This is a genomic window from Pseudomonas sp. 3MAES_34.3B, from assembly GCF_058145875.1.
The window spans coordinates 4,663,717-4,719,753 of record NZ_CM176960.1; the positions used below are offsets into that span (position 1 = coordinate 4,663,717).

The 56,037-nt window shown below is 62.4% G+C and carries 53 protein-coding genes (2 of these 53 cut by a window edge); 24 read left to right on the forward strand and 29 right to left on the reverse strand.

The window, feature by feature from the left end; translation table 11 throughout:
• Both glyA and AC3Z8Y_RS20795 read left to right on the forward strand, forming a co-directional pair.
• Nucleotides 1–72, forward strand: the final stretch of a protein-coding gene (gene glyA, locus AC3Z8Y_RS20790; RefSeq protein WP_490087386.1) for a serine hydroxymethyltransferase. The gene continues 1,182 nt to the left of window position 1, outside the view; only the last 72 of its 1,254 coding nucleotides appear in the window; its start codon lies beyond the left edge, outside the window; the stop codon is at nt 70–72.
• Nucleotides 73–201: 129 nt separating this feature from the next.
• The gene (locus tag AC3Z8Y_RS20795) at nt 202–756 is read left to right on the forward strand and encodes a hypothetical protein (RefSeq protein WP_490087387.1); all 555 of its coding nucleotides are present in this window, start codon (nt 202–204) and stop codon (nt 754–756) included.
• A 4-nt stretch (nt 757–760) separates the two neighbouring features.
• On the opposite strand, the gene yjiA is transcribed toward AC3Z8Y_RS20795, so the two are convergent.
• From yjiA to AC3Z8Y_RS20810, 3 genes are all read right to left on the reverse strand, one after another.
• Nucleotides 761–1,729, reverse strand: coding sequence for a GTPase (yjiA, locus tag AC3Z8Y_RS20800; RefSeq protein ID WP_490087388.1), 969 nt, complete (start codon nt 1,727–1,729; stop codon nt 761–763).
• A gap of 86 nt (nt 1,730–1,815) precedes the next feature.
• On the reverse strand, nt 1,816–2,016 hold the full coding sequence (locus AC3Z8Y_RS20805; protein WP_181115730.1) for a YbdD/YjiX family protein: 201 nt from the start codon (nt 2,014–2,016) through the stop codon (nt 1,816–1,818).
• 11 nt (nt 2,017–2,027) lie between these two features.
• Nucleotides 2,028–4,094 carry a carbon starvation CstA family protein gene (locus tag AC3Z8Y_RS20810; RefSeq protein ID WP_490087389.1) on the reverse strand — a complete coding sequence of 689 codons (2,067 nt, stop codon included), beginning with the start codon at nt 4,092–4,094 and terminating at the stop codon, nt 2,028–2,030.
• A 234-nt stretch (nt 4,095–4,328) separates the two neighbouring features.
• Between AC3Z8Y_RS20810 and AC3Z8Y_RS20815 the strand changes: the two genes are divergently transcribed.
• Nucleotides 4,329–4,685, forward strand: coding sequence for a PilZ domain-containing protein (locus AC3Z8Y_RS20815; protein WP_490087390.1), 357 nt, complete (start codon nt 4,329–4,331; stop codon nt 4,683–4,685).
• Nucleotides 4,686–4,689: 4 nt separating this feature from the next.
• Here the strand turns inward: AC3Z8Y_RS20815 and AC3Z8Y_RS20820 are convergent, their stop codons facing one another.
• Entirely contained in the window at nt 4,690–5,379 is a 690-nt protein-coding gene (locus AC3Z8Y_RS20820) for an HAD-IA family hydrolase (RefSeq protein WP_490087391.1), read from the reverse strand.
• A 66-nt stretch (nt 5,380–5,445) separates the two neighbouring features.
• A complete protein-coding gene (gene radA, locus AC3Z8Y_RS20825) occupies nt 5,446–6,813 on the reverse strand; it encodes a DNA repair protein RadA (protein WP_225771668.1) in 1,368 nt (455 codons plus the stop codon).
• Between the two features lie 187 nt (nt 6,814–7,000).
• On the opposite strand from radA, the gene mscL reads away from it, so the two are divergent.
• A complete protein-coding gene (gene mscL / locus AC3Z8Y_RS20830) occupies nt 7,001–7,447 on the forward strand; it encodes a large-conductance mechanosensitive channel protein MscL (protein ID WP_490087392.1) in 447 nt (148 codons plus the stop codon).
• Here the strand turns inward: mscL and AC3Z8Y_RS20835 are convergent, their stop codons facing one another.
• The gene (locus tag AC3Z8Y_RS20835; protein WP_490087393.1) at nt 7,448–8,218 is read right to left on the reverse strand and encodes a ferredoxin--NADP reductase; all 771 of its coding nucleotides are present in this window, start codon (nt 8,216–8,218) and stop codon (nt 7,448–7,450) included.
• Between the two features lie 114 nt (nt 8,219–8,332).
• On the opposite strand from AC3Z8Y_RS20835, the gene AC3Z8Y_RS20840 reads away from it, so the two are divergent.
• The gene (locus AC3Z8Y_RS20840; protein WP_490087394.1) at nt 8,333–9,457 is read left to right on the forward strand and encodes a methyltransferase; all 1,125 of its coding nucleotides are present in this window, start codon (nt 8,333–8,335) and stop codon (nt 9,455–9,457) included.
• 165 nt (nt 9,458–9,622) lie between these two features.
• A protein-coding gene (locus AC3Z8Y_RS20845) for an IS3 family transposase (RefSeq protein WP_490086846.1) occupies nt 9,623–11,010 on the forward strand; the annotation gives its coding sequence in 2 pieces (ribosomal slippage) (nt 9,623–10,139 and nt 10,139–11,010; 1,389 coding nt in all).
• Between the two features lie 274 nt (nt 11,011–11,284).
• Here the strand turns inward: AC3Z8Y_RS20845 and AC3Z8Y_RS20850 are convergent.
• Genes AC3Z8Y_RS20850 through AC3Z8Y_RS20860 form a run of 3 tightly spaced genes read right to left on the reverse strand, consistent with a single transcriptional unit; the run spans nt 11,285 to nt 13,888 of the window.
• On the reverse strand, nt 11,285–11,440 hold the full coding sequence (locus AC3Z8Y_RS20850; protein WP_490087395.1) for a DUF2474 domain-containing protein: 156 nt from the start codon (nt 11,438–11,440) through the stop codon (nt 11,285–11,287).
• A 4-nt stretch (nt 11,441–11,444) separates the two neighbouring features.
• Nucleotides 11,445–12,452, reverse strand: coding sequence for a cytochrome d ubiquinol oxidase subunit II (cydB, locus tag AC3Z8Y_RS20855; RefSeq protein WP_490087396.1), 1,008 nt, complete (start codon nt 12,450–12,452; stop codon nt 11,445–11,447).
• A gap of 2 nt (nt 12,453–12,454) precedes the next feature.
• Entirely contained in the window at nt 12,455–13,888 is a 1,434-nt protein-coding gene (locus AC3Z8Y_RS20860) for a cytochrome ubiquinol oxidase subunit I (protein WP_490087397.1), read from the reverse strand.
• Between the two features lie 233 nt (nt 13,889–14,121).
• On the opposite strand from AC3Z8Y_RS20860, the gene AC3Z8Y_RS20865 reads away from it, so the two are divergent.
• A complete protein-coding gene (locus tag AC3Z8Y_RS20865) occupies nt 14,122–15,366 on the forward strand; it encodes an MFS transporter (protein ID WP_490087398.1) in 1,245 nt (414 codons plus the stop codon).
• A gap of 175 nt (nt 15,367–15,541) precedes the next feature.
• Here AC3Z8Y_RS20865 and AC3Z8Y_RS20870 read toward each other — a convergent pair whose 3' ends face one another.
• The 4 genes from AC3Z8Y_RS20870 to AC3Z8Y_RS20885 form a co-directional block, all read right to left on the reverse strand.
• Nucleotides 15,542–17,743 (reverse strand): xanthine dehydrogenase family protein molybdopterin-binding subunit, encoded by a 2,202-nt coding sequence (locus tag AC3Z8Y_RS20870; RefSeq protein WP_490087399.1) that lies wholly within the window; start codon nt 17,741–17,743, stop codon nt 15,542–15,544.
• Nucleotides 17,740–18,729: an FAD binding domain-containing protein gene (locus tag AC3Z8Y_RS20875; RefSeq protein WP_490087400.1), complete on the reverse strand. Its 990-nt coding sequence runs from the start codon at nt 18,727–18,729 to the stop codon at nt 17,740–17,742. Before AC3Z8Y_RS20875 ends, AC3Z8Y_RS20870 begins: the two co-directional genes overlap by 4 nt.
• Entirely contained in the window at nt 18,726–19,244 is a 519-nt protein-coding gene (locus tag AC3Z8Y_RS20880) for a (2Fe-2S)-binding protein (protein ID WP_490087401.1), read from the reverse strand. Before AC3Z8Y_RS20880 ends, AC3Z8Y_RS20875 begins: the two co-directional genes overlap by 4 nt.
• A gap of 227 nt (nt 19,245–19,471) precedes the next feature.
• Nucleotides 19,472–19,804 (reverse strand): hypothetical protein, encoded by a 333-nt coding sequence (locus AC3Z8Y_RS20885; RefSeq protein WP_490087402.1) that lies wholly within the window; start codon nt 19,802–19,804, stop codon nt 19,472–19,474.
• Nucleotides 19,805–20,113: 309 nt separating this feature from the next.
• On the opposite strand from AC3Z8Y_RS20885, the gene AC3Z8Y_RS20890 reads away from it, so the two are divergent.
• The 5 genes from AC3Z8Y_RS20890 to AC3Z8Y_RS20910 all read left to right on the forward strand — a co-directional run bounded on the left by AC3Z8Y_RS20890 (nt 20,114) and on the right by AC3Z8Y_RS20910 (nt 26,715).
• Nucleotides 20,114–21,409: an NCS2 family permease gene (locus AC3Z8Y_RS20890; RefSeq protein WP_490087403.1), complete on the forward strand. Its 1,296-nt coding sequence runs from the start codon at nt 20,114–20,116 to the stop codon at nt 21,407–21,409.
• On the forward strand, nt 21,406–22,488 hold the full coding sequence (gene trmA, locus AC3Z8Y_RS20895; RefSeq protein ID WP_490087404.1) for a tRNA (uridine(54)-C5)-methyltransferase TrmA: 1,083 nt from the start codon (nt 21,406–21,408) through the stop codon (nt 22,486–22,488). The genes AC3Z8Y_RS20890 and trmA overlap by 4 nt, the downstream gene beginning before the upstream one ends.
• Before the next feature lie 139 nt (nt 22,489–22,627).
• Entirely contained in the window at nt 22,628–24,268 is a 1,641-nt protein-coding gene (locus tag AC3Z8Y_RS20900; protein WP_490087405.1) for a phosphoethanolamine transferase, read from the forward strand.
• A 49-nt stretch (nt 24,269–24,317) separates the two neighbouring features.
• On the forward strand, nt 24,318–25,730 hold the full coding sequence (locus AC3Z8Y_RS20905; RefSeq protein WP_490087406.1) for an MFS transporter: 1,413 nt from the start codon (nt 24,318–24,320) through the stop codon (nt 25,728–25,730).
• 124 nt (nt 25,731–25,854) lie between these two features.
• Complete coding sequence (locus tag AC3Z8Y_RS20910) at nt 25,855–26,715, forward strand: shikimate dehydrogenase (RefSeq protein WP_490087407.1); 861 nt, start codon at nt 25,855–25,857, stop codon at nt 26,713–26,715.
• 108 nt (nt 26,716–26,823) lie between these two features.
• Here the strand turns inward: AC3Z8Y_RS20910 and AC3Z8Y_RS20915 are convergent, their stop codons facing one another.
• From AC3Z8Y_RS20915 to AC3Z8Y_RS20935, 5 genes are all read right to left on the reverse strand, one after another.
• Complete coding sequence (locus AC3Z8Y_RS20915) at nt 26,824–27,486, reverse strand: TetR/AcrR family transcriptional regulator (RefSeq protein WP_490087408.1); 663 nt, start codon at nt 27,484–27,486, stop codon at nt 26,824–26,826.
• Nucleotides 27,487–27,577: 91 nt separating this feature from the next.
• Complete coding sequence (gene quiC / locus AC3Z8Y_RS20920; protein ID WP_490087409.1) at nt 27,578–29,491, reverse strand: 3-dehydroshikimate dehydratase QuiC; 1,914 nt, start codon at nt 29,489–29,491, stop codon at nt 27,578–27,580.
• A 183-nt stretch (nt 29,492–29,674) separates the two neighbouring features.
• Complete coding sequence (locus tag AC3Z8Y_RS20925) at nt 29,675–30,634, reverse strand: DMT family transporter (RefSeq protein ID WP_490087410.1); 960 nt, start codon at nt 30,632–30,634, stop codon at nt 29,675–29,677.
• 3 nt (nt 30,635–30,637) lie between these two features.
• Entirely contained in the window at nt 30,638–31,453 is an 816-nt protein-coding gene (locus tag AC3Z8Y_RS20930; protein ID WP_490087411.1) for a sugar phosphate isomerase/epimerase family protein, read from the reverse strand.
• Nucleotides 31,454–31,520: 67 nt separating this feature from the next.
• On the reverse strand, nt 31,521–32,297 hold the full coding sequence (locus AC3Z8Y_RS20935; protein WP_490087412.1) for an IclR family transcriptional regulator: 777 nt from the start codon (nt 32,295–32,297) through the stop codon (nt 31,521–31,523).
• Nucleotides 32,298–32,454: 157 nt separating this feature from the next.
• Between AC3Z8Y_RS20935 and AC3Z8Y_RS20940 the strand changes: the two genes are divergently transcribed.
• Complete coding sequence (locus AC3Z8Y_RS20940) at nt 32,455–34,173, forward strand: FAD-dependent oxidoreductase (protein ID WP_490087413.1); 1,719 nt, start codon at nt 32,455–32,457, stop codon at nt 34,171–34,173.
• A gap of 20 nt (nt 34,174–34,193) precedes the next feature.
• A complete protein-coding gene (locus tag AC3Z8Y_RS20945) occupies nt 34,194–35,018 on the forward strand; it encodes an aldo/keto reductase (RefSeq protein WP_490087414.1) in 825 nt (274 codons plus the stop codon).
• 13 nt (nt 35,019–35,031) lie between these two features.
• On the opposite strand, the gene pcaG is transcribed toward AC3Z8Y_RS20945, so the two are convergent.
• Nucleotides 35,032–35,637, reverse strand: coding sequence for a protocatechuate 3,4-dioxygenase subunit alpha (gene pcaG / locus AC3Z8Y_RS20950; RefSeq protein WP_181118211.1), 606 nt, complete (start codon nt 35,635–35,637; stop codon nt 35,032–35,034).
• A 14-nt stretch (nt 35,638–35,651) separates the two neighbouring features.
• Nucleotides 35,652–36,371 (reverse strand): protocatechuate 3,4-dioxygenase subunit beta, encoded by a 720-nt coding sequence (pcaH, locus tag AC3Z8Y_RS20955; protein ID WP_181118212.1) that lies wholly within the window; start codon nt 36,369–36,371, stop codon nt 35,652–35,654.
• A 144-nt stretch (nt 36,372–36,515) separates the two neighbouring features.
• On the opposite strand from pcaH, the gene ypfJ reads away from it, so the two are divergent.
• Nucleotides 36,516–37,406 carry a KPN_02809 family neutral zinc metallopeptidase gene (gene ypfJ, locus AC3Z8Y_RS20960; RefSeq protein ID WP_490087415.1) on the forward strand — a complete coding sequence of 297 codons (891 nt, stop codon included), beginning with the start codon at nt 36,516–36,518 and terminating at the stop codon, nt 37,404–37,406.
• A 196-nt stretch (nt 37,407–37,602) separates the two neighbouring features.
• On the opposite strand, the gene AC3Z8Y_RS20965 is transcribed toward ypfJ, so the two are convergent.
• From AC3Z8Y_RS20965 to AC3Z8Y_RS20975, 3 genes are all read right to left on the reverse strand, one after another.
• On the reverse strand, nt 37,603–38,187 hold the full coding sequence (locus AC3Z8Y_RS20965; protein ID WP_490087416.1) for an HAD family hydrolase: 585 nt from the start codon (nt 38,185–38,187) through the stop codon (nt 37,603–37,605).
• Entirely contained in the window at nt 38,187–39,056 is an 870-nt protein-coding gene (gene tesB, locus AC3Z8Y_RS20970; protein ID WP_181118215.1) for an acyl-CoA thioesterase II, read from the reverse strand. The genes AC3Z8Y_RS20965 and tesB overlap by 1 nt, the downstream gene beginning before the upstream one ends.
• Before the next feature lie 65 nt (nt 39,057–39,121).
• Nucleotides 39,122–39,691, reverse strand: coding sequence for a GNAT family N-acetyltransferase (locus tag AC3Z8Y_RS20975; protein WP_490087417.1), 570 nt, complete (start codon nt 39,689–39,691; stop codon nt 39,122–39,124).
• 69 nt (nt 39,692–39,760) lie between these two features.
• On the opposite strand from AC3Z8Y_RS20975, the gene AC3Z8Y_RS20980 reads away from it, so the two are divergent.
• Nucleotides 39,761–40,678 (forward strand): histone deacetylase family protein, encoded by a 918-nt coding sequence (locus tag AC3Z8Y_RS20980; RefSeq protein ID WP_490087418.1) that lies wholly within the window; start codon nt 39,761–39,763, stop codon nt 40,676–40,678.
• Nucleotides 40,679–40,865: 187 nt separating this feature from the next.
• Nucleotides 40,866–42,092, forward strand: a complete 1,227-nt coding sequence (locus AC3Z8Y_RS20985; RefSeq protein ID WP_490087419.1) for a TIGR03862 family flavoprotein — start codon at nt 40,866–40,868, stop codon at nt 42,090–42,092.
• Between the two features lie 7 nt (nt 42,093–42,099).
• Here the strand turns inward: AC3Z8Y_RS20985 and rhlE1 are convergent, their stop codons facing one another.
• The 4 genes from rhlE1 to AC3Z8Y_RS21005 are packed head-to-tail and all read right to left on the reverse strand — an operon-like array spanning nt 42,100 to nt 45,664.
• On the reverse strand, nt 42,100–43,431 hold the full coding sequence (rhlE1, locus tag AC3Z8Y_RS20990; protein WP_490087420.1) for an RNA helicase RhlE1: 1,332 nt from the start codon (nt 43,429–43,431) through the stop codon (nt 42,100–42,102).
• Nucleotides 43,432–43,479: 48 nt separating this feature from the next.
• Nucleotides 43,480–44,358: a drug/metabolite exporter YedA gene (gene yedA / locus AC3Z8Y_RS20995; protein ID WP_490087421.1), complete on the reverse strand. Its 879-nt coding sequence runs from the start codon at nt 44,356–44,358 to the stop codon at nt 43,480–43,482.
• A gap of 60 nt (nt 44,359–44,418) precedes the next feature.
• The gene (locus AC3Z8Y_RS21000) at nt 44,419–44,940 is read right to left on the reverse strand and encodes an NYN domain-containing protein (RefSeq protein WP_490087422.1); all 522 of its coding nucleotides are present in this window, start codon (nt 44,938–44,940) and stop codon (nt 44,419–44,421) included.
• A complete protein-coding gene (locus tag AC3Z8Y_RS21005) occupies nt 44,921–45,664 on the reverse strand; it encodes a DUF2076 domain-containing protein (RefSeq protein ID WP_490087423.1) in 744 nt (247 codons plus the stop codon). Before AC3Z8Y_RS21005 ends, AC3Z8Y_RS21000 begins: the two co-directional genes overlap by 20 nt.
• Before the next feature lie 183 nt (nt 45,665–45,847).
• On the opposite strand from AC3Z8Y_RS21005, the gene AC3Z8Y_RS21010 reads away from it, so the two are divergent.
• The 3 genes from AC3Z8Y_RS21010 to AC3Z8Y_RS21020 all read left to right on the forward strand — a co-directional run bounded on the left by AC3Z8Y_RS21010 (nt 45,848) and on the right by AC3Z8Y_RS21020 (nt 48,468).
• Entirely contained in the window at nt 45,848–46,519 is a 672-nt protein-coding gene (locus AC3Z8Y_RS21010; RefSeq protein ID WP_490087424.1) for a YciC family protein, read from the forward strand.
• 60 nt (nt 46,520–46,579) lie between these two features.
• Nucleotides 46,580–47,665, forward strand: a complete 1,086-nt coding sequence (locus tag AC3Z8Y_RS21015; RefSeq protein ID WP_490087425.1) for an endonuclease/exonuclease/phosphatase family protein — start codon at nt 46,580–46,582, stop codon at nt 47,663–47,665.
• Between the two features lie 281 nt (nt 47,666–47,946).
• On the forward strand, nt 47,947–48,468 hold the full coding sequence (locus tag AC3Z8Y_RS21020) for a hypothetical protein (RefSeq protein WP_308821682.1): 522 nt from the start codon (nt 47,947–47,949) through the stop codon (nt 48,466–48,468).
• A gap of 285 nt (nt 48,469–48,753) precedes the next feature.
• Here AC3Z8Y_RS21020 and hrpB read toward each other — a convergent pair whose 3' ends face one another.
• Nucleotides 48,754–51,258: an ATP-dependent helicase HrpB gene (gene hrpB, locus AC3Z8Y_RS21025; protein ID WP_490087426.1), complete on the reverse strand. Its 2,505-nt coding sequence runs from the start codon at nt 51,256–51,258 to the stop codon at nt 48,754–48,756.
• Between the two features lie 194 nt (nt 51,259–51,452).
• On the opposite strand from hrpB, the gene AC3Z8Y_RS21030 reads away from it, so the two are divergent.
• Together AC3Z8Y_RS21030 and AC3Z8Y_RS21035 are read left to right on the forward strand one after the other, a co-directional pair.
• Nucleotides 51,453–51,872: a polyribonucleotide nucleotidyltransferase gene (locus AC3Z8Y_RS21030; protein ID WP_490087427.1), complete on the forward strand. Its 420-nt coding sequence runs from the start codon at nt 51,453–51,455 to the stop codon at nt 51,870–51,872.
• A 4-nt stretch (nt 51,873–51,876) separates the two neighbouring features.
• Nucleotides 51,877–52,776 carry a cation diffusion facilitator family transporter gene (locus AC3Z8Y_RS21035; RefSeq protein ID WP_490087428.1) on the forward strand — a complete coding sequence of 300 codons (900 nt, stop codon included), beginning with the start codon at nt 51,877–51,879 and terminating at the stop codon, nt 52,774–52,776.
• On the opposite strand, the gene AC3Z8Y_RS21040 is transcribed toward AC3Z8Y_RS21035, so the two are convergent.
• Entirely contained in the window at nt 52,761–53,852 is a 1,092-nt protein-coding gene (locus AC3Z8Y_RS21040; RefSeq protein ID WP_490087429.1) for a DUF6515 family protein, read from the reverse strand. The genes AC3Z8Y_RS21035 and AC3Z8Y_RS21040 overlap by 16 nt on opposite strands.
• A 466-nt stretch (nt 53,853–54,318) precedes the next feature.
• Between AC3Z8Y_RS21040 and AC3Z8Y_RS21045 the strand changes: the two genes are divergently transcribed.
• Nucleotides 54,319–54,798, forward strand: coding sequence for an Lrp/AsnC family transcriptional regulator (locus tag AC3Z8Y_RS21045; RefSeq protein ID WP_181117402.1), 480 nt, complete (start codon nt 54,319–54,321; stop codon nt 54,796–54,798).
• An 86-nt stretch (nt 54,799–54,884) separates the two neighbouring features.
• On the forward strand, nt 54,885–56,037 hold the 5' portion of the coding sequence (gene amn / locus AC3Z8Y_RS21050) for an AMP nucleosidase (protein ID WP_490087430.1). Its footprint extends 320 nt past the window's final position; the window shows 1,153 of its 1,473 coding nt (coding positions 1–1,153); its start codon is at nt 54,885–54,887; the stop codon falls past the right edge of the window.

Here is a 56,037-nt window from a genome sequence, read left to right on the forward strand (position 1 = left end):
GAAGCGGTGATCGATGCCGTTCGCGAGAAGGTCAAGGCTATCTGCGCGCGGCTGCCGGTGTACGGCAACTGATCCGTCAGGCGTAAACGAGAACCCGGCCACGTGCCGGGTTTTTTTATGGGTTCGAGAAACGCTTCCACTTTCCAGCTGCCTGCATCTGCCCACTAAGGTGCGTGCTCATTCTGGTGCAGGAGCCAAACTATGTTCACTCATCGTCAACGCTCGTTCGTCGCAGACGTTCGGCCATTGTCAGGGGCGTTGCAGTTTCTGAGCGTGCTGTACAACGTAGAGGAGGTGATGGAAGACACTTGGTACGTGATTGCCCGGGAGAGCAATCACTACGAAGATCACGGACACCTGATCGGCTACTCGGCCGAGCCACGCAGCGATGTGATCCGTCTGTACTTCCGCCATACCGAACGCGGGTATGTTCTCTATGTGCGGGACGGCCGGTATTTCGGCAAGGCAATCGGCATGAACCGCCACGGCCATTACGGCGCTTTTGCGCCAGATTCAGCCAACGTTGCGAAGTTCTGGATGTTCGAAGGCGAGGATAACCAGATCACGGGTACCGAGCTGACGTACGAGGAGGCGGTTATCACCCTGGGCGAGGTAGATGGTTACCCCGTTGGGCTCAGCCGGCACAAGGACACGCCGCATATCTACCTTGGGGATGACTACGGGCAAGGCCTGCCCTTGCACATCACCCTCGTGGAACGCAACGCGCCCTACCTGAGCAACCCCGCAGAAGTATGAGGCATTACGCCTGAAGCGCTTCGAACGCCTCGCGGATCTTCTGCTCCGGCAAGTCGTCCGCGATAAACACCATTACGCTTTCCCGCGCCGCGCCTTCGTCCCAGGCGGTGTCCCAGTCAAAGCCGTAGAGCTTGAGTACCCCCTGGAACACCAGCCTGCGGGGCTCGCCAGCGATATTGAGCACACCCTTGTAGCGCAACAATTGCCGGCCGTGTTCTTCCAGTAGCGTGTTCATGAAATCGCTGAGGCGGTCGATGTCCAGCGGCCTATCCGTGCGCAGCACCATACTGGTGATGCGGTCGCAGCTTTCGCCTATGACCATCGGCCGTGGGCGGAACCCCGCGCCCAGTTCGGCGTTGAGGTTGAACCCTCGAATATCCAGCAGCTCTGCCAGGTCGATTTCACCGTGGTCCACCACGCGAATCGAGGCGCGGTTATTGATACGGGCTAACCGCTTACTGAGTGCTTCGAAAGCTTGGGGCGTGACCAGGTCGGTCTTGCTCACCAGTAGCCGATCGGCAAACCCCACTTGGGCCTGGGCGATGGTTTGCTTCAGATGCTCGCCAGCGTGAGCCGCGTCCACCAAGGTCACAATGCCATCGAGCACATAACGGTCACGCAGCTCCTCTTCCATGAAAAAGGTTTGAGCAACCGGCGCAGGGTCGGCCAGGCCGGTGCACTCGATCACCAGCCGATCAAAGGCGATTTCTCCTGAATCCAGCCGTTCCAGCAACAGGAACAGCGCTTTGGTAAGGTCGATATGGATGCTGCAACACACACAACCGTTAGCCAGCGTTACAACCTGCACGGGCTCGTTGCCCAGCAGTTCGGTGTCGATACCGGCGTCGCTGAATTCGTTCTCGATCACTGCCAGCTTCAGCCCGTGCTCGGCCTGAAGCATGTAGCGAAGCAAGGTGGTTTTGCCGGCACCGAGAAAACCGGTCAACACCGTTACAGGGACGGGGGTGGGCACGTACGTCTCCGAGTCAAGTTCGGGGCACCTGAGTCGCATGCCCCCGGAAGGCCGGGGGCAGCTCGCGAATCATGCCCGGGCAGGGTTCAGCAACAGCGGGGCGATCCCTTGCCACCGCCGTAGCGGGCCTCCTGCCGCTCGCGGAAGAAGGCTTCGTAATCCATCACCGGCTGGTCCGGGTGGGTCTTGCGCATGTGTTCCACGTAATTGTCGTAGTCCGGCATGCCAACCATCAGGCGCGCGGCCTGCCCCAGGTATTTGCCCAACCGGCTCAGGTCATTGAACATGGCTCAGGTCCTCATGCGTCTGGCAGCGCCTGGAATGGCGCTTCCTTATCGGTACGGTCGCGTTTGCCCAGCGCCGCGTAGCCGACCTTGACCGCGAACACCAGTACCGCCAGCACCACGAACAGGAACAGCACGGTGAGCGTGGCGTTGGTGTAGGCGTTGAAGATCACCGCCTGCATCTGTTCGATACTCTTGGCCGGAGCGAGCACCTGCCCTGCCGCCAGCGCATCGTTGTACTTTTTCGCCAGTGCCAAAAAGCCCACCGCCGGGCTGGGGTCGAACAGCTTGATCAAGCCCGCAGTGGTGGTGCAGATCAACAGCCACGCCGCTGGCAACAGGGTGACCCAGATGTAGCGCTGGCGCTTCATCTTGATCAGCACCACGGTGCCGAGCATCAGCGCGATGCCTGCCAGCATCTGGTTAGAGATGCCAAACAGCGGCCACAAGGTATTGATGCCGCCCAGCGGGTCGACCACGCCTTGATACAACAGGTAACCCCACAACGCCACGCAACCACCGGTGCCAACCATGTTGGCGCCCCAGGATTCGGTGCGCTTGAGCGAAGGCACGAAGCTGCCGAGCAGGTCCTGCAGCATGAAGCGGCCCGCGCGGGTACCGGCGTCTACCGCGGTAAGGATAAACAACGCCTCGAACAGGATCGCGAAGTGGTACCAGAATGCCATGGTGTTTTCGCCTGGCAGTACCGTGTGCAGAATTTGCGCGATACCTACGGCCAGCGTGGGCGCACCACCGGCACGGGCGAGAATGGTGTTTTCGCCGATGTCATGGGCAACTGCCTGCAGGGTTTCGGGTGTGATCGCAAAGCCCCAGCCACTGACGGCAGCTGCCACGGCGTTGATGTCGCCACCCACTACAGCGGCCGGGCTGTTCATCGCGAAGTACACGCCGGGTTCGATGACCGAGGCAGCCACCATGGCCATGATGGCTACGAACGACTCCATCAGCATCGCGCCGTAGCCGATGTACCGGGCGTTCACTTCGTTATCCAGCAGCTTGGGTGTGGTGCCCGAGGAAATCAGCGAGTGGAAGCCCGATACCGCGCCGCAGGCGATGGTAATGAACAGGAACGGGAACAGCGTACCTTTCCACACCGGCCCGGTGCCGTCGGTGAACTGCGTGAGCGCTGGCATTTTCAGTTCTGGCATGGTGACCAGAATGCCGATGGCCAAGGCGATGATGGTGCCGATTTTCAGGAACGTAGACAGGTAGTCTCGCGGTGCGAGGATCAGCCACACCGGCATTACCGCAGCCACGAAGCCGTAGCCGATGAGCATCCAGGTGATCTGCACGCCGGTGAAGGTGAAGGCCTTGGCCCATACCGGGTCGGCGGCGACTTGACCACCTGCCCAGATCGAAGCCAGCAACAGTGCTACGCCAATCAGTGAGATTTCACCGATGCGACCCGGGCGGATAAAGCGCATGTACACGCCCATGAACACCGCGATAGGAATGGTCGCCATCACGGTGAACACGCCCCATGGGCTTTCAGCCAAGGCTTTGACCACGATCAGCGCCAGTACGGCAAGGATGATGATCATGATCAGGAAGCACCCGAACAGGGCGATGGTCCCCGGGATGCGGCCCATCTCTTCGCGCACCATGTCGCCCAGCGAGCGGCCGTTACGGCGAGTGGAGAGGAACAGCACCATGAAGTCCTGCACGGCACCGGCCAGCACAACGCCGGCGATCAGCCAGAGGGTGCCAGGCAGGTAGCCCATTTGCGCGGCGAGCACCGGGCCCACCAGCGGGCCAGCCCCGGCAATGGCCGCGAAATGGTGGCCGAACAGGATATGTTTGTTAGTGGGAACGTAATCCAGCCCGTCGTTGTTGACCACGGCAGGCGTGGCTCGACGAGGATCGAGTTGCATCACTTTTTCAGCAATGAACAGGCTGTAGTAACGGTAAGCGACCAGGTAGATCGCCACCGAGGCGACCACGATCCAGAGCGCGTTGATGCTTTCGCCGCGACGCAGCGCGACAACCCCAAGCGCCCAGGCGCCAATCACGGCCAGCGCGAGCCATGGCAGATGGCGGGCCAGACTATTATTGTTTTTCATGTTTTATATTCCAGCGAATGGCAACGGAACAAACCCGCCTCCAGTCTAGCTACACTTGCCGGGAAGCACACCCCCCACAAAGGTCGATGGCGCGGGGTTTTGTGCCGTTGCCTGCTGGCCTTTGCGGTTTCGCGAGGCACTCGGCAAAACCCGTATACAAGCATTGCCGGCTACGCCATGGCACGGCAGCATAGAGAGCAACCCGCGCTGACGGGCCTCACCGAGGAAGTACCCATGACTGAAGAACGTCGTCGCTTCAAACGTATTGCTTTCGATGCCCGCACCGAGCTTGCACAGGGTGAGAATCGCTGGGAGGTCAAACTGCTGGACCTGTCCCTCAAGGGGCTACTGGTCGAGCGGCCAGCCGACTGGCAAGGCAACCCTGCCGCACCGTTCCAGGTGACTGTGCAGCTGGGTGAAGATGCCCCGGTGAAGATGGAAACCGAGCTCAAGCACGACAACGATGGCCAACTGGGCTTCCAGTGCACCCACATCGACCTTGATTCCATCAGCCACCTGCGCCGCCTGGTGGAGTTGAACCTGGGCGACGAGGCGGAGCTGGAGCGGGAGCTGGGCGCGCTGGTGGGCTGATCCCTTACGGGAACGCCGGCAGCCCCCATCCGCTGGGCTCGAATTCAAGCAGGCTGCCAAGGCGGCCGTCGGCGTGGGTGTACTTCTCCGGGTCCATGGCCGAATCCGGCACGGCCAGGGCGTACATGCCCGCCGCCTTGGCTGCGGTCACGCCAAAGGGCGAATCCTCGAACACGAGGCAGTCTGCCGGTGCCACACCCAGGCGGCGGGCCGCTACCAGAAAGATATCAGGGGCAGGCTTGGCAGCGCCCACGTCGGGGTCATCAGCGGTCACGATTGTATCGAAGAGGGAAAACCATTCTTCGTGCTGCTGGGTCTTGAGCTTGAAGTAGGTGCTCGAAGAGCTGGTGCCAACCGCGATCGGAATGCCGTTGGCCTTCAAGTGCCGCACCAGCGCTTCGGCGCCCACCATACCCATCGCCTCGGGAAAGCGCGCGGTCATCAAGGGGGCGCGGATCTCCAGAAATTCGTCCACGGTGATTGGAAGCTCCAGGGCTTCCACCACATACGTGGCCAGGTCTCGCGCACCACGGCCGATGATGTGTTGCTTGTGGCTCCAGTCGAAGGTTTTGCCATAGCGCTGGGCAATAGATTGCGTGACTTCGGTGTAGATGCCCTCGGTGTCGAGCAGCAGGCCATCCATGTCGAAAATCACAGCCTTGACCTGCGGTGCGGAGGTTGAAGCGCTCACCATGGGAAATCTCGCTCGGCTTAAAAGAAGGTGATACTCCGGGCGAGTGCTTCAGGTCAAGCTGCAGCGCTACTCGAAAAGCGCGTCGAGGGCCTGCTCCAGACGGGTTACCGCTACGATTTCAAGGCCGGCCGGGGCCTCCTTCGGTGCGTTGCCCTTGGGCACGATGGCCCGCTTGAACCCGTGCTTGGCCGCTTCCTTGAGCCGTTCCTGGCCGCTGGGCACAGGCCGCACCTCGCCCGACAGCCCTACCTCGCCAAACACCAGCAAACCATGAGGCAGCGGGCGGTTTCGCAGGCTGGACATCACCGCCGCCATCAACGCCAGGTCCGACGCAGTTTCGAGCACCTTTACCCCGCCCACCACGTTAAGGAACACGTCCTGATCGTGGGTAGGAATACCCCCATGACGGTGCAGCACTGCCAGCAGCATCGCCAGGCGGTTCTGGTCCAGGCCAAGGGTCACACGGCGTGGGTTGGCCAGGTGGCTGTCATCGACCAACGCCTGCACCTCTACCAGCATGGGCCGTGTACCTTCCCAGGTCGCCATCACCACGCTGCCGGCGATTTCTTCCTGAGCGCGGCTGAGGAAGATCGCGGAAGGGTTGGAAACTTCCTTCAGGCCTCGATCGGTCATGCCGAACACGCCCAGCTCGTTCACCGCGCCGAAGCGGTTTTTCACCGCCCGCAGCAGGCGCAAGCGGCCGTCGGACTCACCTTCGAAATACAGCACGGTATCGACCATGTGCTCGAGCACCCGAGGCCCCGCCAGGGAACCCTCTTTGGTGACATGCCCCACCAGGAATATCGCCGTGCCGCTCTGCTTGGCAAAGCGCACCAACAGGGCCGCGCTTTCGCGCACCTGCGCCACGCCGCCCGGCGCGGATTGCAGTTGTTCGGTGAAGATGGTCTGGATCGAGTCGATCACCATCACCTTGGGGTTTTCCCTGCGGGCGGTGGCAATGATGCTTTCGATGGACGTTTCGGTCATCACCTTGAGCTTGTCCTGTGGCAGGCCAAGCCTGCGAGCGCGCATGGCCACTTGTTGCTGCGATTCCTCCCCGGTCACATACAGGGCCGGCATGCGCTCGGCCAGGTTGCACAGGGTTTGCAGCAGGATAGTGGACTTACCGATGCCCGGGTCGCCGCCGATCAGCACCACCGACCCGTCAACCAGGCCGCCGCCCAGCACGCGGTCCAGTTCGGTGGAGGCGGTGGAAAACCGCGGGATTTCCTCCACGCTCACTTCTGCAAGGGTTTTTACCGTGGCCTGTTCGCCCGCCCAACCAGTACGGCTGTTGCTGCTGGCGGCTGGCGTGTTTTCCACCATGGTTTCCACCAGCGTGTTCCAGGCACCACATTCGGCGCACTGCCCCGCCCATTTGGGGAAAGTTGCGCCACACTCGGTGCAGCCGTACATGCGCTTGGCCTTGGCCATGGTGCCTCCATCGAACGAAAGGGCGCTTATCATACCCCTCGGCTCAGCCAGCCGGGGCTTGCCGAAACAAAACTAATCGGCCGGTTGCCGGTCTGGTAAAACAGTAACCCGAATGCCAAGGCGCTGATTTTCAAGCATTTGGTCAAAAAACTTACCCGTTTCTTCAACTTGAAAAAGGATGCACTCAATGAGCTTGCTTAAAGAGTTCAAGGCCTTCGCAGTCAAAGGCAACGTTGTCGACCTGGCCGTGGGTATCATCATCGGCGCGGCCTTCGGCAAGATCGTGTCGTCCTTCGTGGGCGATATCATCATGCCGCCGCTCGGCCTGCTGATCGGTGGCATCAACTTCACCGACCTTGCCGTCACGCTACGCCCCGCCGAGGGGGCTGCGCCGGCAGTGGTGCTGGCCTATGGCAAGTTCATCCAGAGCGTAGTGGACTTCATCATCGTGGCCTTCGCCATCTTCATTGGTGTGAAGGCGATCAACCGGCTCAAGCGTGAAGAGGCCAAAGCACCTAGCCTGCCGCCGGTGCCTACCAAGGAAGAGGTATTGCTGGGGGAGATCCGCGACATTCTGAAAGAACAGAATGGAAAGCCAGCCCCGGCGGCATCGGTACAACCGCCACTGGTGTAATCACCAGTAGGTTTCCACCGCCACGGCGCCTGGCCGGCGGCTGAGGCTAAGGTTCATGTCGCGGCTTTTGAGCAGTTTGCGGGTATCGTCGATCATTTCCGGGTTACCACAGATCATTACCCGGGAATGCTCAGGGGTGAGTTCGATACCCGCCGCGCGCTCCAGCTCACCGTTGGCGATCAGGTCGGTGATCCGCCCCTGCAGGGCGCCTGGCCAGGCTTCCCGACTTACCAAGGGAATGAAGGTGAGCTTGCCGGCGTACTCGGCGAGGTACTCGCGTTTCTCCAAATCCGCGATCAGCTCTCCATAAGCGAGGTCGCGGCCATGGCGGGCGCTGTACACCAGCACAATGCGCTCGAAACGCTCCCAGGCTTCAAAGCCCTGCAAGATGGAGAGGAAGGGAGCCAGCCCTGTACCCGTGGCCAATAACCAGAGGTCGCGACCATCGGCGAAGCGGTCCAGGGTGAGGTAACCGAATGCCTGGCGCTCTATCAGAAGTTCGTCGCCCACCTGCAAGCGCGACAGTTCGCTGGTGAACTCGCCGCCAGGCACTACCACCGAGAAGAATTCCAGAAATTCGTCGTACGGCGAGGACACCATCGAGTAGGCCCGCCAGGCGACGGTGCCGTCCGGTTTGGTAACGCCCAGGCGCGCAAACTGCCCTGCCTGAAAGCGAAAGCCTGCATCACGCGTGGTGCGCAGGGTGAACAGATTGGGGGTCAAGGTGTGCACGGCCAACAGGCGCTGGCGGGTGAACTTCTCGTCGGTCATGGGGCCTCCACGTTTAATACCGCGTAGTTTGGCGCAATTGCGCGCGGACAAACACCGACGGTGCGTGTGGAAACCCCGTAGAATCGCCCTTTTTTTACCTGCCCGAGCCTGCACATGTCCCGCTTCGACAACGCCTTCGCCCAACTCGACCTGGTTCGCCAGCCGGAAATGGCCAACGAACCGTTGTATGCCTTCGATGCCGCCGATGACTACCTGCTTGCTCATCTGGCCGAGCAGCAGCTTCCGTCCGCGGCACGCGTACTGGTGTTGAACGACGGCTTCGGTGCGCTGGCGATCAGCCTGCTGGGGCGCTTCGATGTGGTGGCCAGCGGGGACTCGCATCTGGGCGCGTTGGCGCTGGGCAAGAACCTGACTGCCAACGGGCACGCCTACGACGCGCTTAGCCTGTTGCCATCTAGCGAGCCCTTCGAAGGCACCTTCGACCATGTACTGGTGCGCGTCCCCAAAACCTTGGCACTGCTGGAAGAACAGTTGATCCGGCTGCAGCCGCACCTGCGCGACGGGGTGCAAGTGGTGGCCGGCGCGATGATCAAGCACCTGCCTCGCGCTGCGGGGGATTTGCTGGAAAAGTACATCGGGCCTGTGCAGGCTTCGCTCGCTGTAAAGAAAGCCCGCTTGCTCACGGCCACCTATCAGCAGCGTGAACCGGCCCGCTCGCCCTACCCTACCCGCTATCAGCTGGACACGCCCCCGCTGCAACTGCTCAACCATGCCAACGTGTTCTGCCGCGACGGGCTGGACATCGGCACCCGCGCCTTCCTGCCCTATCTGCCGCGCAACCTGGGCAGCGCGCGCGTCGCCGACCTGGGATGCGGGAACGGCGTGCTCGGCATCGTCAGCGCCTTGAGCAACCCCGAGGCTCATTACACCTTGGTCGACGAGTCGTACATGGCCGTGCAGTCGGCGCGCGAGAACTGGCACGCAGCCTTGGGCGAGCGTGAAGCGAACATCCAGCCCGGGGACGGCCTGGCGGGCCAGCCGGCAAGTTCGCTGGACGTGGTGCTGTGCAATCCCCCCTTCCACCAGCAACAGGTGGTGGGTGATTTCCTGGCGTGGCGCATGTTCCAACAGGCGCGGGATGCGTTGGTTACCGGCGGCGCACTGTACATCGTGGGCAACCGCCACCTGGGCTACCACACCAAACTGGCGCGGCTGTTCCGGGGTGTGGAGCAAGTGGCGGCGAATCCCAAGTTTGTGGTGTTGCGGGCACGGAAGTAGCGCCGTTACAGATCAACTGGTAGGAAGCAGGCGGAGCTCGCGAACAACTTTTTGCCCACTCGCGCTATAACTCGGGAAGGGATGGTAGGGCTGGCGTTAAGTTGTTCGCGAGCTTTGAGGCGCGCCCTAGAAGTTGGACATCCATCCAACCTCTGGGGTGTATTCATGAGCAAGTACAGTACGCAGTTCAAGCTTTCAGCGATCGGCGCCTTCCTCTCTGGGGCCTACGGTTTTCGCCGCGTTGGCGCCGACTTCGGCGTTGATCCCACGCTGCTGCGCCGCTGGATTGCGGCCTATAGGCAACATGGCGAACAGGGTGTCACGCCGCGTGCGCGCCAGTCGTACACCACCGAATTCAAGCTGATGGTACTGCAAACGAAGTGGCGCGATCACCTATCGCTTCGAGAGGTCGCGGCCCTGTTCAACCTCGGCTGTTCCAGCCAGGTGGGCAGATGGGAGCGTGAGTACTACAGTAGCGCCATCGAAGCCCCGCGCCCGGGGCCCCAGGAATTGCCTGTTGTCATGTCCAAGCCGAAATTTCCAAAACCCCAGACGCCCCTTCCATCCGAGTCGATCAAGGATGAAGACCTGACCCATGACCAGTTGCTGGCCAGGCTGTACCAGGCTCGGGTGGAGAACGCTTACCTAAAAAAGTTGAAGGCGTTAAGGGAGGAAAAGGAAAGGCAGGCGGCAGCCGGGAAGAAAAAGCCCGGATAGTCACCGCGCTGCGGTCGGACTTTGACCTTGATGCGCTGCTCAAGGCGGCCGGGCTGGCGCGCAGCACCTACTACTACCAACTCAAGGCGATTGCTGCCGGGGACATGAGCGCCCCGCTGAAAGCTGCGATCCAGAGCATTCAGGATCAGCACAAGGGCCGATACGGCTACCGCCGCGTGACCGCGACCCTGCGTCACGACGGGCAGCTGGTCAACAGCAAGAAAGTGCGTCGGCTGATGGGCGAGATGGGGCTTCAATGCAAGGTACGACCCAAGCGGTACAAGTCGTACAACGGCCTGATAGGGGTAGCCGCGCCCAACCTGCTGGCCCGGAATTTCAAGGCCGAGGCGCCGAATCAGAAGTGGGTGACCGACGTGACCGAGTTCAAGGTGGGCAGTGAAAAGCTGTACCTGTCGCCCGTGCTGGACTTGTACAACGGCGAGATCGTGGCCTATCAGCTCGCCGAACGCCCACAGTATGCGCTGGTGGGGCAAATGTTGGAGCAGGCTCTGAAGCGCTTGCCGGACGGTGCCACGCCGCTGCTGCACTCGGATCAGGGCTGGCACTACCGCTATCAGGAGTACCGCGACCGGCTACAGGCAGCGGGTCTGGAACAGAGCATGTCGCGCAAAGGTAACTGCTTGGACAACGCGGCCATGGAAAGTTTTTTCGGCACGCTCAAGACGGAGTTCTTCTACCGGGAGCGCTTTACCAGCATCGATCAGCTATGGACGGCGATTGAGGAATACATTCACTATTACAATCATTACCGCATCAAGATGAAGCTCGACGGCCTGAGCCCTGTGGCGTACAGGACCCAGGCCGCAGCAGCCTGATTTACTCGTCCAACTTTATGGGCGCATGCCACTTCGCCCGCTTCCTACAGATATAGCCCGACCGGGAAAAACGTTCCCAGTCCTTTAAAAAAGCTCGCGCATATTCGGATACCGCAGTCTCGATGTCATCTATCAAATCGTCGCCGCTGACGAAACGAGCGCGACGGCTCATCATGATGTCCTGAGCTTCTGTCAGCCTGTTTATTTGCTCCAGGACAAACACTCAACCATAAAAAAGCCCGCTGGAGCGCGGGCATAAAGAAGGGAAAACCTGTCAGTGGCTGCGCATGCCGGCTGCTGCCATCAGCAGCCGGAGCAGCCCGGCCACCAGGCCGAGGCTGACCACGCTGGCTGCCCAGATCAGTACCAGCCAGCCGAGGCGTTGCCACAGGGGCTTTTTCGTTTCAACCGGCTTGATCACTGGGCGCACCTCTCTAGTGGTAGCCGTCTTCGGTGGTCACCTTGCCGCGGAACACGTAGTAGCTCCAGAAGGTGTAACCGAGGATGAACGGCAGAATGAACAGCGTGCCCACGAGTACGAAGCCTTGGCTTTGTGGCGGCGAGGCGGCGTCCCAGATGCTCACGGCGGGCGGGATGATGTTGGGCCACAGGCTGATGCCGAGGCCGCTGTAGCCCAGGAAGATCAGCAGCAGCGTGAGCAGGAACGGCATGTAGTGCGCCTTGCGCGCCACGGCCTTGATAAGCCCGTAGGTCGCCACCACCACCAGGATCGGCACCGGCATGAACCAGAACAGGTTCGGCAGGGTGAACCAACGCGCGGCGATGTCGCTGTGAGCCAGCGGCGTCCACACGCTCACGATGGCAACGAAGCCAAGCAGCACAAAGGTCAGCGGCTTGCCGAGCTGGTGCATGCGCTCTTGCAGCTCACCCTCGGTTTTCATGATCAGCCAGGTGCAGCCGAGCATGGCGTAAGCCGCGATCAAGCCCAGGCCACAGAACAGCGAGAACGGGGTAAGCCAATCGAACGGGCCACCGGCGTAGGCGCGCTCGGCTACCTTGATACCGTCGATATAGGCGCCCAGCGCAACGCCCTGGGAGAAGGTGGCCAGCAGCGACCCGCCAATGAACGCCTTGTCCCAGATGTGGCGCTTGTCCACCTTGGCCTTGAAGCGGAACTCGAATGCAACGCCGCGGAAGATAAGGCCGATCAACATCAGGATAAGCGGGAGATACAAGGCCGACAGCACTACGGCGTAGGCCAGCGGAAACGCCGCGAACAGGCCAGCGCCACCTAGTACCAGCCAGGTTTCGTTACCGTCCCACACCGGCGCAACCGTGTTCATCATCACGTCGCGGTCGTGTTCCTTGGGCGTGAAGGGGAACAGGATGCCGATACCCAGATCGAACCCATCCATCACCACATACATCATCACGCCGAAAATAATGATGATGGCCCAGATCAACGATAGATCGATGCCCATGGTCAGTTCCTCTCGCTCGGCGTGGCGTGGTGGTCTTCAGCGGTTTCTTCGTGAGCGGCGGACAAAGGCCGTGCCGGAGTGCGTTTCTGCCCGGGGCCACCGTGACTATGCGGCTCGGCAATGGCCGGCCCTTTGCGCACCAGGCGCATCATGTAGCCAAAGCCCACGCCGAACACCGCGAAATACACCACCACAAACAGCGCGAGGGTGAAGCCCATTTGCCCTACGTCGTGGTTGGACGAGGCATTGGCGGTACGCATCAGGCCGTACACCACCCACGGCTGACGGCCGATCTCGGTGGTAAACCAGCCCGCAAGGATGGCGATCAGCCCGGAGGGGCCCATGAACAACGCAACGCGCAGGAACAGCGGCGAGTCATACAGCTTGCCGCGCCAGCGCAGCCAGAGGCTCCATAAGCCCACCGCAACCATCAGCATGCCCAGGCCGGCCATGACGCGGAACGACCAGAAAATGATGGTCGAGTTGGGGCGGTCTTCCGGCGGGAAGCTTTTAAGGGCGGGAATCTGTTTGTCCAGGCTGTGGGTAAGGATCAGGCTGCCGAGATACGGAATTTCCACGGCGAAGCGGGTTTTCTCGGCTTCCATGTCGGGCCAGCCGAACAGCACCAGCGGCGTAGGCTCGCTGTTGGTGTTCTCCCAGTGGCCCTCGATGGCGGCGATTTTTGCCGGCTGATGCTCGAGGGTATTCAAGCCGTGCATGTCGCCCAGCATGGCCTGCACGGGTGCAACCACCAACGCCATCCACATGGCCATGGAGAACATCTTGCGCACGGCTGGGTTGTTGCGGCCGCGCAGCAAGTGCCAGGCAGCCGAAGCCCCAACGAAGAACGCAGTCGCCACAAAGGCAGCAGTTGCCATGTGAGCTAGCCGGTAGGGGAACGACGGGTTGAAGATCACCGCGAACCAGTCCACCGGAATCACCCGGCCGTCGACGATCTGGTAGCCCTGAGGCGTGTGCATCCAGCTATTGGATGCCAGAATCCAGAAGGTGGAGATCAATGTGCCGATCGCTACCATCACGGTCGCGAAGAAGTGCAGCCCTCGGCCCACGCGGTTCCAGCCGAACAGCATTACGCCCAGGAAGCCTGCTTCGAGGAAGAACGCCGTCAGCACCTCATAGGTGAGCAACGGCCCGGTGATCGCACCGGCAAAGTCCGAGAAACGGCTCCAGTTAGTACCGAACTGGTAGGCCATGACCAGCCCGGAGACCACGCCCATGCCAAAGTTCACGGCGAATATTTTCGACCAGAAATGGTACAGCTCGCGGTACACGCTATTGCCGCTTTTCAACCACAAGCCTTCGAGCACCGCGAGGTAGCTCGCCAGCCCGATAGTGATGGCCGGGAACAGGATGTGGAACGACACGGTGAACGCAAACTGGATGCGGGCGAGGTCTAGCGCCTCTGAACCGAACATAGGGTTTCCTCTGACAGGCGGCACGGAGCACGGCATTGATCCAAATCAATGACCCTGCATAGCGTAGCCCCGTTCCCGCGTGTCGACGCTGTGGTGCAGTGCCGCGTGACCAATTGCCCCACCCCTCGGAACCGGCAGGTTTCATGCAAGCGCCAGCATGAAGTTGCAACCGTTTGTTACAGGGAAATGATAGGCTGCTAACCTCTTCCGCCCCCTGAGGTCACTGGTCGTTCATGGCTACCGAAGCGCCCCGGCTGTTGCGTCACCACCGCCCCTTCCTTGCGTTCTGGCTGGCACGGGTGTGCACGGCAAGTGGTTTCCAGATGTTGACCGTAGCCATTGGCTGGCACCTCTACCAACTCACCGGCAGTGTGCTGGACCTGGGCCTGGTGGGTTTGGTCGAATTTGCACCCCGCGTGCTGTTCATGCTGCACACCGGCCATGTGGCGGACCGCTATGACCGCCGCAAGGTCGCGGCCATCTGCCAAACCCTACAGGCCATCGTAGCCCTGGCGCTGGTGGTGGGTAGCAGCACGGATAACGTGAGCCGAGACATGATATTCGTGCTCGCTTTCTGCCTTGGCGGCGCTCGCGCCTTTGAAATGCCTACGACCCAGGCGCTGCTTCCGAATATCGTCCCGGCGGGCCTGTTCCCCCGGGCCGTGGCGGCGTCAGCTTCGGCGATGCAAACCGCGACTATCGTGGCACCGGCGCTGGGTGGCTTCCTGTATGCGTTCGGCAGTGTATGGGTGTACGGGCCAACGGTCGTGCTTTACCTATTGGCACTCAGCCTGATGCTCAGCCTGCCGAAACGAGAGACCCCGCTGCCTACCGGCCGAGCCACGCTGCATTCGCTCATGGCAGGGATTCGTTTCATTCGTAGCCGCTCAGACATCCTCGGCGCGATTTCCCTGGACCTGTTTGCCGTGTTGCTGGGCGGCGCCACCGCCCTGTTGCCGGTGTTCGCGCGGGACATTCTGCTCACCGGCCCTTGGGGCCTTGGGCTACTTCGCTCGGCGCCAGCGGTAGGGGCGCTGCTGATGTCGTTCTGGTTGTCGCGGTTCCCGATCGAACGCAGGGTCGGCCGCACCATGTTCGCCGGCGTAGGCATATTCGGCGTGGCGACCATCGCGTTCGGGCTATCGACTTCGTTCTGGTTCTCTCTGGCAACCCTGGCGGTACTGGGCGCGGCAGACATGATCAGCATGGTGATTCGCGGCGCCTTCGTGCAGCTGGAAACGCCAGACGAAATGCGCGGCCGGGTCAGCGCGGTCAATGGCCTGTTCATCGGCGCGTCGAACCAGCTGGGCGAATTCGAATCCGGGCTTACTGCTCACTGGTTCGGCACCGTCCCTGCCGTGGTGATCGGCGGGGTCGGCACGCTGGTGGTCACGGGGGTGTGGATAAAACTCTTCCCCAGCCTTGCTAACCGGGACCATATGCAAGCGCCCGAGCGAGACCTGGCGAAGCCACTGTAGGAACCCTCTAACCCTGTGGGAAGCAATTGTCTTGAGCGGTTTTCTCAAGGCCTTATTCGCGAGCTGCGCCTGCGGCTCCGCCCGTCTCCTACACCTGCGCAGTGGGCTGTGGGAAGCGGCGGGGCCGGCCATCCGGCGAAGCTCGCGAATTGGCAATCTGGCCGCATTCGCGATGCTACGCGGGGTTATCCAACAGTTTGTCCAAGGTAATGGGGAAATCCCGCACGCGCTTGCCGGTGGCGTTATAGATGGCGTTGGCCACCGCTGCCGCCACGCCTACCAGGCCGATTTCTCCCACACCCTTGGACCCCAGCGCATTGACCACTGAGTCCTGCTCCTCGACAAACACCACATCGATAGGCCCGATGTCCGCCTGAACAGGAATGTGATACTCCGCCAGGTTGTGGTTCATGTGCCGGCCCAACGCGTGGTCGGTCAGCGTTTCTTCGTGCAGCGCCATGCCGATGCCCCACACCACGCCACCTAGAATCTGGCTGCGGGCGGTTTTCGGGTTGACCACCTTGCCCGCCGCCACAGCATTTACCGCACGGGTGACATGCACGGTGCCAAGGTCCTCGTCGACCTCCACTTCCACAAACACGGCCGAATGCGTTGCCGTGGCATACTGCTCCCGCTTCTTGTCTGGCTGGGCATCTATCTGCACTTCAATCGCGTCCGAACCGCTGGCATGAACCAGGTCGGTAAACGCCAACTGCTTATCTCCCCACACCAATGCGCTTTCGGTGAAGCTCACCTGAGTGAGCGTGACCGTGGCGAAGTCCGGGTCGATACTGGCGGCTGCGGTCAATAGCTGCTTGTGCAAGGCTTCGCAGGCCTGTTGCACGGCTGTGCCCACGGACGAAATGGTGAATGAACCGCCCTGAAGCGGCGCCATTGGGAGAGACGAATCCCCCAGCTTGATCTTCACCAGTGACGGCGGCAGGCCGGCGGCCTGAGCAGCGATCTGCGTGAGCGCCGTATAGGTGCCCGTGCCGATATCCGTGGTAGCGGTGCTGACGGTCAACACCCCGTCCTTGCCCAGGCTGGCCTTGGCGCTGGCAGGCATTTGCATGGCTTCCCATACGCCACCTGCCATGCCCAGCCCCACCAGCTTGCGGCCGTTGCGCAGGCTACGCGGTTCAGCCTTGCGGCGGTCCCAGCCAAAGCGCGCCTTGCCCTCGTTGTAGCAGGCAATGAGTGCCTTGCTCGAGTAAGGCTTGCCTTCATTCATATTGCTGTCGGCGAAGTTAAGCTCACGGAAGGTAACCGGGTCCATGTGCAGCCGCTCGGCCAACTCGTCCATGGCGCATTCCAGCCCGATCAACCCCAGGGCCGCGCCAGGGGCGCGCATATCCAGCGGGGTGTACAGATCCACCGGCACCAGGTCGTAGCTCAGCTTCACGTTGTCGCAGTGATAGAGCATGCCGCTCCATTCCACCACGTGCTCCGTGAATTTTTCGAAGCGTGACGTCACGCCCGTGGCGTGATGGGAGACGGCCATGAGCTTGCCGCCAGCATCACTGGCCAGTTGAAGGCGCTGGATCGTGCGCGGGCGGTAGCCGAATGTGAACATCTGTTGCCGGGTGAGCGTTACCCGCACCGAGCGCCGCAGCTTGAGCGCGGCCATTGCCGCCAGAGGCAGCTGATACTGCGGCCGCAGCCCTGAACCGAACGCTCCGCCAACAAACGCCGCCAGCACCCGCACCTTGTCCTTCTCCAACCCGAGCGTCTGGCACAGGTAGTTCTGGCAGTTCTGCGTGCCTTGGGTCTTGTCATGCACTTCAAGGCTGCCATCGGCCTTGTAGATCACGGTGCTGGCATGCGGCTCCATGGGGTTGTGATGCTCGATGGGCGTCTCGTAGGTGGCATCCACCTTGTACGCCGCAGCCGAGTACGCGCTGTCAAAGTCGCCACGTGGCTCGGGCAGCTCAGCTGGCGCGGGCGTGGCGTTGCTTAGCTCTGCACGCAGGTCCGAACACCAGGGGTGCTCCACGTATTCGACGCGCACCAGAGAGGCCGCGTGCCGGGCCAGCTCCAGGTTTTCCGCGATCACCAACGCCAGCGGCTGGCCGTTATAAAGCACCCGGTCGTTATACAGCGGCCGGAAAGGCTTGCCGTCAGCTGCGTCGGCATCGGAATATTTTTCGTCATCGCCTGCCATGGGCGGTCGATTGCCGTGGTCCATCACCTCGACCACGCCCGGCAATGCCAGGGCCGCGCTGGCGTCGATGCGTAGCACCCGCCCGGAGGTAATGGTGATGGACACTACGCTCCCATACAGCAAGCCCTGATCGGGATATTCACCCGCGTAGCGCGCCTGGCCGGTGACTTTCAGCACGCCGTCCACACGGTCCATGGGTTGTCCGAGTACTGTCATGGCCGTGCCCCTCCCAATGCCGCTTCATCCAGCGCCCGCACGATGGCGCGCCGGGCCAGCTTGACTTTGAACGCATTGCCCGCCAGTGGCTGGGCGTCCTTCACCAGGGCCTCTGCCGCAGCGGTGAACGTTTCATGGCTGACGGGCTGGCCCACCAGCGCTGCCTCCACCGCCGTATTGCGCCACGGCTTGTGCGCCACGCCGCCAAGGGCAAGGCGAGCCTCCTTGATCATATCGCCCTCCAGCTTCAACGCGGCGGCCACCGACACCAGGGCAAACGCATACGAAGCCCGATCGCGGATCTTCAGGTAATGGCTATGCAGGGCGAAGCCTTCGGCAGGCAGTTCGATGGCGACAATCAGCTCATCTTCGGCCAAGTGGTTATCCCGCTCAGGCTCATCGCCCGGCAGGCGGTGGAAATCCGCGAACTCGATAACCCGGGTACCTTGCTTGCCTTGCACCTGGACGGTAGCGCCCAGGGCCGCCAGGGCCACGCACATGTCCGACGGGTGAGTGGCTACACACTGGTCACTCGCGCCGAAAATCGCATGAATCCGATTGAGCCCCGTGCGCGCCGGGCACCCCGTGCCAGGCTCACGCTTGTTGCATGGCACCCCGGCGTCGTAGAAGTAGTAGCAGCGGGTGCGCTGCAACAGGTTGCCCCCCGTGGTCGCCATATTGCGCAGCTGCGGCGAGGCACCTGCGAGGATGGCCTGACTAAGGAGGGGATAACGCGCCTGGATGAGTGGATCATGGGCCAGGTCTGCATTGCTGACTAACGCACCCACACGAATACGGTCATTCGGCAGTTCGGTAATCTCATGCAGCGGTAGCCGGGTAATGTCGATCAACCGCTGCGGGCGGGTGACGTTTTCCTTCATCAGGTCCAGCAGGTTGGTGCCGCCGGCAATAAACCGACTGCCCGGTTGATAGAGCGCCAGCGCTTCGTTGACATCGCTGGCACGGGCATAGTTGAAGGGGTTCATGCGTTGCCCTCCCCGGGTGCCTGGATCACCTCCTCGATCGCCGCGAGGATGTTGCCGTAGGCGCCGCAGCGGCAGAGGTTTCCGCTCATCTGCTCGCGGATATCATCGGCCGAGGTCACCCGCCCCTCTTCAAGCAAGCCCGCTGCCGAACACAGTTGGCCGGGGGTGCAGTAGCCGCACTGGAAGGCATCGTGCTTGATGAACGCCGCCTGCAGAGGGTGCAAGGTGTCGCCGTTCGCCAGCCCTTCCACGGTGGTGAGGCTGGCGCCATCACACATCACGGCCAGGGTGAGGCACGCATTCACGCGCTTTCCGTTGAGCAATACAGTACAGGCGCCGCACTGGCCGTGGTCGCAGCCCTTCTTGCTGCCTACCAGGTCAAGGCGCTCTCGCAACAGGTCAAGCAGGGTTGTCCAGGGCAAGACATCGAGCGACCGCAGCTGGCCGTTAAGCGTGATGTTGATCGAATGGCTGGCGTAGCACTCCACGCCAGCGCTGGAAGAAAGAGCACTCATCGGGAAAGCCTCACGGTCGTCTGCGCAAGTCTGTGTGCCTGCGTCTGGTAGTACGACTTTGCGTAAAGCGGGTTCGTTCAGCCCGATGAGGGTGCCGCGACTGGGGCATGCCGGCGGCGTGAGGAAGCGGGAGTGACCTGGGAATGGAATGATTCAGCCCGGTTCGCAGGCTGCGCCCACCCCTACCCGGGAGGTGTTGTATGGCAACCAGGCGTAGCCAGCACCACTTAGAGGGCGGACACAGGCCCGGCGGGCACCATCGACCGCACGCGGAACCTCGTTACCGACTGGCCCGGTTCGCTTGGGGCAGGTTGCTCCAGGGCCCACGCTCTTGCGGCAATGCTGCGCCCTTGGGCGGTAGTGTATTCGTGCACCAGAAGCAACCAGCCATTTTCTTCTACGGCCAGAAGGGAGCCGTTGGCGAGCGAGCCGTCACTGAATTCCAACCGGCACAGCACTACGCCAGCCTCGGCCGAGGGCAGCATAGGGCCACGAATTGCGCCTTCAACCCCGGGGTAGAGCGCGGTAACAGGTACATCCAAGCAGGTTTTGAAAGGCACGTCGGACCATTTATGACAAGAAATTACCAGGAAAATGACCGGTGAAAATGTGGCCACGGCCATGCCGTATTTATACAAGTACTCCAGATATGGCGCTACCGTGAAATGTGAAGCGTTGGCAGCGAAGTGCTGCAAGGCAACCGCTGATCGCCGTTGGCAGCGCACAGGCCTTTAAAACCGCATCTTCCGTTCACCGTAGCAACGCGACACTGGTATGATGCGCGGCTTTTTTGGGCCCTGCTGGCACGATTGTGCTTTGCTTATAGGCCATCATTCACGGCGCTTTTAAAGGCGCCTCGGGGAGCGGGCATGCTGGAAAGGCTGTTTCAGTTAAAGGCACACAACACTAACGTGCGCACGGAAATCCTGGCAGGGGTCACGACCTTCCTCGCCATGGCCTACATCTTGTTCGTGAACCCGAGCATTCTCGGCAGCACTGGCATGGACAAGGGCGCGGTGTTCGTCGCCACCTGCCTGGCCGCTGCCATCGGCTCGGCCGTGATGGGGCTGATCGCCAATTATCCGATCGCACTGGCCCCAGGCATGGGCCTCAATGCCTTCTTCACCTACACCGTGGTGCTGCATATGGGCCACACCTGGCAAGTGGCGCTGGGTGCGGTGTTCATCTCGGCGGTGTGCTTCTTCCTGCTGTCGATCTTCAAAGTGCGCGAGTGGATCGTGAACAGCATCCCCTTGCCCCTGCGAAGCGCCATCGCCGCCGGCATCGGCCTGTTCCTGGCGCTGATCGCCCTGCAAAATGCCGGCATCGTGGTCGACAACCCCGCCACCCTGGTGGGCCTTGGCGACCTCAAGCAGCCGGGGGCCATTCTGGCCGCGCTGGGCTTTATGCTGATCGTCGGCCTGGAAGCCCTGAAGGTGCGTGGCGCCGTGCTGATCGGCATCCTGGCCGTGACCGTGGTGTCGATCCTGTTCGGCTTCAGCCCCTTCGGTGGCCTGGTGTCGATGCCGCCTTCGCTGGCCCCTACCTTCCTGCAGCTGGACATCGCCGGCGCGCTGAATATCGGCCTGGTGAGCGTGATCTTTGCCTTCCTGTTCGTAGACCTGTTCGACAACTCCGGCACCCTCATCGGCGTGGCCAAGCGCGCCGGGCTGATGGGCAAGGACGGCCACATGCCGAAAATGGGCCGGGCGCTGATCGCCGACAGCACCGCCGCCATGGCCGGCTCGCTGCTGGGCACCTCCACCACCACCAGCTACATCGAGTCGGCTGCGGGCGTGAGCGCCGGTGGGCGCACCGGGCTCACCGCAATCGTGGTGGCCGTGCTGTTCCTGTTGGCGCTGTTCTTCGCCCCGTTGGCCGGTAGCGTACCGGCCTACGCCACCGCCCCTGCCCTACTGTTCGTGGCCGTGCTGATGGCTTCGGGCCTGGCCGAAATCAACTGGGACGACATCACCGAAGCCGCACCGGTGGTGGTCACCGCCCTGGCCATGCCGCTCACCTACTCCATCGCCAACGGCATTGCCTTCGGGTTCATCACCTGGACTGCCGTGAAGCTGGTATCCGGCCGCGCCCGCGACCTCAACCCGGCGCTGATCATCCTGTCGGTGCTGTTCGTGATCAAGCTGGGCTGGTTCAACGCATGACGGCCATCAACCCGGCAGAGTACGCCGAGCAACTTCAGGCCAAGGTGGCGCGGCTCCAGGCCTTGCTGGCGCCTTTCGATGCTCCCGCGCCGCAGGTATTCGAGTCCCCCCGCGAGCACTACCGGCTGCGAGCGGAGTTCAGGCTGTGGCGCGAGGGTGGCCAGCGGCATTACGCGATGTTCGCCCCGGGTGATAACCGCACGCCTATCCTGATCGAGCAGTTCCCTGTGGCCAGCGAGCGCATCAATGCGTTGATGCCGCTGCTCAAGGCCGCCTGGCAGGCCGACGAAGCGCTGGGGCACAAGCTGTTCCAGGTGGAGTTTCTCACCACACTCGCCGGCGATGCGCTGATTACGCTGTGCTATCACCGCCCTCTGGGCGCCGAGTGGGAAGGTGCGGCACACGAGCTGGCCGCTTCGCTGGGCGTAAGCCTGATCGGGCGCTCCCGCGGGCAGCGCCTGATAATCGGCCGTGATTATGTGACCGAAGCCCTCACGGTAGCCGGCCGTACCTTCACCTATCGCCAGCCCGAAGGCGCCTTCACCCAGCCCAACGGCACCGTGTGCGAGCACATGCTCGGCTGGGCCTACGAAGCGTTGGGTGAGCGCGATGATGATTTGCTCGAATTGTATTGCGGTAATGGCAATTTCACCCTGCCCTTGGCGACCCGAGTACGTAAGGCACTGGCCACCGAAATCAGCAAAACCAGCGTGGCGGCGGCATTGCACAACCTCGCTGACAACGCCGTGAACAACGTGGAATTGGTGCGTTTGTCGGCGGAGGAGCTGACCCAGGCGCTCAACGGTGTTCGGGAGTTCCGCCGCCTACAGGGCGTGGACCTTTCCAGCTATGCCTTCGGCACAGTGTTCGTGGACCCACCCCGCGCCGGGATGGACCCGGATACCTGTGAGCTCACGCGGCGCTTCGATAACATCCTGTACATCTCGTGCAACCCTGAAACCCTGGCGGTCAACCTTGAACAGTTGAGCAGCAGCCACCGCATCGAACGTTGTGCATTGTTCGATCAGTTCCCCTATACCCACCACATGGAAGCCGGGGTATTGCTGGTCCGCCGCTGAACCCTGCCTGAACCCGGGGCTACGGCCCCGGTGTTTCACGTTTTTTTCACTCTCTGCTCACCGCTGTCGCACAACTCCAGGCCTACCCTCAGCGCCGACCCCGGTCCCGGGCCGATTCATGCTCTGTGGCAGAGTATTCATGACCGTCGCGCGCTACCTTCCCACCCTTGGCGCTTCGCGCCTGGTGATGCTGTTTTCCGCCTTTCTCGTTCTCGCCTGCAACCTTGCCAGCTGGCACGCCCTGGCCAGCCTGATTCAGCTGGAGGGCTTCAAGCGCCTGGCCTTTGAAGCCTCCTTCGGGGTGTTCCTGTGGTCGGCGTTTACGCTGCTGTTCATTGGTTTTTCGTTCCGCCCGGTGCTCAAGCCGGTACTGAGCATCGCGGCACTGGGCGCGGCGGGCGCGGCGTATTTCATGAACGAATACGGTGTAGCGATCGACACCGTGATGATACAGAACGTGGTCGAAACCAACCCTGGCGAAGTTGCGGGCCTGGTCAGCCTGAAGATGGTGGCGTATCTGCTCGGCCTTGGCGTGGTACCTGCGGTATTGATTTGGGTGTGGCCGGTTCGGTACGCCCCGCCCTTGCGCGGGCTACTGCACAAACTTGCAACTGCGGCACTGGCGGCTGGCTTGCTGCTGGCCACGGTGGCGGCGTTCTACTCCACCTACGGGCCGCTGCTGCGCCAGCACGATCAGCTCACGCACTTCATCAACCCTACCAACTTCATTTACGCAGGCGCCAAGCTCGGCAAGGAGCGGCTGGGCTTGCAGCAGCATACTGAGGTTCAGCCTATCGGCACCGATGCGGTGCAGGTCGCCCAGGCGCCGCGCAAACGGCTGATGATCTTCGTGGTAGGCGAGACAGCGCGGGCGGACCACTTTTCCCTCAACGGCTATAGCCGCGACACCAACCCCGAGCTCAGCCAGCTGGATGTGCTCGATTACAGCCAGGTACATTCGTGCGGTACGTCCACGGCCGTGTCGGTGCCGTGCATGTTCTCGATGTTTGGCCGCAAGGACTACACCGACAAGAAAGGCAAAACCGTGGAAAGCCTGCTGGACGTGCTCCAGCACGCCGGGGTGAACGTGTTGTGGGTGGAGAACAACAGTGACTGCAAGGGTACCTGCCTGCGCAGCCCTCACCGTGACATCCCGAAAAGCCAGCCCAGCCCGTACTGCGACGGCCATACCTGCCTGGATGAATCCCTGCTTGAAGGCCTGCAGGCGGACATCGACAAGCTCGACCGCGACACGGCGATCTTCCTTCATTCCGACGGTAGCCACGGCCCGGAATACTACGAGCGTTACCCGCAGGCGATGACGCGCTTTGCGCCTGTGTGCCACACCAACCAACTGGGCAGCTGCAGCAGTGAGTCGCTCAACAACGTGTATGACGACACCATCCTCTACACAGACCACTTCCTGGCCCGGGTGATTGGCGTGTTGAAGGCCAATCAAAGCCGCTTCGACACGGCCATGTGGTATGTGTCGGACCATGGCGAATCACTCGGCGAAAACGGCCTGTACTTGCATGCCGCACCCTATGCGATTGCCCCCGAAGCTCAGAAACATGTGCCCATGGTGCTGTGGTTCGGGCAAAACACACTGGCCGACGCCGGGGTGTCCCGGCCATGCCTGGCGGCAAAGCGAGATGAAGCCGACCTGAGCCACGACTTCGTATTCCATTCGGTACTGGGGTTGTTCAACGTACAAACTCAGGTTTACAAACCGGCGCTCGACCTGTTCCAAAGCTGCCATGGCCTTGCCACCGCTGGTTGACAAGCACTGCCACGCACCCGTTATATCGGCCCTCTGAACCGGAGGGCCTGTGACTACATCATCCGCTTTCGTTTTGTCGCCTTCCCGGGCACGGTTGCTGGCCCTGCTGGTAGCCGCTGCGTTTTTCATGGACAACCTCGATGCCACGGTCATCGTCACCGCGTTACCGGCCATGGCGCGCTCCTTTGGCGTGAGCGCCGTGGACGTGAACGTCGGCATCACGGTGTATGTGCTCACCCTGGCCGTATTTATACCGGCCAGTGGCTGGGTGGCCGAGCGCTTCGGCCATCGGCGGGTATTCATGTCGGCACTGGTGATCTTCACCCTGGCGTCGGTGCTGTGTGCCAGCGCCCAAACGCTCTGGCAATTCGTTCTGGCGCGGGCGCTTCAGGCCGTAGGTGGGGCGATGATGGTGCCAGTGGGGCGGCTGGCGGTATTGCGCAATACCGAAAAGCAGCACCTGCTGGGTGCAATCGCACTTATTACCTGGCCGGGCCTCGTGGCGCCCGTGCTCGGCCCTCCCCTGGGTGGTTTCATCACCCGCTATGCCTCCTGGCACTGGATATTTCTTCTCAACCTGCCCTTGGGGATGTTGGCATTGGCATTTGCCTGGCGACTGATGCCACAAGCGCAAGCACACACCACCCCGCCTGCTTTCGACCTGAAGGGGTTCGCGTACTGCGCCCTGGGCTGTGGTGCCCTGGTGCATGGCCTGGAACAACTCGGCAAACAGCCTGAAGCGCTAGGCGGCTACGTCTGGCTGGCCGCCAGCGGCGTAGTGCTATGGTGTTTCCGTCGGCATTTACGGGGCTCGGCCGCGCCACTGCTTCGGCTAGAGGCGCTGCGTATCCAGACCTATGCAGTCACTATTCGCGGCGGTTCGTTATACCGGGCCATGGTCAGCACCGCGCCGTTTTTGCTGCCATTGATGTTCCAGCTCTCGTTCGGCCTCGATCCGTTCGTCTCGGGCTTGCTGGTGCTCGCACTGTTCGCCGGGAATATCGGCATGAAACCCATGACGTCAGCCATCCTTCGCCGCTTCGGCTTTCGCGCCACCTTGCTGGGAAGCATCAGCGTACTGGCCGCCACTGCGCTCGCGTGTGCTTTCATGACTGCAGCCACGCCGGTGTGGCTGATCGTGCCAGTGCTGGTGGTGTCCGGCATGGCCCGGTCGATGGGCTTCACGGCTTATCACAGCCTGGCGTTTGCCGACATGCCCGCGCCCCTGATGACGTCGGCGAATACGCTGTTCAGCATGACCCAGCAATTGGCGTTCGGCCTGGGGATCGCGCTGGCGGTGATTCTGTTGCGCGGCGCGCAAACCTTGCTGGGCCTGGAGGGCGGCGATGAGCAAGCCTTCCATGTGGCGTTCGTGGCGGTGGCCATACTTACCCTGGCCGCGGCGACAGATGTATGGAAACTTCCCCACAACGCCGGCGCGCGGGTATCTGGCCAGCGCTGACCGATTGCCGCCCAATTTCCAACCACTGGCGGGGTCCAATACAGGTAAAGCGATTGACCTAAGTAACCGGCTGGTACAATTTAACGCCAGCGACTTCGGTCAAGAATAACAATGGAGCTTCACCATGATTGCGACCCCTCATAACAGCATCCTCGCCGGGCTGATCGGTTCTGGCATCCAGCTTTCCCGCACGCCCTCCATGCATGAGCAGGAAGGCAAGGCCCAAGGCCTGGGCTACGTTTATCGGTTGATCGACCTGGATGTGCTCAAGCTCGATAACCAGGCGCTGGAAGAACTGCTTACCGCCGCGCAGCGCATGGGCTTCACAGGCCTCAACGTCACGTTCCCAAGCAAGCAGGCGATCATTCCTTATCTGGATGAGCTTTCGCCAGAAGCCAAAGGGATCGGCGCGGTGAACACCGTGGTGCTGAAGGACGGCAAGCGGGTAGGCCATAACACTGACTGCCTGGGCTTTGCTGAGGGCTTGCGCCGGGGCCTGGCTGATGCCGGGCGTAATCGGGTGATCCAGATGGGCGCAGGTGGCGCAGGCTCGGCGGTGGCGCACGCGCTGCTGATGGAGGGCGTAAAGCAACTCACGGTATTCGATGTAAACCCGCAAAGCGCACGCACGCTGGTGGATAACCTCAATGCGCACTTCCCAGGCGACCCGGCCCAGGTGGGCACCAACCTTGCCGCCACCGTGGCCCAGGCGGACGGCATCGTGAACACCACGCCGATGGGCATGGCCAAGCTGCCGGGCACGCCGGTGCCGAAGGAACTGCTGCGCGCCGACCTGTGGGTAGCCGAGATCGTGTACTTCCCACTGGAAACCGAGTTCCTGCGCGATGCCCGCGCCCTGGGCTGCCGTACGCTGGATGGCAGCACCATGGCGGTGTTCCAGGCGGTGAAGGCGTTCGAGCTGTTCACCGAGCGCCAGGCCGATGCCGAGCGCATGACCGCGCATTTCCACAGCATGAATGGGTAGCTGCACCGGCGGGTAGAGAGCAGGATTCGGGCGCCAGTTCGCGAGCTACGCCTGCGGCTTCGCCGGATGACCGGCCCCCCGTCTCTACAAAAGCAGCGGGGGAGCCAGTCAGGCTTTGACGAAACGCTCCAGCGCTTCGACGATCATCTTGCGATGGTGCTGCCTGGTCGCCGGGTCGTCGAAGTTCACCTGGAAGATTTCCCCGAAGGTGTGCTTGTTGGACACCCGGTAGAAGCAGAACGAACTGATCAGCATGTGTACGTCCATGGCATCGAGGCCTTGGCGGAACACGCCGCTGGCCACGCCCTTCTGCAGTAACGCCTCCAGTTGCAGCAGAACGGTCTGGTTCATGCTGCGAATCGAGCGCGACTGCTTGATGTACTCGCCTTGATGGATGTTCTCGTTGCACACGATCCGCACGAAGTCCACGTTGCGATCGTGGTGGTCGAAGGTGAACTCCACCAACCGCTTCAACCCTTCGAAAGGCTCCAGCTCGGTCAGGTGCATGCTGCTTTCGGTATGCCGGATATCTCCGTAGAGCTTTTCCAGCACCTCCACGTACAGCTGCTCCTTGCTGTTGAAGTAGTAATAGATCATCCGCTTGGAGGTTTGCGTGCGTTCGGCGATAGCGTCCACGCGTGCGCCAGCCAGGCCTTGGGCGACGAATTCGGTGATCGCGGCCTGGAGAATGTTTTCGCGGGTTTTCTCGGGGTTGTTCTTGCGGGTGCGGCGTGGCGCGCTGGTAGCGGGCACGTCAGATGTTATTGTCATGGGCTCTTGGCCTGTATGGGTCAGCGGTAATTATGAGCCGCCCTGCCTTGGGAAGGAAGCCGCTCCAGGCGAAGCGGCTTGCACCTTTGCGTTACAGCCGGGCGTGGCGCGCGGCACCACTACGGGCCTTGGCCATGGCCGCCAGGCGTACAGCGACGTTCGCTGCGCCGTAACCGGCATAGCCGCCACGCCGTTGCAGCACTTCAAAGAAGAACCGGTTTTCGAACGGCTCGGTGTACACGTGGAACAGCTCGCCGCCATTGGCGTCCCGGTCGTACAGCACGTTGAAGTACGCCAGCTCGCTCAGGAATTCGTCGTCGAAGTCGAAGCGCGCCGCCAGGTCGTCATAGTAATTGAGCGGAATTTCCAGCAGCGCGAGCCCCGCTTCCTTGGCCTGGGTCACGGCGGCGAAAATGTCGTCGCAGTCGAATGCAATGTGGTGCACGCCCGAGCCCCGATATGACGACAATGCGTGCGAAATGGCGGTGCCGCGGTTTTCCGAGATGTTCAGCGGCAGCCGCACCGCGCTGCAACGGCTACGAATGGCGCGGCTTTTTACCAGGCCGTAAGGGTCGGGCAGCACCACCTCGTCGTCGGCGGTAAAGTCCAGCACGGTTTTGTAGAACAGCACCCAGGTATCCAGCGCGTCCGGCGGCAGCGCCATTGCCATGTGGTCGATCCGCTTGAGCCCGACGGGCAAGGTCGCGGGCACCGGCTTGATGTTGAAGTCCGTGTCGTAAATGGTCCGCCCTTGGGCGTCCTGGTCCACCAGGTACAGCAAGCTGCCGTCGGGCGCACGCACTGCCGCAAGCTCGCGCTCGTTGGGCCCTACCAATCCGCGATAGGGCTGGGCCTTGTAGTCCACGGCCCGCTCCAGCGCGGCGGCGCTGTCGTTTACGCGAATCGCGGTGGCACACAACGATGGCCCATGCGCTTCGAAGAAGTTGTGAGCGAACGAATAGGGCTCGGAGTTGAGGATCAGGTTGATGTCGTTCTGGCGCAGCAGGGTCACGCTCTTGGAGCGGTGTTGCCCGGCCTCGGCGAAGCCCAGTTGGCCCAGCCAGTGCTTGAGTTTGGCGCCCGTGGTTTCGTCCACCGCAAATTCCAGAAACTCGACACCGCCATAGGGCGCCGCGGGGGGCGTGGCAAACAACTGCTCGAGGTTGGCGCTGGTGTCGGCTTCGCGGGCCAGCAACTCGCGGGTTTTTTCCTCAAGGTAGAGCAACGAGCGCAAGCCGTCGGCGGCGTTGGCACGTGGTGGCGCGGCGCGGAAATCATCGTTGAAGATTTCCAGCGACAGCGGCCCCTGGTAGCCGGTCTTGAGGATAGGCGCGAGGAAGTTCGGCAGGTCGAAATCACCTTGGCCGGGGAAGTTACGGAAGTGACGGCTCCACTCCAGTACATCCATGGCCAGCAACGGCGCATCGGCCATTTGCACGAAGAAGATCTTGTCGCCCGGCACCTGTGCGATGCCCGCAGGGTCGCCGCGCAGCGAGAGGGTGTGGAAGCTGTCGAGGATCATCCCCAGGTTGGGATGGTCCGCTTCCCGCACGATGTCCCACACTTGCTGCCAGGTATTCACATGCCGGCCCCAAGCCAGCGCTTCGTAGCCGATACGCAGGTTGTGGACTGCGGCCCGTTCGGCCAGCAGGCGCATGTCATCCACCAGCAGGTTGTGGTCACCAACGGAGTCGGCGGCCACGTTGCTGCACACCAGCACCAGGTCGGTGCCTAGCTCTTGCATCAACTCGAACTTGCGCTCCGCGCGGTCGAGGTTGCGGGCAAGGCGATTGCGGGGCACGCCTTCAAAATCGCGGAACGGTTGGAACAGCGTGATCGCGATGCCCAGGTCGGCGCACATCTGGCGCACTTCCCGCGGGCTGCCATCGTAATAGAGAAGATCGTTTTCGAAAATCTCCACCCCGTCGAAGCCGGCGGCGGCAATGGCTTCGAGTTTTTCCGGCAGGGTGCCGCTAAGGGATACGGTGGCGATCGAACGGTGCATGGTTCACTCCTGAGGGCGCGAGCAAAGCCCCGTGACCCGGTGGCCCGCACACTACTGACCGGCCTGGCTGCAGCCGGAAATTCTTGGGTTTGTCGGAAGGGTTTATACCTGAAAACCCTGCCGCGCAAGCGTACCAACCGGTTAGTTTTGTGTTCGATTATCGCCCGCTTCGCTGGCCTGGGCTCAGGCAGTCTTGGCGGGCGGCGTGCTACTCACCGTGGCTGAAGGTTGGGCCGACGCAGCCACCAAGGGTTCCACCACTTTCGGCCGCCGTTGCAGCCAGGCGGCGGCAATGCCACTGCCACAAATCACCGCAATGCCTACGATGGTTGTGCCCGTAGGGCTGTGGTTGAACACCAGGAAGCCATAAATGCCGGCGAATACAATCTGGCAATAGCCCAACGGCGCCAGTAGCGCTGGCGGCGCATGACGGAAGGCCTGGGTAAGTAAAAGGTGGGCGGTCATCCCACATGCGCCCAAGGCGATCATGAATATCCCGTCGAGCACGCTGGGCCATTGCCAGAAAAAGGGCACCACGGCGGACATCAGCAACGTATTGAAGATGCCCGCGAAAAAGTTGCTGGTGGTAGGGCTATCCACTTCCGCGACCTTGCGCGTAAGCAACTGGTAGAAGCAGAAGCACAGCGCCGAGCCGAAGGGGAACAGGATCGCCGGGGTAAACAGTTCGCCGCCGGGATGCACGATAGTCACCACACCGCAAAAGCCGACCAGCACTGCGGCCCACTGGCCAAAGGTTACGCGTTCGCCCAGCAGCGGCACCGACAGCGCCGTGACCAGCAGCGGCGCGAGGAAGTTGACCGCGGTGGCTTCGGCCAACGGAATATGCTGCAGGCCGGAAACAAACAGCAGGCTGGTGCCGAGCAAGCACAGGGCGCGGGCGACCTGCAGCCACGGCCTGCGCGTGCGCAGGATACGCAGCCCTGACTGCGGCAGGAAAATCCCCATCATCAGCAAGGTATGTACAAAGTACCGAACCCAGATCACCAGCATCACTGGATAAAAGCCCGAAAGGTATTTTGACAATACGTCGTGGCTGGCGAACAGCAGCGTCGCTACCACGATCAGCGCCATCCCCTTGAGCGGTTGGCTGGTGCCGGTCAGCGACAGGTTGGCATTAGTCATGGGTCAAAGGCGTTCCAGTACGCGGTAAGTGGCTTCCAATGCGCGAGTGGCACGCTCCAGCGCGCTCACCCCTTGCTCCATCAGGCGGCGAGTGGGTATTTCCAGGCTTAGCGGGATACCAGGCGGCAAGGCCTTGAGCAGCCCTACCAGATCGCAGTCGCCCTCCCCCGGCAGGCAGCGCTCATGCCGCGCCTCGAAGAGGATTCGCTCGATATCGTTTGGCACCGGCCCGGCAACATCACACAGTTGAGCGTAGCGCAAACGGCCTGGGGATAACTGTTCCAGTTGCGACAGCTGCGAGCGGGAGCGGTTGAAGTGGAAGGCATCTACCAGAATGCAGCCGTTTGGCTGCCCGGCCTGCTCAACCACCTTCACCGCGGTGGCCAGGTCGGGAACGTCGGTCCAGGGCATGAACTCCAGGTGGGGGTGTATACCGTAGCGCTGGCCCATCTCACACAGTTGTGCGAAGCGCTGAGCGCAGCGCGACAGGTCCGGATCGTTGCCCGCCACCAGCAGCTCCGTGGCACCGCACTCGGCGGCAAACGCCAGATGCGGCTCGAAGCTCGCCACCTTGGTATCGGGCTTCAATCGCAGAATTTCGATGTCCAACACCTTGATCCCGCTGTCGCGCAGCCGCTTGAGCGTTGCCTGGCGCAAGCCAGCATCTGCCAGCAGTGGAAAATGATATTCCTCAGCGGTGGCAGGCTCGGTACGCAACCCCACATGGCTGTAACCGGCCCGCGCGGCCACTTCGATCATTTCGACGGGTGACAGCTCCAAAACCGTAAGGGCTGCCAGAGAAAAGCTGCGTTGCGTCATGAAAGCCACCCGGATGCCGTTTGTAATTATTTAGAACCCAGTTCCAGTTTCAATACAAGCCCTCAGTTTACTGAAACCATTCGGAAGCCGGGCTTGCTTCGGCCAGCTCGACCGCAGCGGCCATGGCTGCGGGAGCGATTTCGTGAAGTCGGGCTTCAGGCAAGCGTGCGGTAGGGCCCGCCACACTCAGTACACCCAAGGTAGCCTGGCTGCTCGGGTGCCGGACGGCGACACCTAGAGCGGACATTCCAACAGCCGAGCTCTCCATAACCCAGGCGTAGCCCAGCGTACGCGCCAGGCGCAGGCGCTCCAGCAACGCTTCGAGGCTGCGCGGCGCGTTGGGGCCGAAGCCTTCGGGCGCGGCGATGCCCTGTGCCTTCACCAGCGTCAGCGCCTCTTCGTCAGGCAAGGTAGCGAGCCAGGCGTGCCCGGAGGCGGTGTAGAACAGCGGCGCCTCGCGGCCCATGTCCGGGTCATAGCGCAAGCCGGCGCGTGCGCCCTGGGCCTTAGCCAGCCACGTCAGCCGTTGGCCCTCCACCACGCCCAGGCGGATCAGCTCGCCCGTATGCTCGGCAAGGCGATCCAGGATCGGCTGCACGATATCCACACCGCTGTGGCCCAGGTAGCGGAACCCCTGAGCCACCAGCCGAGTCGTCAGCAGGTAGCGCAGGCTTTCGGGGTTCTGCCGCACGTAACCCAGCCGCACGAGTTCGGCGAGCATTCTGTGCGCCGCGCTCTTGGGCATACCGGCTTCGTCTGCCAGGGCCTGCAGCGGCAGGCCGCCTGGCGCTCGGGTAAGTTGCTCCAGCAAGCTGAAGGCGCGTTCGATCTGACTTCCGGCCATGGTGGGCCCTTTGCAAATAAAGTGGCGATTGTAGTGAGGCTGTGCGGAGCGTGCGATCTTCGCCCGGTTTATTCAGCACGATACTTGGCCTTGAGGTAACTCGCTAATAGAATTCTGGAACAAGGTTCCAATAAATAACAAGCCTGTGGAGCATCTCATGCCAAGCCTTCCCCACCCCGTTCCCGTTGTGGAGTGCGACCTGCTGGTGATCGGTTCCGGTGCGGGCGGGCTGGCTGCAGCGGTAACAGCGGCGTGGCATGGCCTGAACGTGATCGTGGTGGAAAAAGACGACGTACTGGGCGGCGCCAGCGCGTGGTCGGGCGGCTGGATGTGGGTACCCTGCAACCCCTTGGCACGCCGCGCCGGCATCGTGGAAGCGCCGAGCGAGCCGCGGCGCTATCTGGAGCATGAGCTGGGGGATCGCTTTGATCCCGCCCGGATCGACGCTTTCCTGAAAGCCGCGCCCGAGATGGTGTCATTCTTCGAGCAGCACACCGCGCTGCAATTCGCCGATGGCAACGGTATCGCTGACATCCATGGCGACACCCCAGGTGCCGGTACGGGCGGCCGCTCGGTCATTGCCGCGCCAATCAGCGCCTATACCTTGGGCAAGCTCCTGCCCCGCCTGCGGCGCACGATGCGAGAAACGTCCGTGCTTGGCATGCCCATCATGGCCGGCGCTGACCTTTCGGCCTTTCTTAGCGTCACCCGTTCGTGGCGTTCGGCCCTGCATGTGGCGCGGCGCTTCGGTGCTCATTTGCTCGGCCTGGCACTCAAGGGCCGGGCAACGCAACTGGTCAATGGTGTGGCCCTGATCGCGCGGTTGGCAAAGTCCGCCGAAGACCTGGGCGTACTGCTGTGGCCCAGCGCGGCGGCAGTGCGGCTGGTGCAACAGAACGAGCGGGTAGCGGGCGCTGAAATCGACACCGCCAAAGGCAAGGTGCGAATCCATGCCCGGCGCGGCGTGGTACTGGCCACCGGCGGCTTTGCCCATGACGCGGAGCGGCGCAAGGCACTGTTCCCGCGTACGCCAACCGGCGAGGAGCACCTGCCGCTGCCGCCGCCCTCGGTCACTGGCGATGGGCTGCGCCTGGGGGAAAGCGTGGGCGGCGAGGTGGCTACCGATCTTGCCAGCGCCGCCGCCTGGTGCCCGGTATCAAAGGTGCCCTACGCAGACGGCAGCCAGGGGCACTTTCCTCACATCATCGAGCGAGGCAAGCCGGGGATCTTCGGGGTATTGGCCGATGGCAAGCGCTTCGTGAACGAGGCCGACGGCTATTACGACTATGCGAAGGCAATGGTCGACAAGGCCCCAGGCACCGACGTGGTGTCGTGGCTGGTCTGCGACCATGCCTTCCAGCGCCGTTATGGCCTGGGTATCGCCCGGCCATTCCCGCTCCCGGTCGAACCGGCAGTGCGCTCCGGCTATCTCAAGCGGGGCGCGACCATCGAGGAGCTGGCGCGCAACTGTGGCATCGACCCCGATGGCCTGGCGCGCACGCTCGCTGAATGGAATGTGCATGCCCAGCGCGGTGAAGACCCGGCGTTCGGCCGCGGGCGCACCCTGTACAACCGCAAACAAGGCGACCCGCGTCATGGCCCCAATCCGTGCGTGGCGCCGTTGGCCACACCGCCGTTCTATGCCGTGGAGGTAAGGCCAGGCAGCTTTGGCACCTTCGCCGGTTTGAAAACCGATGCCAACGCCTCCGTGCTGGATAGCAAGGGCGAGGCGATCGCTGGCTTGTATGCCGTAGGTACCGACATGGCCAGCATCATGGGCGGCTTTTACCCGGCAGGTGGTATCAACCTGGGCCCGGCCATGACCTTCGGCTACATCGCCGGGCGCCATGCCGCCGGCGAAACGCAGAGCGAATGAATTCAACCAAGGAGGCTCACATGCAAACCATCGACAATTCGTACGGCCTGAAAATGCCCAAACTGGGCCTGGGTACCTGGCCCATGCTCGACAAGGAGTGCACCGACGCTGTGCTCAGCGCGCTGGACCTCGGCTATCGGCACATTGATACCGCAACGGCCTACAACAACGAAGCGGCGGTGGGTGAGGCCTTGCGCACTACCTCAGTGAAACGCGAAGCGATACATGTGACGACCAAGGTGTGGTGGGACAAGCTGGCCCCGGCCGACCTGCAAGCCTCCTTCGATGCCAGCCTGAACGCATTGCAAACCGATTACGTGGACCTGTTCCTGATCCACTGGCCGGGGCGCGAGGGCTGGGACATGGACCGTAGCCTGGCGGCGTTGACGGCGGTATACGAAAGCGGCAAGGCCAAAGCCATCGGCGTGGCCAACTTTCCGTTGCCGTTGATGCGCCGCGCGGTAGAAGAGCTGAAGGTGCCGCTGGCGGCATTGCAAGTGGAATACCACGTAAGCCTGGATCAACAACCGCTGCTCGACTTCTGCCGCCAGCATGGGCTGGCACTAACCGCCTACAGCCCGTTGGCGCGCAATAAGGTATCGAACATCCCTGAGATCAAGCAGATCGCCGAAAAGCACGGCGTGCTGCCCACCCAGGTGGCACTCAAATGGCTGCTCGATCAGGACAGCGTTGCTGCCGTTCCCAAAGCCGCGAGCGTGAAGAATCAGCAGAGCAACCTGGATTCGCTCAAGGTGCAGCTGGACGATGAGGACCGTGCGCTGATCGCTGGCCTGGCCAAGGATCAGCGCCTGGTAAACCCGGACTTCGCACCGAAGTGGGATTGAGCCCGGCCTTGAATCAGAAGTCGAAGAACACCGTCTCGCCTTCGCCTTGCACCCGCATGTCGAACCGGTAGGCGGTTTTTCCATCCACCTCGCAGCGGCGTGCAATCAAGGTTTCACGGCGCTGCGGTTGCTCGATCAAATTAAGGATCGGGCACTTCGCGTTGGCGTCGGCTTCGTCGTCGAAGTAGATCCGGGTTTGCAGGTGGATGTTGATCCCCCGGGCAAACAGGCTCACGTTGATGTGCGGCGCCATCGGGATGCCCGCCGTGGTGGTCACCACGCCCGGCTTGATGGTGTGCAAGCTCCACTCACCGGCATCGAAAGTGGTAGCGGTACGGCCGAAGCTGTTGAACGGCTTTTCCAGGTTGTACTCGGTGTCATACCGGCCTTGGTGGTCCGCCTGCCAGAACTCCAGGAAGGAGTCGCGGATCAGGTGTCCGTTGCCGTCATACACGTTACCGATCAACAGAATGTGCTCGCCCGGCGCACCGGGTTTGGCCATCTCGTTCCAGATTTCCTGGTCGCGGGTGGGGTTACCGGCCACGCCCAGGGCAAGGCCGATGTGCACGTAGGGCCCAGCAGTCTGCGAGGGAGTTTCGGGCAGGAATTGAACAGGCATGTGCGTCACTCCTCTCAGCAGTTTTCGAAGTGGGTCTGGCGTTGGCCGCGCAGCACGATATCGAAGCGGTAGGCCAGGCAATCCATCGGGTTGGCGTTGGTCATGTCCAGCCGGGCGATCAGGCTTTGCACCGCTTCGGGGTTGGTGATGGATTTCACGATCGGGCACATCGGGATGAGCGGATCGCCCTCGAAGTACAGCTGGGTAATGAGCTTGGTCGCGATCGACGGGCCGCTGATGGACACGTGGATGTGCGCCGGGCGCCAGTCGTTCGGGCCGTTACGCCATGGATACGGGCCCGGCTTGATGGTACGGAAGGTGTAATAGCCCTCGCTGTTGGTAAGCGTGCGGCCTACCCCACCGAAGTTCGGGTCCAGCGGTGCCAGGTAGCGGTCGTTCTTGTGGCGATAGCGGCCACCTGCGTTGGCCTGCCACATTTCCACGAGGGTATGCGGCACCGGCTTGCCGAATTGATCGATCACACGGCCCGCGAGCACGATGCGCTCACCCACCGGCAGGCCGCCATTATTGAAATTCAGCAGAAGATCGTTGTCGAACTTTCCGAGCTTGAGGTGCGAGAAATTCGGGCCGGTGCTTTCGCTTGCGGTTTGCGGAATGCTCACCAGGGCCTGACGAGGCGAACGCGGTACCGACGTTTTGTAGTCGGGGGTCAACGCCTTGGGATGCCAGTTGCGGTCACGGACAATGAAGCGACTGGTGTCTTGTTCAGACATGTCGATCTCCTGTTATTGGATTTATAAGGTCGCATAGATAAATACGCTGGCTTCAGTTTCCGCCAAAGCGGGCAGTGCGACCACTGAAAATGTGCAGTTCCGTCATAACCATATGGTTATGAAAAACCTCAAGGAGACACCAGCATGCTGTGGAAAAAAGGCCGGCGCAGTGACAACGTGGTCGATGCCCGCGGCGATGGCGGCAATGGCGGCGGATACGGAGGGGGCGGGTTCCGCGTGGGCGGCAAAGGCTTGAGCCTGGGTGCGGTCGTGCTGATCGTTGGGTTCGGGTTACTGACCGGGCAGGATCCACTCCAGATCCTCGGCCAACTCACAGGGCAAGCCACCGCGCCGGCCCCCACCCAACAGCGCACCAAGCCCGCCGGTAACGATGAGCAGACCGAATTTGTGAAAGCCATCCTGGGGGATACCGAGGACACCTGGCAGGCCATCTTCAAGGAAGGCGGGCGCCAATATGAGGACCCAACCCTCGTGCTGTTCGGTGGAAGGGTGAATTCAGCCTGCGGCCTGGCCTCCTCCGCAGTAGGCCCGTTCTACTGCCCGGGTGACCACAAGGTGTACCTGGACACTGCATTCTTCACTGAAATGAGCCAGCGCTTTCAAGCCGCGGGCGATTTTGCCCAGGCTTATGTGATCGCCCATGAAGTAGGCCATCACGTGCAAACGCTGCTGGGTATCTCGGCCAAGGTCGATGCGGCACGCCAGCGCGGGCAGAAACTGGAAGGCGACAACGGCCTGCTCGTGCGCCAGGAACTGCAAGCGGACTGCTTTGCCGGGATCTGGGCCAACCATGCCCAGCAACGGTTGAACTGGCTGGAACCCGGTGACGTGGAAGAAGCGCTCAACGCCGCCAATGCCATCGGCGATGACCGCCTTCAGCAACAAGGCCAGGGCCGGGTAGTGCCCGACTCCTTCACCCATGGCACCTCAGCGCAGCGAGTGCGTTGGTTCAAGGCAGGCTTTGAGGGTGGCAAGCTGGAGCAGTGCGATACGTTCGCCGCGCAGAAGCTCTAAATGCGGCTCCTGTAGGAGGCCTCCAACCCTGCGGGAAGCAACTGTCTTGCGCAGTTTTCCTAAGCCCTTATTCGCGAGCTCCGCCTTCGGCTTCGCCCAGCTCCCACAAGGTGCGTTCAATCTGTGGGAAGCGGGCGCCAGCTCGCGAATAGTCAATTTTTCGCGAGCTGGCGTCGAAAGGCCGGCCCCGCCGTTCCTACAGAGCGTCCAACAACGCCGCGCAATCCACCGCATGCCAGTCGGTCAACTCCGGCCAGGGGTTGGCCGGCATGTTCACCAGCACGGTACGGGTACCGGCGGCGCGGCCGGCGGCGAGGTCGAAGCGGTAATCGCCCACCATCACCATTTCGGCAGGCGCTACCTGCCACGCCGCGGCGAGCTTGAGCAGGCCCTCGGGGTTGGGTTTGAAGGCCGCTTCGTCCCGGCCGAGCACATCGTGCGGGGCGAAGCAGTCGTCGATTCCAATGGCAGCCAGTGTGATATGAGCCAATTCGCGAGCATTGCGGGTCAGCACACCCAGCCGGTACCCGCGGTCCGCCAGTGTGCGCACCAGGGTTATCGCGCCGGGCGCAGGCTGAGAGGCAATCGCGAGTTCGCGCTCATGCTCGAGCAGCCAGGCGTGTTTGGCGGCGGCTTCATCGGCAGGCAAGGCAGCCAGATGATGCAGGATGTCGTCTTCGGCCGGGATGTTCAGCGCGGTGCGGATGGCGGCGAAGTCGTGGGCGGCCACGGTGAGTGTGCCGTCCATATCGAATACCCAGTGCCGGATATGCCCTAGCATCACGCCCAGTCCTTGCGGTGACGAATCAACCCTTCCTGCGCCGAAGAGGCGACCAGTTGGCCGGCGCGGTTGTACACGCTGCCGCGGGAGAAGCCGCGGGAATTGCCGGCCCAGGGGCTATCGAGCGCATACAGCAGCCAGTCGTCCGCGATCAGGTTGCCATGGAACCAGAGCGCGTGGTCCAGGCTGGCCATCTGCATATCCCGGTGCCACACGCTTTTGCCGTGTGGCAGTAGCGAGGTGGTCAGCAGGTTGAAGTCCGAGGCATAGGCCATGACGTACTTGTGCAGGGCAGGCGTGTCCGCCAAGGCGCCGTCCGCCCGGAACCACACGTATTTGACCGGGTCGCCCGGGGTGGGGTTGTACGGGTCGCGCTCGGTCACCGGGCGCATTTCGATGGGCTTGGGGCACAGCAGTTTTTCGCGCAGGTGCTCCGGGATCAACGCCTCGCCCAGGCGCATCAGCTCCAGTTCGGTGGGCAAGTTTTCCGGGCCGACGACATCCGGCATCTTGCTTTGGTGGGAGAAGCCTTCTTCGTCGTACTGGAAGGACGCCGAGCAAGTGAAGATGGTTTTCCCCTTCTGCACCGCCGTCACGCGACGGGTAGAGAAACTGCCGCCGTCACGTACCCGATCAACCATGTACACCACGGGCAGCGAGGCATCGCCGGGGCGCAGGAAATAACCGTGCAAGGAATGTACATGCCGCTCTTCTTCTACCGTCTGGCTGGCAGCCGACAGGGACTGGCCCAACACCTGGCCACCGAACAACTGGCGAAAGCCCAGGTCCTGGCTACGCCCGCGGAAGAGGTTTTCTTCGATGGGTTCAAGGCTTAACAGGTCGACCAGATCGTCGAGGACGTGGCTCATTCAGGGTTACCTCGGCTTACAAATACCATGAGCGGGCATCATACCTTGATGTGCAAGCCAACCGGCTACCCGTGCATGGCCTTCAACCAGCCCGCGCGGTCTATGCGGTACAGGTAATGCCGGCGCAACGGGCTGGCTTCGTCCAGCGCAGGGTGGTCGAAATCCTCGGCGTCGTGGCGCTGCATGCCAATGGCCTGCATCACCTTTTGCGAAGGCAGGTTCACTTCGGACGTGAACGCCACCACCTCTTTCAGGCCCAGCTGTTCAAAGGCGCAGCCGAGGCTGGTGAAGGCAGCTTCACTGGCGTAACCCAGGCCCCAGTAACCCCGGGCCAGCCGCCAGCCGATTTCGACGGCAGGTGTGAAAGGGGCCTTGAACGGCACGTTCCACAACCCGGTGAAACCAATAAAAGCGCCATCATCCTTGCGCTCCAGCGCCCACAGGCCGTAACCGTATTCGGCGAAATGGCCACGCACGCGGCCGATGAAAGCCGCACTCTCAAGGCGGCTGAGCGGTTTGGGGAAGTAGCGCATCACGGCAGGGTCGGCGCTGAGCGCGGAGAACGGCGCCAGGTCTTCATCCTCCCACAAGCGCAACCGCAGGCGCGGGCTCTCGAGCGTCAGCAGCTCCGTCATGGCCGGGCTCCTTTGTTATCCGCAGGCGAAAGCTGGCACACTCTCAGCTTTCGTGCTGTGCGGTCGATCATGCGCTTACCTCTGGTTTATCACGAAGACTACAGCCCGCCGTTCCCGCTTGAACATCGGTTTCCGATGGAGAAGTTTCGCCTGCTTCATGATCACCTGATCACCACGGGCATCGCCTTTTCAGAAACCCTGCATCGGCCAGAACTCTGCCCGGCGGATGTACTGTCGCTGGCACATGCTCCCCACTACATAGAGCGCTACATGGCCGGTGAGTTGTCCCGGGAGGACCAGCGGCGGCTGGGTTTACCGTGGAGCGAACCCCTCGCCCGCCGGACGATCCGCGCGGTGGGCGGCTCGTTACTCACCGCCGAGCTCGCGCTGCAACATGGGCTGGCCTGCCACCTGGCCGGCGGCACCCATCATGCCCACTACGATTACCCGGCGGGGTTTTGCATCTTCAACGACCTGGCGGTAGTCGCCCGCTATCTGCTGGCAGCCGGCCGGGTGAACCGAGTATTGATCTTCGACTGCGATGTACATCAGGGTGACGGTACCGCACGCATTCTGGCCGATACCGCCGATGCCATTACCGTGTCGCTGCATTGCGAGCAGAACTTCCCCGTGCGCAAGGCCGAAAGCGATTGGGATATCCCCTTGGCCCGTGGCATGGGAGACGACGCTTATCTACAGGTGGTGGAGGATGCGCTGAACTACCTGCTACCTCTTTATCAGCCCGACCTTGTGCTGTATGACGCCGGCGTGGATGTGCACAAGGATGACGCCCTGGGCTATTTGCAGCTCACCGATGAAGGCGTAGCGGCGCGGGATGAGTGCGTGTTGCGGCACTGCCTGGGCCGGGACATCCCGGTAATGGGCGTGATCGGTGGTGGTTACAGCAAGGACCGGCACGCATTGGCGAGGCGACACGGCATTTTGCACACGGTGGCAACCCGGGTGTGGGACACAGACATCAGATAGCAGCCCGCTGCCTCGTAAATTACCCACATTCGCTGTGGAACCGCCTGTGGATAACCTGAGTGAAAGCGTCGAGGCCCCTTCTATACACAGGCCTGGAAGCAGCTGGCTATTTTTTGATCAGTCGCGGAGAGGCATTTGACAGGCGCCTTGGTTACACTACGGCCCTTTATGATTCTGGCGAATGTTCATGGCGTTGAATTCCGCTCCCTCCACGGTGGCGATCATGGGTGGCGGGCCGGCCGGCCTGATGGCAGCCGAGGTGTTGAGCCAGGCCGGCCACGCCGTGACGGTGTACGACAGCATGCCCTCGGTGGGGCGCAAATTCCTGTTGGCGGGTGTGGGCGGCATGAACATTACCCATGCCGAGCCCAAGCCTGCCTTCACCGGCCGCTATGCCGAACAGGCCGCTTGGGTAAGTGACTGGCTGGCTGAATTTGATGCCGACACCCTGCGCGCCTGGATACACGGCCTGGGCATCGAAACCTTTGTGGGCAGTTCTGGCCGCGTATTCCCTACCGACATGAAAGCCGCCCCGCTGTTACGTGCCTGGCTCAAACGCCTGCGCGAGAACGGCGTAGTTATCCACACCCGTCACCGTTGGCTAGGCTGGGCGCCCAGCGGTGGTTTACTGGTCCAGCATCCTGACGGCCAAACGGTTATCCAGCCCCGCGCGACAGTGCTGGCACTGGGCGGCGGAAGCTGGCCGCGGCTGGGTTCAGACGGCGCCTGGCTACCATGGCTGGCTGAGTGCGGCGTGGGCATTGCGCCTTTGCAGCCGGCCAATTGCGGGTTCGAAGTGGGCAGCTGGAGCCCCGTGTTGAAAGAACGCTTCGCGGGCGCGCCCTTGAAAAACATCGCCCTTTCGCTCGCTGGCTGCGCGCCTCGTAAAGGGGAATGCGTAGTGACCGAAGGCGGCCTGGAGGGCAGCCTGGTGTATGCCCTCTCCGCGCCGATACGAGAGGCGATCAATCGGGATGGGCACTGCGAGGTGTTTATCGACCTGCTTCCCGACCGAAGCCTGGCGCAGGTTGAAACGGCGCTGAACAAACCGCGCGGAACCCGCTCCATGGCCCGTCACCTTCAAGGCCAACTGCGGCTGGAGGGTGTGAAGGCAGCATTGCTGCGAGAGTTGACCGACGCCTCGGTGTATCAGGACTTGCCTCGGCTGGCCCAGGCAATCAAGGCGCTGCCATTGACCCTGCTACGCCCTCGCCCACTGGCCGAGGCTATCAGCAGCGCAGGTGGGGTAATGCGTGCTGCCCTGACTGACGACCTGATGCTTGCAGCCCAGCCGGGCGTGTTCTGTGCCGGTGAGATGCTCGACTGGGAGGCACCCACCGGCGGCTACTTGCTGACCGCCTGTTTTGCCAGCGGCCGCCGCGCCGCCGAGGGGGTTTTGCGGTATCTAGCCTGAGCTGAAACTACGGCTTGCGCTTGCGAGGCCCGGTATTGAACGCCGGCACTTTGCGCACGGGCTTTATAGCCGGTTCGGCTACCGCAGCGTCACGGCTTTCGGTCCAGCGGCCGAGCGTAGCCTTACCGCCAGTGGTCTTCGGCTTCTTCGGCTTTTTGGGCTTCTTCAGAATCTGCCCGCCTGCCGTGGTTTCCGGCACGCGGTGTTCCGGCTCGAAATCCTGCTCTTCGACACGCTTGAGGGTTTGCCGCGTCATGGCCTCGATGGCTGCCAGTTGCTCCACTTCGTCGGCACATACCAGCGAAATGGCTTCGCCCGTGGCGCCTGCCCGGCCGGTTCGGCCGATGCGGTGCACATAATCTTCGGCGACGATGGGCAGGTCCAGGTTCACAACCAAGGGCAGGTCCTGAATATCCAGCCCGCGCGCAGCCACGTCCGTGGCCACCAATACGGTGAGCTCGCCAGCCTTGAAGCTGTCCAGGGCACGTTGGCGGGTCGCCTGGGGTTTGTCGCCGTGGATGCCCTCGGCTGCCACGCCCTGGCCCTGCAGCCGCTCGACCAGTTGGTCCACACCGTTGCGGGTTTTGGCGAACACCAGCACGTGCTTCCAGCGGCGCTGGCGCAGCAGGTGGCAGAACAGTTCCGGCTTGCGCTTCTTATCCACAGGCACCACGGACTGGCGAACGCTGGTAGCCGCCTGGTTGCGTGGGCTTATTTCAAGGGTCAGTGGCTCATCGAGCATTTTCCCGGCCAGCAGGCGGATGTCATCCGAGAAGGTCGCGGAAAACAGCAGGGTCTGGCGGCGCTTGGGTAGCGCGGCATAGACGTCCCGCAGTTCTTCGGCGAAACCCAGGTCCAGCATGCAGTCGGCTTCGTCCAGCACCAGGGTTTCCACCTGGCTGAACTTGACCGCGTTCTGCCGGTGCAGGTCAAGCAGGCGGCCGGGCGTGGCTACCAGCACGTCCACGCCCTTGCGCAGCGCCATCATTTGCGGGTTGATGCTTACCCCGCCGTACACAGCGTACGTGCGCAATGGCAGATCAGCAGCATACGCCTTGATGTTGGCGTGCACTTGCTCGGCCAGTTCGCGGGTAGGTACCAGCACCAGGGCGCGCACGCTGTTGCTCGCCACCTGGCTGCCTTGCAGGGTAAGGCGCTGCAGCACCGGCAGGGCAAAACCGGCCGTTTTGCCGGTGCCGGTCTGGGCGGCGGCCATCAGGTCGCGGCCGGCCAGCACGGCGGGGATGGCCTTTTCCTGGACCGGGGTAGGCTTGTCGTAGCCAAGGCTTTGCAGCCGATTCAACAGCGGCTCGATCAAGCCCAGTGAAGCGAAAGTCATCGGGGTGTACCTGAAAATGAACTGGCAAGGCGCGCAGTTTACCCCGGATCAGCGCCGCCGCCATTGCGGCAAGCCGATCAGCACCACCGCGCCGACGATCACCAGCATCGCCAGCATCTCCCACGGGCCGATCCGCTCTCCGGCAAACAGCATGCCCAGCAGTACCGCCACCACAGGATTCACGTACGCATAGCTGGTGGCCGCCGCCGGCCGCACGTGCTTGAGCAGGTACATATAAGCGTTGAAGGCCAGGATGGACCCGAAGAACACCAGGTACGCCAAAGCGACCCACCCAGAAAGCGGCGGCCAACTGGTGATGCGCTCGCCGCTGATCAACCCGGTGGCCAGCAAGGCTGCGCCAGCGATGAGCATTTCCACGGCGCTGGCCATTCCGCCGGCAGGCAGCGGCAGGTAACGGCTCCACACCGAGCCAAACGCCCAGGCAGCCGCCGCGAACAGTAATACCGCCGCCCCGCCGGGGCTGGCCTGCAGGTTGGCGCCAAGGTTAAGCAAGGCGATGCCGGCAATGCCCAGCAGGATGCCGCTCCACTCGAGCCACGAGTTGCGCTGGCCCCAAAGCAGCCCGAACAGCAGGGTGAACAAAGGCATGGTCGCCACCACCAGCGCGGCAACACCGGACGCGATACCGGCGTGTTCGGCCAGCGTCACCCCACCGTTGCCGCACCCGAGCAGCAATAGCCCTACCCACCCGCCAGCACGCCACTGTGGCGCGGTAGGCCTGGGCGCGCCTCGCAGCCGCAGCCAGGCGTAGAGAATCGCGCCCGCGACCAGGAACCTGATGCCGGCCATGGTCAGCGGTGGCCAGGATTCGACCCCGATGCGGATGAACAGATAAGTGGAGCCCCACACCAGGTACAGCGCCAGGAAGGCGCCGACCAGCAGGGCGGGCACAGGACGGGAAGGCATGGCAGGCGCTCGAAATCGAGAAAGGCGCCCATTGTACGAGCGAAACGGATCCCGTCCAGCTCAATGCCGAAGCAACAGCTCGCCTTCGATAGGCACATAGCGCGAAGCGGCGCGTATCAAGGAACCTGCGGTGAGGCCCGGTGTGCCGTACACGCTGGTTTGCACGCCATAACGCTGGTGCACGCGCTGTAGCAGCAGATCGAAGTCGCCATCGCCGGACGCCAGGACCACTTCATCCACCTCGGCGGCGGCTTCCAGCACGTCAATGGTGATACCCACGTCCCAGTCGCCTTTGGCCGAGCCGTCGCTGCGCTGGATATACGGCTTGAGCTTCACGTCGAAGCCCAGCTGGCGAAGGATGCGCTGGAACTGCTGCTGCTTGGGGTCGCCGCGGTCGATGGCGTAGGCATACGCCACCGTAATGTCGCCGCGCCCGGCCACCTGGGCCCAGAGCGCGGCGTAATTGAAGTGGCACCCGTGCACCTGGCGCACGGTGTAATAGAGGTTCTGAACGTCGGCGAACAGGGCAATCCGCCGACGCTCCGAGGGCTCGCTCGTTGGCTCAGACGTAGTCGTCGTCATCCGACAAGAACCCTCCGCTGTCGCCGCTGTAGTCGGCGTCGGAGAAGCCCCCGCGATCGTTGTTCCAGTCGCTGTTGTCGCTCACTAACTGCTGGCTGTTGTCTTCGGCCCAGCCCCCACCCTGATCGGCGGCAGGCGATGGCTCCTCGCGAATGATCTCGACAATTTCCTGCGGCGCGTTGTTGTGGTGGAACAGGCTGCTCAGCCCTTCCGCCAGCATCATGCCGCCGGCCACGCCCGCAGCAGTTTGCAGGGCGCCACGCATGAAACCACCGCCCGCCGCCTGAGGCTGGGCATAGCCAGGCTGATAACCCGGTTGGCCACCGCCATATTGAGGCGGTGCGGGCGGTGGTGCATAACCGCGGGCCGGTTCACGCCAACCGCCACCACTGGGTGCTTGCTGCACGGGTGCCGGCGCCTGCTCGCGAGCGCCGCCACCGAACAGCCCGGAAAGGAACCCGCCGCTGTGAGCCGGCGCCTTGCTGGCCGCAGCCTTGGCTTGCTCCAGTTCGGCCTTGAGCTGGCGGTTCATCTCATCCAGGCGTTTGACTGCGGCTTCCTGAACCAGGATGGCCTGGGCCATGTAATACGCGGCAGCAGGCTGGTTAGCCACGTGCTCGCGGATGCGCTGATCCGCCTGCACGTCCCGCGGGCCGCCGTCTGCTTCCGCTTGCTTGAGGCGGGAAAAGAGTCCGTCGATCAGGCTTTGCTCTTCGCTGTTCATGGCGACCTCTCAATTGCCGAATTTGACTGGCCCCAAAGGGGCCTGATGCACCCATTATGGGGGCCCCTCCCTGGTATTCAACGGCTGGCCGGGATGAAACATTGTTAATCGCCTGCCAGGCGTTTGCCCTGCCGGGCCCATCCGGTACAGTGGTGGGCCTGCCTGGCCCAAGACATTGGCGTGATGAACCCGCTCAGCATCCTTAAAGACTCTCTCTATTTTTTCCGCACACACCTGTGGGCAATCGTGCGGCTGTGCGTACCACTGCTTGCCTTGCAGTCGCTGGCCGAACAGCTGGTAGACCACAGTGTGGCGACCGACGCCCGTGGTGCATTCGACATCCTCGTGGGGTTGCTGTTCTACCCCATCTATACCGCGGCCCTGATTCTGTATCTCGATTCGCGCAGCAATGGAGAGCATCCGCCCCTCAAGCTGCTGCTCGGCATGGGCCTGCGGCTGTGGCCTCGCTTTGCGCTACTGGCGGCCATTTGTTCCTTGGCAATCCTGCTGGGCATGGCCCTGTACCTTTTGCCGGGGCTGTGGCTGATGGCCCGCTTGGCATTTGCCGAGTACCTGCTGGTGCTGCGGGGGCTGACGCCGCTGGCAGCGATCAAACAAAGCTTCGAGCTTACCCGAGGGCCCTTCTGGCAGGTGCTGGCCTGCGTACTGGCAGTGCTGGTGCCGCTGTGGCTGATCGACTTCGCCAGCGCTGCCGTGCTGCCCGATGACGACAACATGGCCATTTCTCTCGCGCTGGACTGCGCCAATGGCCTGGTGCAATTGCTCACTACAGTGGTGCTGTTCCGGTTGTTCATGTTACTGACCGACCCCACCCTGCGCGAACCGCGGGGCTGACTTGGGTCGACGCGCGGCCTCGGTTATGCTCAGGAACTTTCTGCTGCCGTAGCCGAGCCGATGATTCGACGACTGCGTAACGCTTTGCTGATCCTTCTGCTGATGGCCGCCGCCCTCGCTGCGCTGGCCTGGCACCTGTCGTGGCATCCGGCGCCCCACGCTGTCGTAACGCCAGTGTGCCGAGGCAACCCGCCTTCACTGGCGCCGGGCCAGCCGCTGAAAGTAATGACGTGGAACGTGCAGTTCCTGGCCGGCAAGCGGTACCTCTTCTGGTACGGCGCCCCCGAAGGCCAGAGCCACGACGACCGCCCGAGCGCCGAAGACATCGCTCACGACCTGGACGAAGTGGTACGGGTGATCCGCGACGAGCAGCCTGATCTGGTGCTATTGCAGGAACTGGACGATGGCGCCAAGGCAACCGGCTACCAGAACCAGCTCGCCTTGCTGCAAGAGCGCCTGGTAGACCTGTACCCCTGCAGCGTGGAGGCCTTTGACTGGAAAGCCGACTTCGTACCCGATACCCGTATATTCGGCAGCGTGGGGCGCAAGCTCGCCACGCTTAGCCGTTATCGCATTGACCAGGCCGAGCGTTGGCAACTGCCTCGCCCTGCCGGCCCACTGAGCCTGTTCCATCCTCAGCAGGTGCTGCTGGGCGCCTACTTGCCGATTACCGACGGCAGCGGCCACCTGGCTGTCCTCAATACCCGCCTGGAGCCCTACAAGCGCGGCAACGACGCCCAGGCCCGGCAACTGCAAGCGGTGGCCGACCGGGTAGACCATCTGGAAAGCCTGGGCACACCCTGGTTGCTAGGAGGCGACTTCAACCTGTTACCCCTGGGCCAATACCGACGGCTGGAGCCTGGTGAGCAAGCCGATTATTCCCCCGCCGACGATTTGCACCTGCTGTGGGATCGCTACCCGTTGATCCCCAGCAACGCGCAAGCTGGCGGGCCCGATCGAGCCGACTGGTTCACCCACTTCCCGCCCACGGCCAACGGCCCGGATCGCACCCTGGATTACCTGGTACACAGCCCCCGCGTGCGCCAGCTCGAAGCCCATGTACGGCAGGAAGATACCCTTGGGATTTCCGATCACTTGCCGTTGATGGGGCGGTTTTTGCTGCCGGGGAAAGTGCCGGGGGCGTAGGCTCCCGCTATGGCTTCATTTCTCGACCGGCGCCTTTTAAGAAGGCGATTCGTTTCGTCCTATATTGTTACGTATTAATTAGTTCAGCGTAACGGCCGCGCAAATAGCACCGGCTTACTTCAATATAAATTGGCACCACAAGATTCGAGCCTTACTGCAAGACCAGAACCTATTCAGCTACCGCTGAACCCGCGTCGTCAGTACAGAGCAGTTACTGGACAAATTTTCCCGGTGAAATCAAGCAGCGCTGCATTGACATGATTCACTAATGGAATATTCTCGTGAGCCGAAATGAAGCGGCAATGAGTATGCGCTGGGAAGACCTGACGGTAGACGGAAAAAAAGTCTGTATGGCACATTTACAGCCAACTGCGCGGGCATACCAGCTGGCGGCCTGCAACGTGTGCGTCGAATTCACATTCGGGCTTCATTGCTTCAGTGACAAGAAGGGAAATGGGCCATTAATCGTTCATCCAAAAGTTCGGGAAAAACGATATTTCTGTTCTACTAGGTACTCTCTTTCCAAACAGCTAATTGACTACATTGATAGGCGCTTCATTGATTCGAAGGTAAGAGCTCACTTTGCGGGCCAGAACAACAGGCGATATTTTTGCCTTGACGCTCATGAATACGCAATTTTCTTTGAAATCCGCAAGCCGCTGAACCGGGAAAACTTCCTTCGCCTGAATGTGGTTTCCGCTTACGAAGTTGAACCTTGGGGACGCTCCGGCCTGCCGAGCAAAGGTCCGTTATATAACGTTCGCTACGTGTTGGAAAAGCGCAACGAGGGTATCTCGGTTTGAAGGCTGATAAATAAATAGCAAAAAAGCCCTACGGCTCACACCGCAGGGCTTTTTGCTGAATCAAATGTCGGCCTGGCCTTTAAACCCGCTCACAGGCTGGGAGGAACGTGTCTGAACTCGTTCCCGGCATCGCTACCCCTCATCTGAGGTTCCGGTCTGTAGCGACAAGGCCATCGTACCCAAGCCTGGTTTTTGGGTCAAAGAATATCGTTAATAAGGTTCGTCAGGCTTGGCTTGGCCTACCGTAGCACACCCGTCTGAACGTTACAGACGCCCTCCTTGCTGCTACGTCCCCCTCGGTTTCGCCCGCGCGGTGGCCTCTGCGACCAGCGGGTCATCCGGCCAGTAGTGTTTGGGGTACCGTCCCTTCAGGTCCTTCTTCACCTCGCTGTAGGTGCTGCGCCAGAAGTTGGCCAAGTCCTGGGTGACCTGCACTGGCCGCCGGGCCGGGGACAGCAAATGCAGTTTTACCTGCACCCGGTTGCCAGCGATGCGCGGCGTGTCGGCCAGGCCGAACAGCTCTTGCAGCCGGACCGCCAGCACCGGCGGATGCTCACTGTAGTCGAGCCGGATGGACGAGCCCGACGGCACGTTCAGGTGGGTGGGTGCCAGTTCGTTCAGGCGTTGGGGTAATGGCCAGGGCAGCAGATTGTGCAGGATGCTGGAGAGGTCCAGTTGGCCGAAATGGGCCAGCCGGGTGACTTTGCCGAGGTAAGGCGCCAACCAGGTTTCCAGGCTTGCCAGCAAGCCTTCGTCACTCACATCCGGCCATTCGGTCTCGCCGCTGGCAAGGTCCAGTTCACGCAATAGCTGAACACGCGCCTGCCACTGTCGCAGTTCGGGCGTGAAGGGCAGCAAGGCCAGCCCTTTGCGGCGTACCAGGTCGACCAGCGCCTGCCCACGCGCGGCTTCGTCCAAGCCGGAAAGAGGCTCGCGGCGGAGCACCAGGTCACCGACCCGCCACTGGGCTTCGGCGCGCAGCGTGCCTTCCTTGTCATCCCATTCCAGCACGTCCCGGCGCTGTACCTGTTCGGCCAATACGGTATCGAACAGCAAAGGGTCCAGGTCTGCGGCAAGGTAGATCCGTTCCTCACGCTGGCCTTGGCGGCTACCCAGGTCCGCCACCACCAGCCATTCATGCTTCATCAGGGCGTCCGGCTCACCGAACTGGGCGGCGCGGCCGTTGGCCAAGCGGTACTCGGCCCCGCCGGCGCGACGTTGCTGGGCGACCCGGTCGGGGTAGGCTAGGGCAAGCAAGGCACCAAGCCAGCGGTCGGCCTGGGGGTCTTCGACAGGGCGTGCGGCGTTGGGCTGAGCACTGAGCAGGCCCCGGTATTGTTTGGCCAGTTGCTTGATACGCTGGGAGGCACGAGCCCCGCTGTGCAGCACGGCCAGGCGGCTGTGCAGGTCGGCGCCACGGTCACGCACGATGTCACGCTCACCCAGCAAGGCGGCGAGGTCGCAACCCATGGCCTCCAGCCCGAGGGCTTTGGCTCGCAGCAGCAGGTGGGCGATTCGCGGATGCGCCGGCAGGCCGGCCATCGCTTGGCCGTGCGCCGTCAGCCGGCCGTCCGCAGCAAGGGCGCCAAGGCGGGCAAGCAGATCGTCAGCCTGGGACATCGCAGCGGCCGGCGGCATATCGAGCCAACGCAGCTGATCCGGCGTCGCGCCCCAGCGGTGCAGTTGCAGCGCCAGTGGTGCCAGGTCGGCCTGAAGGATTTCCGCGCTGTCATAAGCGGCCAGTTGCTCATGCTGGGTTTCGGACCACAGCCGGTAACACACGCCCGGCTCCAGCCGCCCTGCCCTGCCGGCACGCTGGGTAGCGCTGGCACGGGAAACACGCTGGGTATCGAGGCGGGTCATGCCAGTGCCGGGATCGAAGCGCGGCACCCGAGCCAGGCCACTGTCGACCACCACCCGAACGCCTTCGATGGTAAGGCTGGTTTCAGCGATATTAGTGGCGAGCACCACTTTGCGCTCGCCGGGAGGTGCGGGCTCGATGGCGGCGCGCTGGGCAGCCAGATCAAGCTCACCGTGCAGCGGGCACAGCCGAACGCCGGGGTAGCTGCCGAGCGCGCTTTCCAGGCGCTGCGCCACCCGGCGGATCTCGGCCTGCCCCGGCAGGAACACCAGCACGCTACCGGCCTGCTCATCCAATGCCTGGAGCACCACGCTTTCTACCCTGGCATCCAGATATTCCCCTTGCTGCGGCGCGCGGCCCCATCGCACCTCCACCGGGTATGCACGGCCTTGGCTGCTGATAACCGGAGCGTCGTCCAGCAGCGTTGAAAGCCGTTCGCCTTCCAAAGTGGCAGACATGAGCAGCACCTTCAGTGGCGGCTCATCGCGCAACAGATCCCGCCCGTTGAGCACCAGCGCTAGCGCCAGGTCCGCATCGAGGCTGCGTTCATGGAATTCATCGAAAATGACCAGCCCAACCCCTTCAAGCGCCGGATCATCCTGCAGCCGCCGGGCCAGGATGCCCTCCGTTACCACCTCGATGCGGGTGCGCGGGCCAACCCGGCTTTCGAGGCGAATGCGGTAGCCCACCGTCTCGCCCACCTTCTCACCCAACTCACTGGCCAGCCGCTCCGCTGCGGCGCGCGCGGCCAGGCGGCGGGGTTCAAGCATGAGGATGGACTGCCCGCTCAGCCAGGCTTCCTCCAGCAACGCCAAGGGTACCCGTGTGGTTTTACCCGCGCCGGGCGGGGCTTCGAGCACGGCTTCGTGGCGGGTACGCAGGGCGCTGCGCAAGTCGGGTAATACGGTGTCGATGGGCAGCGGGGTCATGGGGGCTCCTGGTAGGCTGGCGATTATAGCGACCTTGCCTGCAACCCTCCCGCCCCCATCGACAAGCACACGTCACTGGCCCCCCACCAAGCCGCAAGGTATAACGGCGAACCGCAACGGCCCGACCACGGTCGTAGTTGTCGGTAGCGGCCATTTATGCGAATGGCCGAGCCTTTTAACCCCAGGAGAAATTCATGCGTTTCCCTACTCGTATGATCGGCAGTGTTCTGGTTATTTCGGTGTTCACTCAGCTCACCGCGTGCGGCACCCTGTTCTGGCCTGACCGCCGTGGGCAGATCGACGGCAAGATCGACCCGGTGGTCGCGGTCCTCGATGCCGTCGGCATTCTTTTCTTTGTGATTCCAGGCCTGATCGCCTTTGGCGTGGACTTCGCCACCGGCGCGATCTACCTTCCGGGCGGCACCCACGCGCAGGTCGATCCTGATCTGCTCAAGGGCGCGGTCAAGCCTGATGGCAGCGTGGACAACAAGCGCTTGCAAGCCATTCTGGAAAGCCAGCTGGGCAAGCACCTGCCGCTGGACGACCCGCGCCTGATCCAACACCATGGCAGCGTCGAGCAACTGGCGGCGTACGGCCTGCGCCCGGCAGCCTGATCGCATGGTCGTCGCCCCCCGCCATCGCCGCCTGCTACGCCTGGCAACCCGCGCGTCGCTGGGCGTAGCAACGGTGCTCATCCTGTGCAAGGCCATTGCCTGGTACATGAGCGGCTCGGTCAGCCTGCTGGCCGGGCTTACCGATTCGGTGCTGGATGGGGCGGCGTCCTTCCTCAACTTGCTGGCGGTTCACTATTCCCTGCGCCCCGCAGACGACGACCATCGCTACGGGCACGGCAAGGCCGAGGCGCTCGCCGGCATGGGCCAGGCACTGTTCATTGGCGTGAGCGCGGTGTTCATCGCGATCCAGGCGGCTGAGCGTTTGCGCACGCCAGAACCGGTCGGCGAGGCCGGGGTAGGCATTGCCGTGATGGTGCTTTCACTGGTGCTCACGGTGGGCCTGCTGATTCTCCAGCACAAGGTAGTGAAGGAAACCGGCTCTACCGCTGTGCGCGCCGACTCCTTGCATTACCGCTCTGACCTGATGCTCAACGGCAGCATCCTGCTGGCGCTGGTGCTTGCCGGCTGGGGCTACCCGCAAGTGGATGCGCTGTTCGGCCTGGCCATCTCGATTTATATCCTGTGGAGCGCCTATCAGATCGCCAAGGAGAGTTCGGCCATCCTGATGGACCAGGAGCTTGACCCCGACGTTGGCGAACAGATGCTCGCGCTCGCGTGTGCAGTCCCGGGCGTGCTCGGCGCCCATGACTTGCGCACGCGGATGTCAGGCCAGCACTGGTTCGTCCAGCTGCACCTGGAGCTTCCCGGGCAGCTTTCATTGTCTGCGGCTCATGCACTGTGTGAACAGGCGGAAGCCGCGATCATCGCAAAATTCCCCAAGGCCGAAGTACTGGTTCACGCCGACCCCGAAGAAGCCGTTCACCCCGGTCAGTTGAGGCCGTAACCGCGGCTGCTCAAGCAATTGGCCATGTTCTGCCGGAACAGGTACACCACCTGATCGGAGGGCGCATAAGTGGCAGTGGCCGGGTCGAAGCCGGTCTGCTGCGCGGCCCAACGCTGGCAGTCATAGCGGTCCCGCTCCATTTGCGAAGGCGTCTGCCCGTTGGCGGGGTAGAACGCAACGTCATACCCGCTCGGTGCCGTCACAGGTTGGGGCACTGGCTGAGGTTGGGACTGGATCGGCGCGGCAGGTGCGTCCACCACCACGTACTCCTGGGTGTCGTTTACCCACTGGTAATAGGTGCCAGCCGCCAGGAAAAACACGCCACCACCGATCCATACGCGGGTGGCGTAATCGGGCAGATAGCGCACCCGAATCCCACGCGGTGGCGCGACCACGACATAGCCCGGGCCATTGGGCCGGTACCAGTAGCCGCTTGAATAGAAGTAATCGCTGCCGCGGTACGGCACTCGGTAGTTGTCACCGGGAAAGCGGTCTACGCGTTGCCCGGGTCGATACTGAGGGCCCGGGCCCCAACCGTCGTTGTGCCAGCGCGGATCACGGTCGCGGTCGCCACCGGCCTGCCATTGGCGGTTGCCGTTCTGCCGAGGCAGGTCGGGATAGCTGCCGCGAAGGGGCGACTGGGTTTGCCACACTTCGCCAGGCTTGGACTGGATCGGTGGCGTATTAGCGGGGCGCTGAGGTTGCGGCCGGTCGTTCCCATTAGGGCTGTTCTGCCAGCTTTGGCCGGGCCGGCCGTTATCCGGCCGAGGGTCCGGCCGGTTGGTTGGCCGAGGGTCTGGCCGAGGGTCTGGCCGAGTGTTGACTGGCCGATCGTTATCCGGCCGCGTGTAGCCCTGCTGCGGTTGGCGCTGAGGGGCCTGCCCCGCATTGGAACCGGACGGGCGCTCCTGATTTCGCGAGGGGCCCTGGCCCTGAGAACCGCCATGGTCCTGGCGGCTGGGCGCCGCGCCGCGCAATTGGTCCTGAGCGCTGGAATTGTTGTCCGCGAAAGTCGGCGAAGCCAGGCACAGGCTCAGTGCGCAAGCACTGGCAAGGCACCAGGGGCGGGTGTTCATGGGTATCCTCATTATGTGCGATGCACCAGCGTTTGACTGAGAAAACCGAGGGCGGTTCGTGGCCATGCTAACAGCCGCTTCGGTTGTGCTATCGGCTGTGACGCTTATTTCATGAATGGCGCCGGCCGCTCTCGCGCCTGAATCGCACCCATAAAAAAAGGAGGCCCCGAGGCCTCCCTTGATGAACTGCGTCCAGGCGCGTCGCTTGTGGCGGCGGCTCACTACGGCCGGCCTGATTGAGCCAGCGTCAACCCGGTGGCCAGCTCGACCCTGTGGGGGCGGTGGCCGCGAGCGGCCTGATTGGGCGGCTCGCAGTGGACTCATGTCCGGGCGGTGATCATGGGGTAAAGCTTATCGCGCCACCGGCGGTAGAAGATTGCGAAGATTGCCCTTGAAGATAGCCATTGCGCAATTTAAAAGCCTACGCAGATAATATTCCGCAATTCTACTAATGCAGGTGGGTGCCATGGGCAAGTTGGACCGTTACGATCTGAGCATCCTCGCCGAGTTGCAGCGCGATGCCCGCATCTCCAATCAGGAGCTGGCCGAGCGGATCGGCTTGTCCCCCTCGCCCTGCTCCCGCCGGGTGAAGCAGTTGGAAGACGACGGCTATATCACCCGCCAGGTGGCACTGCTGGACCGAAAGAAGCTGGGCCTGAACCTTACCGCTTACGTACTGATCGGGATGGACCGGCATACGCCGGAGCGTTTCGAAAACTTCGAAGCCGCCGTGCGCAACCTTCCGCAGGTACTCGAGTGCAGCCTGGTGACCGGAATGGAAGCGGATTACCAGCTCAAGGTGGTGGTGCAGGACATGGACCATTACCAGCAATTGCTGCTGGGGCACCTCACCCGCATTGAAGGGGTGACCAGCGTGCGTTCCAGCTTTGTGCTCAACCAGGTATTGGCGAGCTCCGAGCTGCCGTTGGCGCACCTTCGCCCCTGAGCACCGTCATGCCTGTGTCGCGCGGTACTGTTAAAACGTTTTGGAACAGGCAAGATAGTGACTTGCCAGAAGAGAAGGATCCGCCTGTGAGCACCGATGCCGATGCATTCGTTACCTTGAACACACCTGAACAGGTTGTGGATCGCCTGGCCTGGCTGCATGACCGTGCAACTGGCGCGCTCAGCCAGGCCCTCAAGCGCTACCTCAAAGACCGCACCGAGCCCACCCCCGAAGAGCGGGCCCAGTTTCGTTACCCTGAATTGCGGCTCACCTATCAGTCCCACGGCGAAGTGCCCAGCACCACGCGCGCTTATGCCAAATTGCAGCTGCCAGGCACCTACTCGGTCACCGTGACCCAGCCTGAAGCCTTCCGTAAATACCTGTTGGAACAGCTGGTGCCGCTGATGCGGGACTTCGACGTAGTGCTGGAAGTAGGCGCCAGCCAGCAGAACATCCCCTACCCTTATGTGGTTGAACAGGGCGATGAGCTGGCCGGCACGGGCGTGACGGCTGCTGCCCTGGCGCGGGTATTCCCCAGTACTGACCTGTCCGCCGCCACCGATGGCATCGCCGACGGCCTGTACGACTGGGCCAACGCCGACCCCCTGCCGCTGGCGCTGTTCGACGGCGCGCGCGTGGACTTCAGCCTTCGCCGGCTGGTGCATTACACCGGCAGCGATTGGCGCCACGTGCAACCGTGGATTCTGCTTACCAACTACCACCGTTATGTGGACCAGTTCGTGGCACACGGGCTGGAGCAACTGCAGAGCGACCCTCGCTTCGTGCGTATGGTAATGCCAGGCAACGTGGTGATCGAAAAAGGTATGGACCATGGCGAAGCCCAGGCGCTGGTGGCCAGCGTGGTGTGGCACCGCTACCAGATGCCGGCGTACCACTTGATTGCCGCCGATGGCGATGGGATTACCTTGGTGAACATCGGCGTGGGGCCGTCCAATGCCAAGAACATCACCGACCACCTGGCGGTGCTGCGCCCTCACTGCTGGTTGATGATCGGCCATTGCGGCGGCCTGCGTGCCTCGCAGACCATCGGCGACTATGTACTGGCCCACGCCTACATGCGCCGGGATGGCATTCTGGACCGTCTGGTACCGCCACACATCCCGATCCCCGCCCTGGCGGAAGTACAGTTGGCGTTGCAGGAAGCCGCCGCCCAGATAACCGGCGAACGAGGCGACGAGCTGAAGAAGCGGCTGCGCACCGGTACCGTATTGACCTACG

Coding starts and splice junctions, on each gene's coding strand:
- AC3Z8Y_RS20795 (WP_490087387.1), top strand. CDS start 202: ATGTTCACTCATCGTCAACGCTCGTTCGTCGCAGACGTTCGGCCATTG.
- AC3Z8Y_RS20805 (WP_181115730.1), bottom strand. CDS start 2,016: ATGTTCAATGACCTGAGCCGGTTGGGCAAATACCTGGGGCAGGCCGCG.
- AC3Z8Y_RS20810 (WP_490087389.1), bottom strand. CDS start 4,094: ATGAAAAACAATAATAGTCTGGCCCGCCATCTGCCATGGCTCGCGCTG.
- AC3Z8Y_RS20815 (WP_490087390.1), top strand. CDS start 4,329: ATGACTGAAGAACGTCGTCGCTTCAAACGTATTGCTTTCGATGCCCGC.
- AC3Z8Y_RS20820 (WP_490087391.1), bottom strand. CDS start 5,379: ATGGTGAGCGCTTCAACCTCCGCACCGCAGGTCAAGGCTGTGATTTTC.
- radA (WP_225771668.1), bottom strand. CDS start 6,813: ATGGCCAAGGCCAAGCGCATGTACGGCTGCACCGAGTGTGGCGCAACT.
- mscL (WP_490087392.1), top strand. CDS start 7,001: ATGAGCTTGCTTAAAGAGTTCAAGGCCTTCGCAGTCAAAGGCAACGTT.
- AC3Z8Y_RS20835 (WP_490087393.1), bottom strand. CDS start 8,218: ATGACCGACGAGAAGTTCACCCGCCAGCGCCTGTTGGCCGTGCACACC.
- AC3Z8Y_RS20840 (WP_490087394.1), top strand. CDS start 8,333: ATGTCCCGCTTCGACAACGCCTTCGCCCAACTCGACCTGGTTCGCCAG.
- cydB (WP_490087396.1), bottom strand. CDS start 12,452: ATGGGCATCGATCTATCGTTGATCTGGGCCATCATCATTATTTTCGGC.
- AC3Z8Y_RS20860 (WP_490087397.1), bottom strand. CDS start 13,888: ATGTTCGGTTCAGAGGCGCTAGACCTCGCCCGCATCCAGTTTGCGTTC.
- AC3Z8Y_RS20865 (WP_490087398.1), top strand. CDS start 14,122: ATGGCTACCGAAGCGCCCCGGCTGTTGCGTCACCACCGCCCCTTCCTT.
- AC3Z8Y_RS20870 (WP_490087399.1), bottom strand. CDS start 17,743: ATGACAGTACTCGGACAACCCATGGACCGTGTGGACGGCGTGCTGAAA.
- AC3Z8Y_RS20875 (WP_490087400.1), bottom strand. CDS start 18,729: ATGAACCCCTTCAACTATGCCCGTGCCAGCGATGTCAACGAAGCGCTG.
- AC3Z8Y_RS20880 (WP_490087401.1), bottom strand. CDS start 19,244: ATGAGTGCTCTTTCTTCCAGCGCTGGCGTGGAGTGCTACGCCAGCCAT.
- AC3Z8Y_RS20890 (WP_490087403.1), top strand. CDS start 20,114: ATGCTGGAAAGGCTGTTTCAGTTAAAGGCACACAACACTAACGTGCGC.
- trmA (WP_490087404.1), top strand. CDS start 21,406: ATGACGGCCATCAACCCGGCAGAGTACGCCGAGCAACTTCAGGCCAAG.
- AC3Z8Y_RS20900 (WP_490087405.1), top strand. CDS start 22,628: ATGACCGTCGCGCGCTACCTTCCCACCCTTGGCGCTTCGCGCCTGGTG.
- AC3Z8Y_RS20910 (WP_490087407.1), top strand. CDS start 25,855: ATGATTGCGACCCCTCATAACAGCATCCTCGCCGGGCTGATCGGTTCT.
- AC3Z8Y_RS20915 (WP_490087408.1), bottom strand. CDS start 27,486: ATGACAATAACATCTGACGTGCCCGCTACCAGCGCGCCACGCCGCACC.
- quiC (WP_490087409.1), bottom strand. CDS start 29,491: ATGCACCGTTCGATCGCCACCGTATCCCTTAGCGGCACCCTGCCGGAA.
- AC3Z8Y_RS20925 (WP_490087410.1), bottom strand. CDS start 30,634: ATGACTAATGCCAACCTGTCGCTGACCGGCACCAGCCAACCGCTCAAG.
- AC3Z8Y_RS20930 (WP_490087411.1), bottom strand. CDS start 31,453: ATGACGCAACGCAGCTTTTCTCTGGCAGCCCTTACGGTTTTGGAGCTG.
- AC3Z8Y_RS20935 (WP_490087412.1), bottom strand. CDS start 32,297: ATGGCCGGAAGTCAGATCGAACGCGCCTTCAGCTTGCTGGAGCAACTT.
- AC3Z8Y_RS20940 (WP_490087413.1), top strand. CDS start 32,455: ATGCCAAGCCTTCCCCACCCCGTTCCCGTTGTGGAGTGCGACCTGCTG.
- AC3Z8Y_RS20945 (WP_490087414.1), top strand. CDS start 34,194: ATGCAAACCATCGACAATTCGTACGGCCTGAAAATGCCCAAACTGGGC.
- pcaG (WP_181118211.1), bottom strand. CDS start 35,637: ATGCCTGTTCAATTCCTGCCCGAAACTCCCTCGCAGACTGCTGGGCCC.
- pcaH (WP_181118212.1), bottom strand. CDS start 36,371: ATGTCTGAACAAGACACCAGTCGCTTCATTGTCCGTGACCGCAACTGG.
- ypfJ (WP_490087415.1), top strand. CDS start 36,516: ATGCTGTGGAAAAAAGGCCGGCGCAGTGACAACGTGGTCGATGCCCGC.
- AC3Z8Y_RS20965 (WP_490087416.1), bottom strand. CDS start 38,187: ATGCTAGGGCATATCCGGCACTGGGTATTCGATATGGACGGCACACTC.
- tesB (WP_181118215.1), bottom strand. CDS start 39,056: ATGAGCCACGTCCTCGACGATCTGGTCGACCTGTTAAGCCTTGAACCC.
- AC3Z8Y_RS20975 (WP_490087417.1), bottom strand. CDS start 39,691: ATGACGGAGCTGCTGACGCTCGAGAGCCCGCGCCTGCGGTTGCGCTTG.
- AC3Z8Y_RS20980 (WP_490087418.1), top strand. CDS start 39,761: ATGCGCTTACCTCTGGTTTATCACGAAGACTACAGCCCGCCGTTCCCG.
- AC3Z8Y_RS20985 (WP_490087419.1), top strand. CDS start 40,866: ATGGCGTTGAATTCCGCTCCCTCCACGGTGGCGATCATGGGTGGCGGG.
- rhlE1 (WP_490087420.1), bottom strand. CDS start 43,431: ATGACTTTCGCTTCACTGGGCTTGATCGAGCCGCTGTTGAATCGGCTG.
- yedA (WP_490087421.1), bottom strand. CDS start 44,358: ATGCCTTCCCGTCCTGTGCCCGCCCTGCTGGTCGGCGCCTTCCTGGCG.
- AC3Z8Y_RS21000 (WP_490087422.1), bottom strand. CDS start 44,940: ATGACGACGACTACGTCTGAGCCAACGAGCGAGCCCTCGGAGCGTCGG.
- AC3Z8Y_RS21005 (WP_490087423.1), bottom strand. CDS start 45,664: ATGAACAGCGAAGAGCAAAGCCTGATCGACGGACTCTTTTCCCGCCTC.
- AC3Z8Y_RS21010 (WP_490087424.1), top strand. CDS start 45,848: ATGAACCCGCTCAGCATCCTTAAAGACTCTCTCTATTTTTTCCGCACA.
- AC3Z8Y_RS21015 (WP_490087425.1), top strand. CDS start 46,580: ATGATTCGACGACTGCGTAACGCTTTGCTGATCCTTCTGCTGATGGCC.
- hrpB (WP_490087426.1), bottom strand. CDS start 51,258: ATGACCCCGCTGCCCATCGACACCGTATTACCCGACTTGCGCAGCGCC.
- AC3Z8Y_RS21030 (WP_490087427.1), top strand. CDS start 51,453: ATGCGTTTCCCTACTCGTATGATCGGCAGTGTTCTGGTTATTTCGGTG.
- AC3Z8Y_RS21035 (WP_490087428.1), top strand. CDS start 51,877: ATGGTCGTCGCCCCCCGCCATCGCCGCCTGCTACGCCTGGCAACCCGC.
- AC3Z8Y_RS21040 (WP_490087429.1), bottom strand. CDS start 53,852: ATGAACACCCGCCCCTGGTGCCTTGCCAGTGCTTGCGCACTGAGCCTG.
- AC3Z8Y_RS21045 (WP_181117402.1), top strand. CDS start 54,319: ATGGGCAAGTTGGACCGTTACGATCTGAGCATCCTCGCCGAGTTGCAG.